Origin of the sequence: Treponema bryantii, from assembly GCF_900113965.1 — a bacterium.
In the GTDB taxonomy this organism is placed as follows: Bacteria; Spirochaetota; Spirochaetia; order Treponematales; family Treponemataceae; genus Treponema_D; species Treponema_D bryantii_A.
Genome location: NZ_FORI01000009.1, coordinates 57,672 through 115,342, shown reverse-complemented (window position 1 = coordinate 115,342; position 57,671 = coordinate 57,672). Strand labels below are relative to the sequence as shown.

General features: G+C 40.8%; 47 protein-coding genes (2 of these 47 cut by a window edge). 33 read left to right on the top strand and 14 right to left on the bottom strand.

Annotated elements, in window-relative coordinates; translation table 11 throughout:
• From BM161_RS12005 to BM161_RS11995, 3 genes are all read left to right on the top strand, one after another.
• On the top strand, positions 1 to 262 hold the final stretch of the coding sequence (locus tag BM161_RS12005) for a phosphoenolpyruvate carboxykinase (GTP) (protein WP_074933025.1). Its footprint begins 1,589 nt before the window's first position; only the last 262 of its 1,851 coding nucleotides appear in the window; the start codon falls outside the window, past its left edge; the stop codon is at positions 260 to 262.
• 141 nt (positions 263 to 403) lie between these two features.
• Entirely contained in the window at positions 404 to 1,759 is a 1,356-nt protein-coding gene (locus BM161_RS12000) for a hypothetical protein (RefSeq protein ID WP_074933023.1), read from the top strand.
• The gene (locus tag BM161_RS11995) at positions 1,752 to 2,651 is read left to right on the top strand and encodes a phosphodiester glycosidase family protein (RefSeq protein WP_074933021.1); all 900 of its coding nucleotides are present in this window, start codon (positions 1,752 to 1,754) and stop codon (positions 2,649 to 2,651) included. The genes BM161_RS12000 and BM161_RS11995 overlap by 8 nt, the downstream gene beginning before the upstream one ends.
• A gap of 40 nt (positions 2,652 to 2,691) precedes the next feature.
• On the opposite strand, the gene BM161_RS14420 is transcribed toward BM161_RS11995, so the two are convergent.
• The 4 genes from BM161_RS14420 to BM161_RS11980 all read right to left on the bottom strand — a co-directional run bounded on the left by BM161_RS14420 (position 2,692) and on the right by BM161_RS11980 (position 13,857).
• Positions 2,692 to 2,859 carry a hypothetical protein gene (locus tag BM161_RS14420; RefSeq protein ID WP_177206242.1) on the bottom strand — a complete coding sequence of 56 codons (168 nt, stop codon included), beginning with the start codon at positions 2,857 to 2,859 and terminating at the stop codon, positions 2,692 to 2,694.
• A 74-nt stretch (positions 2,860 to 2,933) separates the two neighbouring features.
• On the bottom strand, positions 2,934 to 3,902 hold the full coding sequence (locus tag BM161_RS11990) for an SAM-dependent methyltransferase (protein WP_074933018.1): 969 nt from the start codon (positions 3,900 to 3,902) through the stop codon (positions 2,934 to 2,936).
• Positions 3,903 to 3,917: 15 nt separating this feature from the next.
• Positions 3,918 to 4,274, bottom strand: a complete 357-nt coding sequence (locus tag BM161_RS11985) for a hypothetical protein (protein ID WP_143090563.1) — start codon at positions 4,272 to 4,274, stop codon at positions 3,918 to 3,920.
• Between the two features lie 43 nt (positions 4,275 to 4,317).
• Positions 4,318 to 13,857, bottom strand: a complete 9,540-nt coding sequence (locus BM161_RS11980) for a FlgD immunoglobulin-like domain containing protein (protein WP_074933014.1) — start codon at positions 13,855 to 13,857, stop codon at positions 4,318 to 4,320.
• 559 nt (positions 13,858 to 14,416) lie between these two features.
• Here BM161_RS11980 and BM161_RS11975 point away from each other — a divergent pair.
• Together BM161_RS11975 and BM161_RS11970 are read left to right on the top strand one after the other, a co-directional pair.
• Positions 14,417 to 16,027, top strand: a complete 1,611-nt coding sequence (locus BM161_RS11975) for a glycoside hydrolase family 43 protein (protein ID WP_074933012.1) — start codon at positions 14,417 to 14,419, stop codon at positions 16,025 to 16,027.
• Between the two features lie 31 nt (positions 16,028 to 16,058).
• Positions 16,059 to 18,128, top strand: a complete 2,070-nt coding sequence (locus BM161_RS11970; protein WP_074933010.1) for a sialate O-acetylesterase — start codon at positions 16,059 to 16,061, stop codon at positions 18,126 to 18,128.
• A gap of 45 nt (positions 18,129 to 18,173) precedes the next feature.
• Here the strand turns inward: BM161_RS11970 and BM161_RS11965 are convergent, their stop codons facing one another.
• Positions 18,174 to 19,589: an amidophosphoribosyltransferase gene (locus BM161_RS11965; RefSeq protein ID WP_074933008.1), complete on the bottom strand. Its 1,416-nt coding sequence runs from the start codon at positions 19,587 to 19,589 to the stop codon at positions 18,174 to 18,176.
• Positions 19,590 to 19,731: 142 nt separating this feature from the next.
• On the opposite strand from BM161_RS11965, the gene BM161_RS11960 reads away from it, so the two are divergent.
• On the top strand, positions 19,732 to 20,274 hold the full coding sequence (locus tag BM161_RS11960; protein WP_074933006.1) for a DUF5104 domain-containing protein: 543 nt from the start codon (positions 19,732 to 19,734) through the stop codon (positions 20,272 to 20,274).
• Between the two features lie 9 nt (positions 20,275 to 20,283).
• On the opposite strand, the gene BM161_RS11955 is transcribed toward BM161_RS11960, so the two are convergent.
• Positions 20,284 to 20,661 carry a hypothetical protein gene (locus tag BM161_RS11955; RefSeq protein WP_074933004.1) on the bottom strand — a complete coding sequence of 126 codons (378 nt, stop codon included), beginning with the start codon at positions 20,659 to 20,661 and terminating at the stop codon, positions 20,284 to 20,286.
• Between the two features lie 186 nt (positions 20,662 to 20,847).
• On the opposite strand from BM161_RS11955, the gene BM161_RS11950 reads away from it, so the two are divergent.
• From BM161_RS11950 to BM161_RS11935, 4 genes are all read left to right on the top strand, one after another.
• Complete coding sequence (locus tag BM161_RS11950; RefSeq protein ID WP_074933001.1) at positions 20,848 to 22,890, top strand: glycoside hydrolase family 5 protein; 2,043 nt, start codon at positions 20,848 to 20,850, stop codon at positions 22,888 to 22,890.
• Between the two features lie 81 nt (positions 22,891 to 22,971).
• Positions 22,972 to 23,277: a type II toxin-antitoxin system Phd/YefM family antitoxin gene (locus tag BM161_RS11945; RefSeq protein ID WP_074932999.1), complete on the top strand. Its 306-nt coding sequence runs from the start codon at positions 22,972 to 22,974 to the stop codon at positions 23,275 to 23,277.
• Positions 23,258 to 23,704 (top strand): type II toxin-antitoxin system VapC family toxin, encoded by a 447-nt coding sequence (locus BM161_RS11940; protein WP_074932997.1) that lies wholly within the window; start codon positions 23,258 to 23,260, stop codon positions 23,702 to 23,704. Before BM161_RS11945 ends, BM161_RS11940 begins: the two co-directional genes overlap by 20 nt.
• 32 nt (positions 23,705 to 23,736) lie before the next feature.
• Positions 23,737 to 24,099, top strand: a complete 363-nt coding sequence (locus BM161_RS11935; protein ID WP_074932995.1) for a PBECR3 domain-containing polyvalent protein — start codon at positions 23,737 to 23,739, stop codon at positions 24,097 to 24,099.
• Between the two features lie 135 nt (positions 24,100 to 24,234).
• Here the strand turns inward: BM161_RS11935 and BM161_RS11930 are convergent, their stop codons facing one another.
• The 5 genes from BM161_RS11930 to era form a co-directional block, all read right to left on the bottom strand.
• A complete protein-coding gene (locus tag BM161_RS11930; protein ID WP_074932993.1) occupies positions 24,235 to 25,569 on the bottom strand; it encodes an ArsB/NhaD family transporter in 1,335 nt (444 codons plus the stop codon).
• Between the two features lie 227 nt (positions 25,570 to 25,796).
• On the bottom strand, positions 25,797 to 26,927 hold the full coding sequence (gene ychF, locus BM161_RS11925) for a redox-regulated ATPase YchF (RefSeq protein WP_074932991.1): 1,131 nt from the start codon (positions 26,925 to 26,927) through the stop codon (positions 25,797 to 25,799).
• A gap of 17 nt (positions 26,928 to 26,944) precedes the next feature.
• Positions 26,945 to 27,184 carry a TIGR03905 family TSCPD domain-containing protein gene (locus BM161_RS11920; RefSeq protein ID WP_074932989.1) on the bottom strand — a complete coding sequence of 80 codons (240 nt, stop codon included), beginning with the start codon at positions 27,182 to 27,184 and terminating at the stop codon, positions 26,945 to 26,947.
• A 94-nt stretch (positions 27,185 to 27,278) separates the two neighbouring features.
• The gene (locus BM161_RS11915; protein ID WP_083425791.1) at positions 27,279 to 28,703 is read right to left on the bottom strand and encodes an HD-GYP domain-containing protein; all 1,425 of its coding nucleotides are present in this window, start codon (positions 28,701 to 28,703) and stop codon (positions 27,279 to 27,281) included.
• 31 nt (positions 28,704 to 28,734) lie between these two features.
• The gene (era, locus tag BM161_RS11910; protein ID WP_074933039.1) at positions 28,735 to 29,628 is read right to left on the bottom strand and encodes a GTPase Era; all 894 of its coding nucleotides are present in this window, start codon (positions 29,626 to 29,628) and stop codon (positions 28,735 to 28,737) included.
• Between the two features lie 152 nt (positions 29,629 to 29,780).
• Between era and glgX the strand changes: the two genes are divergently transcribed.
• The 14 genes from glgX to BM161_RS11835 all read left to right on the top strand — a co-directional run bounded on the left by glgX (position 29,781) and on the right by BM161_RS11835 (position 46,339).
• Positions 29,781 to 31,916, top strand: a complete 2,136-nt coding sequence (gene glgX, locus BM161_RS11905; RefSeq protein WP_074932984.1) for a glycogen debranching protein GlgX — start codon at positions 29,781 to 29,783, stop codon at positions 31,914 to 31,916.
• A 20-nt stretch (positions 31,917 to 31,936) separates the two neighbouring features.
• Complete coding sequence (locus BM161_RS11900) at positions 31,937 to 34,384, top strand: glycogen/starch/alpha-glucan phosphorylase (RefSeq protein ID WP_074932982.1); 2,448 nt, start codon at positions 31,937 to 31,939, stop codon at positions 34,382 to 34,384.
• A 244-nt stretch (positions 34,385 to 34,628) separates the two neighbouring features.
• Positions 34,629 to 35,516 (top strand): DMT family transporter, encoded by an 888-nt coding sequence (locus tag BM161_RS11890; RefSeq protein ID WP_074932979.1) that lies wholly within the window; start codon positions 34,629 to 34,631, stop codon positions 35,514 to 35,516.
• Between the two features lie 97 nt (positions 35,517 to 35,613).
• Positions 35,614 to 36,393, top strand: a complete 780-nt coding sequence (locus BM161_RS11885; RefSeq protein WP_074932977.1) for a transporter substrate-binding domain-containing protein — start codon at positions 35,614 to 35,616, stop codon at positions 36,391 to 36,393.
• Positions 36,394 to 36,559: 166 nt separating this feature from the next.
• Positions 36,560 to 37,228, top strand: a complete 669-nt coding sequence (locus tag BM161_RS11880) for an amino acid ABC transporter permease (RefSeq protein ID WP_074932975.1) — start codon at positions 36,560 to 36,562, stop codon at positions 37,226 to 37,228.
• A complete protein-coding gene (locus BM161_RS11875) occupies positions 37,215 to 37,937 on the top strand; it encodes an amino acid ABC transporter ATP-binding protein (protein WP_074932973.1) in 723 nt (240 codons plus the stop codon). Before BM161_RS11880 ends, BM161_RS11875 begins: the two co-directional genes overlap by 14 nt.
• 380 nt (positions 37,938 to 38,317) lie before the next feature.
• On the top strand, positions 38,318 to 39,970 hold the full coding sequence (locus tag BM161_RS11870; protein WP_074932971.1) for an NAD(P)/FAD-dependent oxidoreductase: 1,653 nt from the start codon (positions 38,318 to 38,320) through the stop codon (positions 39,968 to 39,970).
• A gap of 63 nt (positions 39,971 to 40,033) precedes the next feature.
• Positions 40,034 to 40,801 (top strand): helix-turn-helix transcriptional regulator, encoded by a 768-nt coding sequence (locus tag BM161_RS11865; RefSeq protein WP_074932969.1) that lies wholly within the window; start codon positions 40,034 to 40,036, stop codon positions 40,799 to 40,801.
• 112 nt (positions 40,802 to 40,913) lie between these two features.
• Complete coding sequence (gene purE, locus BM161_RS11860; protein WP_074932966.1) at positions 40,914 to 41,408, top strand: 5-(carboxyamino)imidazole ribonucleotide mutase; 495 nt, start codon at positions 40,914 to 40,916, stop codon at positions 41,406 to 41,408.
• A gap of 108 nt (positions 41,409 to 41,516) precedes the next feature.
• Positions 41,517 to 42,611 (top strand): phosphoribosylformylglycinamidine cyclo-ligase, encoded by a 1,095-nt coding sequence (gene purM, locus BM161_RS11855; protein WP_074932964.1) that lies wholly within the window; start codon positions 41,517 to 41,519, stop codon positions 42,609 to 42,611.
• 90 nt (positions 42,612 to 42,701) lie between these two features.
• A complete protein-coding gene (gene purN / locus BM161_RS11850) occupies positions 42,702 to 43,340 on the top strand; it encodes a phosphoribosylglycinamide formyltransferase (protein ID WP_074932962.1) in 639 nt (212 codons plus the stop codon).
• A gap of 45 nt (positions 43,341 to 43,385) precedes the next feature.
• A complete protein-coding gene (locus tag BM161_RS11845) occupies positions 43,386 to 43,886 on the top strand; it encodes a DUF2147 domain-containing protein (RefSeq protein WP_074932961.1) in 501 nt (166 codons plus the stop codon).
• Positions 43,887 to 43,950: 64 nt separating this feature from the next.
• Positions 43,951 to 44,430: a dihydrofolate reductase gene (locus BM161_RS11840; RefSeq protein ID WP_074933037.1), complete on the top strand. Its 480-nt coding sequence runs from the start codon at positions 43,951 to 43,953 to the stop codon at positions 44,428 to 44,430.
• Positions 44,431 to 44,545: 115 nt separating this feature from the next.
• Positions 44,546 to 46,339 carry a putative bifunctional diguanylate cyclase/phosphodiesterase gene (locus tag BM161_RS11835; RefSeq protein WP_074932960.1) on the top strand — a complete coding sequence of 598 codons (1,794 nt, stop codon included), beginning with the start codon at positions 44,546 to 44,548 and terminating at the stop codon, positions 46,337 to 46,339.
• Here BM161_RS11835 and galT read toward each other — a convergent pair.
• Positions 46,334 to 47,854: a UDP-glucose--hexose-1-phosphate uridylyltransferase gene (gene galT, locus BM161_RS11830; protein ID WP_074932958.1), complete on the bottom strand. Its 1,521-nt coding sequence runs from the start codon at positions 47,852 to 47,854 to the stop codon at positions 46,334 to 46,336. The genes BM161_RS11835 and galT overlap by 6 nt on opposite strands.
• Positions 47,855 to 48,001: 147 nt before the next feature.
• Here galT and BM161_RS11825 point away from each other — a divergent pair, with 147 nt between their 5' ends.
• The 8 genes from BM161_RS11825 to BM161_RS11790 all read left to right on the top strand — a co-directional run bounded on the left by BM161_RS11825 (position 48,002) and on the right by BM161_RS11790 (position 54,551).
• Entirely contained in the window at positions 48,002 to 48,940 is a 939-nt protein-coding gene (locus BM161_RS11825; RefSeq protein ID WP_074932957.1) for a glycoside hydrolase family 43 protein, read from the top strand.
• A 129-nt stretch (positions 48,941 to 49,069) separates the two neighbouring features.
• Complete coding sequence (locus tag BM161_RS11820) at positions 49,070 to 49,276, top strand: hypothetical protein (RefSeq protein WP_074932955.1); 207 nt, start codon at positions 49,070 to 49,072, stop codon at positions 49,274 to 49,276.
• Between the two features lie 76 nt (positions 49,277 to 49,352).
• Positions 49,353 to 50,324: a glycosyl hydrolase gene (locus BM161_RS11815; RefSeq protein WP_074933034.1), complete on the top strand. Its 972-nt coding sequence runs from the start codon at positions 49,353 to 49,355 to the stop codon at positions 50,322 to 50,324.
• A 67-nt stretch (positions 50,325 to 50,391) separates the two neighbouring features.
• The gene (locus tag BM161_RS11810) at positions 50,392 to 51,579 is read left to right on the top strand and encodes an iron-containing alcohol dehydrogenase (protein ID WP_074932953.1); all 1,188 of its coding nucleotides are present in this window, start codon (positions 50,392 to 50,394) and stop codon (positions 51,577 to 51,579) included.
• 11 nt (positions 51,580 to 51,590) lie between these two features.
• Positions 51,591 to 52,520 (top strand): DMT family transporter, encoded by a 930-nt coding sequence (locus tag BM161_RS11805; RefSeq protein ID WP_074932952.1) that lies wholly within the window; start codon positions 51,591 to 51,593, stop codon positions 52,518 to 52,520.
• 107 nt (positions 52,521 to 52,627) lie between these two features.
• On the top strand, positions 52,628 to 53,476 hold the full coding sequence (locus tag BM161_RS11800) for an ABC transporter ATP-binding protein (protein ID WP_074932950.1): 849 nt from the start codon (positions 52,628 to 52,630) through the stop codon (positions 53,474 to 53,476).
• A 9-nt stretch (positions 53,477 to 53,485) separates the two neighbouring features.
• The gene (locus BM161_RS11795; RefSeq protein WP_074932948.1) at positions 53,486 to 54,172 is read left to right on the top strand and encodes an ABC-2 transporter permease; all 687 of its coding nucleotides are present in this window, start codon (positions 53,486 to 53,488) and stop codon (positions 54,170 to 54,172) included.
• A 1-nt stretch (position 54,173) separates the two neighbouring features.
• Positions 54,174 to 54,551: a GntR family transcriptional regulator gene (locus BM161_RS11790; RefSeq protein WP_074932945.1), complete on the top strand. Its 378-nt coding sequence runs from the start codon at positions 54,174 to 54,176 to the stop codon at positions 54,549 to 54,551.
• On the opposite strand, the gene BM161_RS11785 is transcribed toward BM161_RS11790, so the two are convergent.
• The gene (locus BM161_RS11785) at positions 54,533 to 56,239 is read right to left on the bottom strand and encodes an HD domain-containing phosphohydrolase (RefSeq protein WP_074932943.1); all 1,707 of its coding nucleotides are present in this window, start codon (positions 56,237 to 56,239) and stop codon (positions 54,533 to 54,535) included. The two genes, BM161_RS11790 and BM161_RS11785, sit on opposite strands and share 19 nt — an antisense overlap.
• Before the next feature lie 36 nt (positions 56,240 to 56,275).
• A complete protein-coding gene (locus BM161_RS11780) occupies positions 56,276 to 57,193 on the bottom strand; it encodes an alpha/beta hydrolase (protein ID WP_074932942.1) in 918 nt (305 codons plus the stop codon).
• Between the two features lie 109 nt (positions 57,194 to 57,302).
• On the opposite strand from BM161_RS11780, the gene BM161_RS11775 reads away from it, so the two are divergent.
• Positions 57,303 to 57,671, top strand: partial view of an NUDIX hydrolase gene (locus tag BM161_RS11775; protein WP_074932939.1) — the 5' portion only. Its footprint extends 174 nt past the window's final position; 369 of the gene's 543 nt are visible here — the first part of the coding sequence; it begins with the start codon at positions 57,303 to 57,305; its stop codon lies beyond the right edge, outside the window.

Here is a 57,671-nt window from a genome sequence, read left to right as displayed (position 1 = left end):
GATTTTCGACCGCTGTGACGGTGTTGATAACTGTGTTGATACTCCAATCGGATATATGCCAAAAGAAGGCGCTATCAATACTGATGGTCTTGCTGACTGCTACAAGAAGACTCTTCCAGAAATCCTCAAGGTTGATGTTGAAGGATGGAAGAAAGAGGTTAAGGATATTCGTGAAAACCATTATCCTAAGTTCGGTAAGCACCTTCCAAAGGAATTGTCTGCAATTCTCGATGACCTCGAGTCACGCCTCAACAAGGCATAGTTCTTGATAATGTGGATTGCTTCGCTACGCTCGCAATGACTGTCATTGCGAGGAGCGCAGCGACGTGGCAATCCATTGAGACGATATTATGCAATCCCGCTCAGATTTGGGCGGGATTTTTTTTAGATTAAGAGGTCAGACATGAAACGTATTTCCTTTTTTGTTTTCTTTTCTTTATGCATTGTTTTTTCTTGCTCAAGTAATTCGGATAGTAAAATAGAAGCTCTGCCGAAAATTCAGGAAAACAGTTTTTATGGTGATAAGGATTTTCTTTCTGCTTTAAATAAGATTCTTTCTGGTGAAAAGCTTTCAAGGGGAAAAGAATATTATATTTCAGCAATAGCCTTGAATGAAGGAAATGGAAGTGAGCAGTCTCCATTTAAAAGTTTTAGTCAGGCTTTTAAGGTTCTTACTGCAGGTGATACCCTTTATGTAAAAGGGGGCATCTATCGTGAAGAAATTATAATACCAGAGACATTAAAAGGAAATTCACAAGCTTATATTACAATAGCTGGGGATATAAATAATTCATCTGAAAATCCTGCTGTCATCAGTGGGAAGGGTGCAGCAGATAATTTTGTTCTGCTTAAGATTCAGGGGGCCTCATATATAAGAATTTCTTCTTTGCAATTTGTAGATTCTTATGGTCTTGATGCAGCGGGCATTCATATAGAAGCTCAATCGAATCATATAATTATTGATAATTGTACATTTAAAGAAATCAAAGTTCCACAGCCTAAAAAGAAAGACCATGTTGCAAATGGAATTCTTGCTTTTGGAAACGGAGAAAATATTAAATCTTCAATTAATAATCTTTTGATTTATAATAATTCTTTTTCTAATATGGCTACTGGCTGGGGAGAATGTATTTCAGTTACAGGAAACTGCGAGTTTGTTAATATTATAAAGAACTCTCTTGATAATACTGGCAATATAGGTATTGATGTTGGTGGTAATTACGGATATTGCCCGGATCCAGGTCTTGATTTTGCAAGATATGTTTATATTGCAGGTAATAAAGTTAGAAACTGTGAAAGTGCTTATGGTGATACTGCCTATGGAATTTATTCTGATGGTGGTCAGCATATCAGGATTTTAGAAAATGAAGTAGAGCATTGTTCTGGAGGAATTGAGATTGGTGCAGAAGAAGCACAGCTTTCAGAAGCCTATGCTACTCTTGATGTTCTGGTAAAAAATAACAGTGTTTATGCCTGTAAAGATTGTGCTCTTGCTATTGGCGGTTATGAAGAAAATCGTGGACTTGTGCGCTCTGTAAGGGTTATAAATAATACTTTTATTGATAATGCAGATAAAAATGATGGAACAATAATTTCATTGAGTAAGTGTGATGATGTAACTATAACTGGAAATACTTTTGCTCAATCGAATGGAAATTATAAAGGTGAAGTTTTGTATAAAGAAAATTTCCAAAAATATCCAAAAAATATTACAATAAAGGATAATATTTATAAAGGTCTGGAAAGTATAGATGAATAAGCTTTTAAGAAAATTTATTGTATTAATTTCTTTTTGTTTTCTTTTTATTTTTTCTGCTTGTGCCAGTCTGCAAAATTCAGTTTTAACTGCTGAGGAAGAAGAAGTTTTTTTTCCACCTTCTTCTTATATTCCAGATGATTTTATATGGCAGGAGGTCTGTCCAGGAATCGCTTTTTTTGATTTTGAAAATTCGGACTTCCCGGTAATTTATCATGCTGTACGAATTCAACTTGAGACTGAGGGACTGGAAATTCTTACATTTCCAGATTCAGATTTTGTAGAAGAAAAATATATTAAAGGTGATATTCACGAGCCTTATGTTTTTAAGAGCATATCAACAAAGGCTTTTGCAAAAAATAATAAATGTAATGTTGCTATGAATCTTACTCCCTACATCAAGGCTGATCTTTTTTCTAAGCGCCGTCTTTCTGGTGTTTATATTGATAAGGGGAATGAGCTTTCTCAGCCACATGATTCTTATAGTGCTCTGGTTATTAACAGAAGTTCGAAGGGCTTTATAGCAAACCTGGTTCTTTCTCAGACTCCACAGGCTTTTCTTGATTGTGATTATGCCTTTGGCGGTTTTTTTACTGTGCTTGAGAAGGGGCAGGTTCAGGAGAACTTTGTCCGCCGCTACGATTCGCGCAGCGGGGCGGGGATTACTGCGGATGGCAGAACTTTATATCTTCTTGTAGTTGAAGGCGAAAAGCCTGGAAAGAGCAGGGGGCTTTCTTACCCCCAGTGTGGTCAGATTTTCCGAGCGATGGGCTGTAGCGATGCCTTGGAGTTTGACGGTGGTGGCTCTTCTGAACTATGTATAAACGGCTGCAGTGTTTTATCTTATAGGGTTTTACACCGGCAGGCAAATTCTTTTGGTTTTAAGGTTAAATAAAAAATCCCGGATTTACCGGGATTAATAATTGAGGTAGAAGCTAAGCTGTCTGACAGTTGTAGAGATAAAACAGAGTTAACTGAAAAATCTCTTCAGGTGATGCACAGTTCGAAATCAATTTCTTGATGTATTTCTTCATGTTCTGTGGATAATCAGTGTTGTCTACAGCTAAGTAATAAGCCTCTTTCTTTGCACTTAAAGTTTGCATAGTTTTCCTCTCCTTCGATAGTTACTATAATATCGGATATTTCTCTGAATTTCAATAGTTAAAGTTAATTAACTTTAGAGAGTATGAATCCATGTCAATTCGTGTTTATTGTAATTCAGATGAACAATTTTGCTGCCCGGAATGTCTGCAAACTGCTGAATCAGCGGCCAGTTAATTTCTCCCTGCATTTTGATTGTGCAGATCATATTCATTTCCGGTTTGAAAGAGAGCCATTTGTTTATCCATTCCAGAAGGCGTTCCGGATAGCAGATTACATCGGAAAATACCCAGTCTATCTGTCCAAGTTCTTCCGGCTTGAGCGTAAATGCATCGTGTGCCTGGAAGGTAACAAGAGGATTATTCATAAGTGAATCGGCGAGGGGAGCTCGGTCAACTGCATATACTTCTGCCCCAAGTCCAACAAGAACCCAGGTCCATCCGCCAGGGCAGGCTCCTGCTTCAAAACAACGCTGTCCGGCCCCAGGAAGTTCAGTTCCATTGAGCAGGTTTGCCATTGTAAGCGATTCCTGAATCTTCAGATAAGCGCGGCTTGGCGGGTTTTCGTGGTCTTCAATAAAATGCAAAGTTCCTGCCGGCAGGGTACTGTTAGTCAAAGCGCTGGCAATCATTGTGTGCTCATCAATCAAAGTCCAAAGTCCCATTGGTGATGAAGGAATCTTTACGGGAAACTGTCTGTCTTTAAGATTAATATATGGCAGTTTTTCCTGAATCAGCTGAGCACGGCGGAAACAGGTGTACTGATACGGCGCCCAGTTTCGCTGTAGTTTTTTAAGCTCTGCGGCCGCTTCTCCAATCGAATTAAACTTTACGAAAAAGGGGTCGAGCATAACGGAGCGAGCCCAATAAGGCAGGCATTTGTCACTAAGTCCTGAGTCCTCGGAAAGTTCAAGATTTTCGTAATATAAAAGGTCGCCGTAGCGGTTATCTGGTTTTTGTGTAATTCCAAAGCGGCCGGCAAGTTCAGAAATCAAAAGTTCTGCCTGCTCCGGAAAAGCCAGAAATGCAAGATTCTTTGTATTCATAATGTGCTCTGTTTTTCAGACGATATCAGGTAAATCATCCTTTGAGATTGTTTCAAGATGCTTAATGAAGTTTTCAAGCTTGTGTGCGTCTGGAGAATAATGAATCTTAAAACCAATAAATGTGCTGCCGCCGTGTTCATTTACCCACTGTGGGCTGCAGATAAGATTCAGAGGAGAACTGTTTGAGCCGTGCAATGGAGAAATTTTTACTTCATACTCGTTTTCCAGATCAACAACAACTGGAAATGAGTAATGCACTTTACAGCCATTTAAACTGATGTCATCGAGAATTCCAGGGAGTGCACAAATCTCAGGTGCTGTAATGCGGCCGATTTCTTCATACCTTGTATGCAGTCGGTTTTCTTGTTCCATTAGGTTATTATAGATGATTTTTAAGCGGTCGGCAAGCACACACTTATTTAACAACCATTACCTTACGTGTCTCATCAATTCCACTTCCGACTACGCGTACAAAGTACATACCGCGGGCTACTTGCGCACCGTTATTGTTTTTACCGTCCCAGGTGTAATAGTACTCGCCAGGCTTTGTATTTCCGCGGTTCAGATAAGTTATGATGTTTCCGTCCAGTGTCATAATCATTACGTTTAAGCGGCCTTCTTCTGCGACATCAACCTTGATTACAGTTTTTTCTCCCTTGCCTGCATCAATAACGTTGTTCAGAATTGTAACTCCACCGCGCTGGTTTGTTATGCTCTTAATTTTGAATGACCACAAATCAAGAGTATTGACATCGCTGGTGTCTGTCATGCGCAGACAATAAAGAGGAACCGGAATACTCAGAGAAAGATTGAATTTGTCTGTAGCAACATCGTAATAAGGATTGTTGTAGATTCTAACCGGTGTATTATTGTCTTTCATCAGACCAAACATAAAGCTAACCTGACTTCCACTTGCCCACGCAGACACATTTTCCTTAGAGATATTGAAGATAGAGTTTTCTGATGACTGATCAACAAGGCTTCCATCTGTGTAAATATAATTACTGTTGTTTGCTGCAGCGAATGCGCGGAACAGTCCGTCTGTAAGGTTCGGGAACCAGATTCTAAAATCAATTTTAAAGTCTTGATTAATCTGATGAGATACAGTGTCTGCATCAGGAGCAGGGGAGAGGTAGAGTCTGATTTTTTCATCACCCTTAGTATCTGCAATTATAGAAATAGGATGATTTGCCGGAAGTGTTCCGTAATTTTTCTGATCACGATTCCAGTCATGAACTGCCCAACTGCCTTCTTCGTAAAGCCCGTTCATTACAGAAACACCATCATCAAGCATATCTGATGAATAAGCATAAAGCGGGTTCACATAATTGATTGCGAAATCTGAAAGAGCATGGGCAGAGTACATGCTCATGTAGTTTCCGAGAGGATCTTGAATCAAAGTGACGCGTGAACCGGTGTTGTTGGTGAGCGGGTCGGTTCCAGTCTGTGGATATTCTGCAGGCATGATAAGCTGGATGTAAAGCTTTTTGAGGTTTTCAATATTGATATCTTTTGTAGTTGTAAGCTTGATACAAGTGAATGAATCGTTTGAGAACTCGCTTACAACTTCTGCTGGTACGGCTGTATTAATTTGATTTTCGCTGCTGACAACGGCATTTCCATTATCATCAATTGAAATAATGCGGAAACATCTTGGCATGAGATAATTGAATTCTGGGAAATTCGGATCAATTTGATATTTATCTTGTCCTGCATCATCCTGGAATTTTATCTTAGATGACTGTGTTACAATTTGTTTTACAAAAAATATGTAAATTGCCTTTGAGTCAATAGGGCTAAGAATAATATCGAAAGAAGGTGGTGTTCGGTCAATCGTTTTTGAAACTTTGTCGCGAAGTCGGTTTCCTGCAAGGTCTGTAAGATATCCTAATGAATCATTGTATGAAAATGAGAATGTTGTTTCTACTGAAAGATTAGTATCTGTGAGGCCAAGTCCAAGATAAAGTCCGTCCGGGTCGTTGGCTGGTCGCATTGGAGTTGACGAACCGGTAAAGAGCTGGGAAACAATTGTTGTATGTATATTAGCAATTCCTGTTAAGAAGTTTGTTGATGGAGAAGTATTATTCGAGTTTGTCGAATATCTGAAGGCAGTTGAAATGCCAGCTTTTGTTGAGAAGCGGATTCCACCTGTAGTACGGCGAGTAGGGTCTGAGTCGAACTGACGGGCACCTCCTACAATATCGGCACAATAAGTGTATGTGTTATCATAAAGGTTAGCTTTCGATGCCTCTGATCCTGGAGTACACCAGCCGATTTCTGTAAACCATTCGGCTAAGTCTGCATCTGCGCCACTTGTGGTATATGACGGAGTATTATCAAAGAAGTGGAAGTCAATTCGGTCAAGAGTAGAACCTGTACCGTCTGTGTTTCCAATTGCCTCTGACATTGTGTCCCTACCCCATGCGGTTTCTTTTGAGTGGCGGAGTGGGGTGAAGACTGGAGAAGATATATCCCATTTACTGTAAAGATCTGGTGAAGTTGGAAGCAATGCTACTGTGTTCACACCTGATTCGTCTAATGAGTCTGAACGTACTGTTGGTTCTATACGGCTGCCTTCAGCATATTCGATTTGATTGTTGCCAATCTGGTCTGTTACGAGTGTGTTTGTGCTTGCAAGGGCTTTTGCTTTTGCCCCTGTGAACTGACTTGCTGCTTCAATGTAGCCCGGCCATTTTTTGTAAACGTTTCCGGTGTAGTCTGTTACTGTGCCGTCTGTCCAGCCGGCAATTGAAAGTCGGATTGAGTATTCATCCGGGCGGTAAAGTGCGTTTACATATTTATTTGCAGCACCATTGCTGCCGGTGTAGAGGCGGAGAGTACTTCCCTCTGGAGCAGTGATTTTTGCAAGGCCGGCAAATGTGAGGGTAGAGGCTGCGCTTGTAATATTGCCGGTAATTGCTCCAAGAGTATCTGTTACCTGAATGTTTTCTACAAGGTTTGGAGTATGTGACGGGTCGGTCGGCGGATTGTAAGCCGCAATTGTTTCAGCTCCACTTCCAATATCAACCGGCTCCGAATAACGGAACTCAAGGAAGTTGTGGGAATCATAAGAATGCTGGCTTGCCTCGCCTGTGGCTGTGTCGTAAGTGTCGTGTAGTTCCTGCCCGGTACGCACAGTCCAGAGAACCGGACCGGTCTTGTCGGCAACAGTAGTGTAGGCTGAGCCATTTGCACGTGGGCTGTAATTGTTCAGGCGCTTGCCCCAGATATCAGTAAGAATAAAATTGTTTCCTGTAAGAGCACGAGGGAAATCGAGGTATGGCTTTGTGTCGTGATGAATACCATTGCGGTCAGAACTACCATTTGTTCCGGCATCACTACCACTTGCGTCTGTGTTCCAGGCTCCGTCTGCCTTTATGAAAAAATGTTCTGTAGTGAGATTTTGTGGAATTGGTGTTGTACAGTCTGGGTCAGAGAAAATACCAGTAAAGCTTCTATCTGAATAATGAAGAGGTCCAGTGTTTCCGTATGCTAAAGGCTGATAACGGATTGGACGATTGAACTCTACATAGATTGTATTATCTCGTACAGTGTAAGCATTTATTATTTTGAACTCATCAAAATCAACATTACTGTTGGTTGATTTTTCTGAAGCAGAATTTGTGTCATCAAGAGTGATTAGTTTGGCTTTTGAACCATCCTCTGTTCCATCGTTACAGATGACCTTGCAGTCTGTTATTTTTGTAAAGTAGGCTTCTGCATATCCGTTTGATGGATCTGTAAGATCAGGAATTCTAAGATGCCATTTGTCGCTTCCAGTGGCTCTGCTAAGATTAGTACCATTTGCATAAAAGTTCTTGCCTGCTGAAATTGTTTTTCCTGTACTAACCGAAAGTGTAGCGGAATACGCTGTAGTAGCTGGAAGGGCAGAGCCATCTGGTAATGCTGTAGCTGTATAATTTGCTGTGCTCCAGCCAAGAGCTGTTCTGTTTGCAGTGTAAGAATATTCGTCAGTAATACCTGTAGTTGAATCAGTTTCTGAATAAGCATTTCCTAAAATAAGAATATCTTTTGTAACGTTAATATTAGCATCTGCTGTAACTGCACCATTATACATAACAAGGTTTCCACTTACAGAGGTTTCACCTTTTATTGTAATTCCCGCGCCACAAGTTATTATGAGATTTTTAGTGATAGAAATAATATCATCACTATCTCCAAAGTTAGCAGCTGAAGTTGAATTTAATTGAACATTTGTTTCAAACGATGCATTTCCAGTTCCAGCGTCACTGCCAAAACTTCCGCCAAGAATAGAGTTACCTGTTCCATTTTGTGTAAAGCTTGTTGTGAATGTGAGTGTCTTTGTATCATTTAATTTAAAGAGTCCTGAGTTTTTAATTGTCATTGGACCGCCGGTTGTTGTTCCAAGAGAAACATCTGTTCCAATGATTGTTCCTGTCAGTTCTGTTGTATCCAAACTTATGTCTGCTGCAGTAAGAGTTCCAGTTATTTTTGTATTACCTGCTGTGTGTGTCAGCGACTTCTTATCACCGGTTGCAGAACCTATGATAAATGAATCTGTTGAATCATTTCCAAAACTTACGAGAGAAGAAGTATTGAATGTTTGACCATCAAAAGCTGCAATACTTCCGCCTGCGTTGAAGTGGAATTCTCCTGAAGTGCTAATATCTGTAAGAGTTGTAATAGTGGCTGAGTTATTGAATTGTGTTTTTGTTCCTGATGTTACGTTTAACGTATCACAGATAACAGATTTCTCGAAAGTTGTATTTCTTGCACTCAGAATACTAATTGAAGGATGTAAAGTTGTATTTCCAATTATTCCATTGAAAGAGGCGTCTGTTGTTGCCGGAATATTTATTGTTAAGGTATGGTCGCCTGTGATAGTTGAAGCTTCAGTTGAGAAATTAATGGCAGTTCCGGTTGCAAGAGCGGTGTTCTTAAGTTCAAGATCATCTGTGAGAGTAACAGCGCCACTATAAGTTTGAGTTCCTGATGTAGAAATTAATCCCTTAAGTGAAGCGGCTGCAAGTGATACAGAAGCAGCGTTTACTGTACCTGTAATTGTTGTGGAACCGTTTGTGTGTGTGAAAGCTCCTCCAAATGACATTGCAGTTGGAGTTCCAGTTATAGAAATGTTGCCGGTTGTCGCAAAAGTAACATCATTTGTAATCGTGCCACAAACATTGAAAATTATATTTCCTGAACCTGAAGGGTTTGTGAAAGTGGTTATGGTATTGAAGCCTTCGTTTATTGTCAGAGAACTGTTTCCGATTTTTTCAATATTCGAATAAGATTTTCCTCCGGCATTAAATTCCTGAACCTGAGTTCCAGTGAAAATCAGTTTTCCAATGCCGCTAATATTAGCAGTTGAGGTAACATCACCTTTTGCTGAAATACTATTTCCTGTTGCTATTGAAGTTGTGGCACTGATTGTAAGTTCATTGGAAACTTCAAGGTTTTCTGTAACCTCAGCACCAGCTCTATTTAAAATCAGATTTGTATATTGTCTTCCGTTACTGGTATCATTATCGTCATCCCAGACAAAATGAGTTTCTGTGCCTGTGCCTGTGTATTCAATAGTAGGGGTAGCACCGGCCTCTGTTCCTTTTGTTGTTGTTCCAGAGATTTGATCTGCGGAGTTTCCATTCAGTTTTATAAGTCCATTGTTTATGATTTCTCCAACAGTAATTTTTCTGTTAGACAAATCAAATTCAGCCCCAGGGAAAACTGTAATTGTTGCATTGTATGGAACAGTGCCAGACGGTGTAGTTAGAGATGTATTTAAATCCAAATCTTCTGTTAGACTAGAAAGGTTAGGGTAGTTATCAGCAGTTGAAACAGGGATTTCTATTGTAGCACCTTTCGTAGGTATAACTTCGTCTTTCCAGTTTGTTGTTGTGTTCCAGTCTTTGGATGTTGTTCCCAGCCAAATGTATTTCATATCCGGGAAGAACCAGTTAGAGTTGTTTCCTGCATCTGTACTCTTAAAGGCAACAAAATTTGTATTTGCTGAATTGTTTGTAGAATTATCAACTCTCAAGAATTTTAATTCTGGTTCGTTAGTACAGCTGATATTCCAATTTCCTGTAGATGTAAGCCAGAGTTTGTTATCTTCATCAGTTCCTTTAAGAGTCATAGATGTTACAATCTGACTTGTTCCTGCGGTAAATGTTATTTTTTTTCCGCCAAGGCCAGTTGCAGTTAATGTGCCGATTTTGTTACTGGTAGCAAAAGTTACATTTCCATTTATAGTGAGATTATAAAACTGTGTATTACCATCATTTTTTGTAGTGAGGAGTTGTGATGCTGGTGTGGTTGCACCACTGAGTATTACAGTTCCAGCCGATGCTGTAAAAGTTGTGTCAGATAAATCTACTTCATCCTGGAAGATGGTAATACCGTTTGTCTCGCTTGTTGATTTTGCGGCAATAAGAGTGGCACTTGTGCCGGAATACTTCTTTACAAAGGTAAGAGTTTTACCAGTTGTCTGGTCACCGGTAAGAGAACCGCTTGTGTTAGTAAAAGTACCATTAAAGGTTGCTGCACCATTACAGATTACATTTCGTTTATTTATGATATTAGGGTTTACTTCAATACCATCTTTCAAGGTGATTTGAGTTGCATTTTCATCAAAAGTAAGAGTTGAAGTTCCAAGTATCTTTGGAATATTTAGCGACAGAGTAGAAGCGTTTTTTGTTCCTATAATTGTTGCCTGACTTAATGTAAGTTGATTTAAACTGATTTCTGCTGTTCCAGCTACAGCAATTGTGCTCTTGAGATTTGCGGTTGTAATAGTAAGATTCTTATCTGTTCCTGAAATGTTTCCAGAAAAATCAAACTCATCAGCAGTTATTGAACAATTTGCATCGATTGAAGTAGTACCGTCTATTATGAGTTTTGCAAGTTTTATATTTTCTCCAACGTTCCCATTCAGGGTAATCGAAGAACCTTTAAGTGTTAATTCTTCTGATTCATTTGTTCCATTTATAGTGGTGTAGGTTTGAGTTCCTGTTGATGTATCAATGGTTGCAGTATCGCCTGCTACAAGATTTTTTGCAGAGAAGCTTGCTGCACTTATATTTCCCTTAACAGTTGTATTTCCTGTTGTTTCCAAAGAAACTGCATTTGTAATATTTGCACCATTGTTGAAGGTTATATTGCCGGCTGTTGTGGCATCAGATAGATTTGTGATTGTTGGTGTACCATCGAAGGTTGTGGCAGTTGCGTTTGTGATTGTACAGTTTGTGATTGTATAACCATTGTTGTTTACAGTAAGTGAACAACCTGTGTCGTTGATGGTTATATTCTGATAGGTTTTGTCGGTAGTCGGGTTAAATTCAATTTCACCAGAACCCTGAAAAATGAGTGCGCTTGTACCGCTTGTGTCTCCTGCAGTAATGCTTTCTGCGGCTGTAACTGAATTCTGAACTTTTATATCCTGCTTTAATATAACAGGGCTATGGAAATTGAGTTTGTATTCAAAAACATTGAATGTATCAGAATCAGAAAAAACAAGCTTTCCTGAAGAATCATTTTCTAAATGAAGAGTTCCTGTTGATTCAAAAGTAAAACTTGAATCAATACCTGAAGGAATGTTTACATCTGCATTTGCTGTTGCAGGAATGAAAATCATGTTTACATTTGCAGACGAAGTAAGATTTTTGTTTGTACTGCTTCCATTGAATGCAAAATTCTTTGCTTTTAATGTAGTCTCTGCACTAACAGAACAAGAGCCGCCATCAGTAATTGTTATACTTTCTGCTGTTATTGAAGTGTCGTTACTTATGTTACAGGTTCCTCCATCCGTAATAGAGAAACTGTTCTGTACTGTACACTCACCATCAATCTGCCAGTTTGTACCGGAAATTATTAAGTTGTTGTAATCTGCTGTACCAAAATCGGTTACAGTTCCACCAGTTGTACCTGCATATTCAATGGTTCCTTGAGCAGTATCATTAATTGGTGATGGGGTTGCGGCATTATTTGTTATTCGACCAGTCCCTGTATAAATAATTGTGCCGGCGTTAGCGAGAACAGGATTCGCTGGATTTGCACCTGTTTCGTCTGTTCCAGAAAGTACAAGATTGTTAGCTCCTAAAGTTATTGAGGCCCCAGAAGCAATAGAAAGCGTACCTCCATGACAGTCAGAATCAGATAAAACTGGATATTTCTTAGAGTCTGCAACAACAGGGATAATGATTCTTGAATTTGTTGAGGGAATAAAACCGGTGTCCCAGTTGGTTTCGGTTCCCCAATCCTCAGATGTACCTACCCATGTGTAAATAAAAGAAGATAAGTCTTTTATTTTCCAGCCATTATGTATTACTGAGAGCCAATCAGGTTGTGTGAGTCCGGCTGAAGGTTCACAATTTTTGTCTGAAAGATTGCCTGTGTAAGTGTCAAGCTTTACATCAGAACCAATAGAAAGATATTGAACATCAAGTGTAGTTGCATCAAATGTTCCAGTACCAGTAAGATTAAGTAAGGAGCCATCAGATCCTTTAAGCGAAAGATTTTCTGCTTTAATTTTTGTTGTCACATCAGCATCAAGTGATATTATCTTTCCACTCATAGATGCATCCGAGGCGTCAAAAGCTGCAAATTCAAAATTACCTTTTATTGTTGCATTTGTAGATGTAAGCACAACAGTATTTGTTGTTGTGCTAGTGTTAGTCGTGGTTAGAAATGTTGTTTCGCCAGTGAGATTGATTATTCCACTACCAGAAAAAGAATCTGCTGCTAATGAAGAAGTAACATTTATTGTTCCGTTGTTCTCTAGTGTACTTCCGAAGATTGCTGCACCAGAACATGTAATTGCGCCAGTAGTTTCTGCTATAACTACAGATGGAGAAACAGTTTTACCATCAGCCAGAGTTGCAGCAGAAGAAACTGTTAGGGAACCGGTTCCGGTAACATTGTTATTGAACTTTATCACTCCTAAAGAATTTAGTGATGAGCTGTTACTGCTTATCTCTAATGTACCTGTATATATCTGATCTCCAGTTGTTGTAAGATTACTGCGTAATATTAATGTTGTATTCTCTGCAACAACAATTTCAGTATATACAGTTCCTTCTGTAATTAGAGTCTGATTAGTTCCATTGAAGATAACCTTTCCGGAAACTGTGGTAGAGGTAGATTCTGAGGCGCCAAATGTAATTGTTCCATTGGTTTTAAATTCAGTTTCAGTACCAGCTTGTATATTCATACCTTTGCTGAAAGTTATATCGCCTCCAGCAGTCGTGTCTGAGTAAGTCCCTATAGTTGGAAAACCTCCGAATTCTGTTTCACTTCCTTTTTGGAGTTCGAAAGAGGTAATATTACAAGTTCCATTTATTGTAAGTTTTCCACCATCTTTATTTACTATAATAGATGTAAAAGTTTTTCCATCAGCGTCATAAGTCTGGTCTTCAGAACCTGAAAAAATTAAAGAATCGGATAATTCTTGTGTATTTGCTATGATATTTTCAGCACCTGTGGAAGTTCCAGATACTATGATACTGTCGCATTCGACAGTCGCTGATGCAACAAGATTTTCACATTCCAGACTTAATTCAGTATTTGAAAATGGAGTATCAACTGTAAGTGTTCCTTCGGTTTTTAATGTACCAGTAGATCTATAATCAATATTAGATAAGGTAAAGTTCTCTGTAACAGTTAATTTTCCTTTGATTACAATTGTCTGTGTAGAGTTTTCAAATGTCAGAGATTTTATTGTTATATCATCTGCTTCTTCGATACCTGGAAGAAATGAAATGCTCTCATCGATGATAATATCATCTGATTGGCCTGGAATATCGGGGAATCCATCTGGAGAATTCCAGTTTTGTGGATTGTGCCAATCTGAATTTATAACTCCAATCCAGTGATACGTTGCTGCCTGCGCACTCACACAAATCATCATAAAAAAGGTGAGAACAGCGAGGAGTTTTGGTGAGAAGTGAGCTTTTATTTTTTGCAGACAGTTATACATATCTTCTGTATTATTATCGGCTATTTATTGTAACATAGATAGAAGTTTTTTCTACTATTAAAGTGGATATAATTGAGTGTTTGATTTGTGAATTGAGATGCTTTTTGAGGGGGAGCCCGCTAAAACTTGGATTTTGTTTTTTAGTGGGCTTGAAAGTTGGGTGTTTCTGATGGGGTGGCCTGCTAAAACGGGATTATTATAAAATAGTGGGCTTGAAAAAAAAGTGTGAAGGTGGGGGAGCCTGTAAAAATGTCATTTTAACGAAAATAGCGGGCTCGGGTGTGTATTTTGGATTAGAGTTGGGCCCGCGAAAAGTAATTATATGAACATTAGCAGGCTCCTGTTTGTAACTTTATCAGAGAACGAGCCTGCTAAATTGAAAAAAACACAAATTAGCAGGCCACTCTTTAGAAACTCTTAAAAAAGAAAGCCCGCTAAATTATTATTTTTCAAAATCAGTAGGCTTAAATCCTTTTTTTATACAACTATTATAGAATTCTTCAATGAATAGGGGACTTTCCTTCTATAAAAATCAGGGCGATGGTGGTATTCTAGTATTATGGCAACACGTATTATTAATCCAATTTTACCGGGATTTTATCCGGATCCTTCAATGTGTGAGGCAGGCGGGTATTTTTACCTTGTATGTTCTTCTTTTTCTTATGTGCCGGGCCTGCCAGTGTTTAAAAGCCGCAATCTTGTTTCGTGGGAACAGATTGGTAATGTGATTGATCGTCCTGAACAGCTGGATTTTGCCGGCGCGGGCGTTTCGAGAGGACTTTTTGCTCCTACAATCCGCTTTCATGAGGGAAAATTCTATTGTATTTGTACTCAGGTAGATAAACTTGGTAACTTTTTTGTAACAGCAGATAAGCCGGAAGGCCCATGGTCTAATCCAATCCCAATTGAAGGGGCAGAAGGAATTGATCCGTCGCTGTTTTTTGATGATGACGGCACTACATGGTATATCGGAACCAGACCTGCTCCAGAAGGTCCAAAATATAACGGAAACTGGGAAATCTGGATTCAGAGAATTGACCTTACAAACGGAAAACTTCTTGGCGAATCAAAAGGAATCTGGCGCGGTGCATTGCGCGACTGCGTGTGGCCGGAAGGTCCTCATATCTACAAAATAAACGGAATGTACTATCTGATTCATGCAGAAGGCGGAACAGGTCCAGACCATGCAGTTTGTGTTGCCCGCTGCGAAACAATCGACGGGGAATGGAAAGGAAAGCCTTCTAATCCGATTCTGACACACCGTCACCTTGGAAGCAGAGCCGGCATCCGCAATGTAGGACACGCCGACCTTGTATGCTGCGACGGCCGCTGGTGGATGTGCTGTCTTGCAAGCCGCCCTTATGGCGAAAATGGAAACCGCGTATGCAATATGGGCCGCGAAACCTTCCTCGTTCCCGTTATCTGGGAAGAAGGCTGGCCGGTCGTAAGCTGGGAAACTGGTAAAATAGAAGAAGCCTACAGCCTCAGCGGACACGCAGTTAAACGTGATATAGAAGATTCAGATGCCACAGCTTTTCCTGCAGTTGATGATTTTAACACAGAAGAGCTTGCTTCTTACTGGCTGAGCCTTAGAAAGCGCGACCCGGCTTATATAAACTGTAAAGAGCAATCTGGCGTTCTCAGACTTTATGGTGGCGAGCCGGTTACCGGAAACGGAAATCTTTCTATGGTTGTTCGCCGTCAGATGGGCTTTAGTTTTGAAGCAAGCTGTAAGGCAGATTTCCATTTTGAAGATAATGAAGATGCTGGTGGACTTATCTGCTTTCAGAACGAAAAATATAATTACAGACTTCAGCTTACGCTCAAGGGAAAAATCATCTTACTTCAGCTGATTAAGGCGGCTGGTAATGAAGATGAGATAATCGCAGAAGAGGTAATGACTGGTGGACGAAAGAATGTTCCGATTGTAATGCGCGTTGTTGCAGAACATCAGAAGCTTCGTTTTGAATATGGTCCGGATGAGCGCAGCCTCTATGTACTCATAGACAATGTTGATGCAAGTATTTTGAGTACAGATGTTGCCGGCGGCTTTGTTGGTACCGTAGTTGGTATGTTTGCAGTAGCTGGTGGCGATCCTGCACAGAAAAAGTTCTATGCCGATTTTGACTGGTTTAGATACGAAAATACTGGCAGAGAATGGGAATGTTAGTGTAAAATAGGTGTGTAAGGGGATAACCGCTATGAAAGGAACTTTTAAGATAAAAGGTATTGTTGGCTCTGGAATGGTTCTTCAGCGCAATAAGATTAACTGTATTTACGGAACAGCTGAAGTTTATTCTGATATTATTATGGTATTCCGCGGCACGACTTCGATTACTCAAGCTGATGAAGAGGGAAACTGGAAAATTGAATTCAGCCCTGGAGAAGCAGGCGGTCCTTTTACAATGACAATTAAGTGCGACCAGCATAATGTTGAGTTTACTGATATTTATGTTGGTGAGGTTTGGGTAAGCTCAGGACAGTCTAACGCCCAGCTTCCAATGGAACGCATGCGCTTCTCTTATCCTGAAGATTTTGCACTTCCTCGCAATGAAAGAATCAGAATGATTACAATTCCTATCAACTGGTCTTTGGATGGTGAGAAGGATGAGATTGTTGATGTAGGCTGGCAGTCAAATGCAGACGAAGGCACAAAGGCCGATGGACTTTCTTCTGGAGTTCAGTGGGTTTGTGCTTCTCCTGAAAATCTTGGGGGAATGTCTGGAACCGGTTACTTCTTTGCAAAACGACTTTCTAAAGAGCTTGATGTTCCGGTTGGAATTATCAATGCGAGCCAGGGAGGGTCTCCAATCGCATCATGGCTCAGTCTTCAAGCTCTTGAAGAAATGGGTGATAAGAAAGAGTATCTCAAGCAGGTAGTTGAATATCTTGCAGAAGGCAGAGCCGCTTACAAGCAGAAAGAGATGATGGAAAATCAGCAGAAGTGGGGAGAAGAACTTTTCGCTGCTGCTACAACTCCAGATTTTGATTCTGATGATGGCTGGAATGAGGTTCAGATTCCTGGAAACTTTAAGGTTGCAAGCGCAGGTTTCTACTGGTTTAAGAAAACAGTTGAGCTTACAGCAGAGCAGGTAGAGCATTTTAATACTTATAAAACCTGGCTCTGGATGGGAACAATTGTTGATGCAGATACAGCTTATGTTAATGGTGTTGAGGTTGGTTCAACTCCTTATTGCTATCCACCTCGCCGCTATCATGTACCTGCCGGAACTTTGCACGAGGGTAAAAATCTTATTGCAGTTCGCGTTCAGAAAAACAGCGCAAACGGACCGCTCCGTTTCTTTAGCGAAAAGCCATATTATTTATTTACAGAAAATACTTTTGTTGCTCCTTGTGTTTGCCGCAATGTTGAAGGCCGTACAGAGTCGCTGTATCCGCTGGACGGTGAGCGCATAGATTTGAGCGGCAGCTGGAAGATGAAAACTGATGCTCAGGTTCGCGATATGCCTGGTCAGATGTTCTTTGAATGGCTTCCAACTGCTCTTTACAATTCAATGCTTGCTCCTTGTTTTAAGCATGCAATTGCGGGTGCTCTGTGGTATCAGGGAGAATCTGATGCGGGCCGCCCAATCGAGTACAAATCAATGCTGATTAAGATGATTGATTTGTGGCGCCACAAATTTGTTTATGGTTCAAAAGATCTTCCGTTTGTAATTGTACAGCTTCCAAACTTTGCCGATGGTTGGAATGAAGATGTTGCAAGTATGGAAGGCGGCTGGGCAAATATCCGCCAGGTTCAGTCTGATGTTGCCGAGATCGCCGGACACACCGGCCTCGCTGTAACCATTGACGCGGGCGAGTGGAATGACCTTCACCCTGAAAAGAAAAAGACTGTCGGGTACCGCGCTGCAAAGGAAGCGTTGAGAGTTGCGTACGGCAAGAACTTTATCTCTCCGTCGCCGAAGGCCGAATTCTGCGAATTCAAGAAAGGACACTTTGTTGTTCGCTTTGACTGTGGTAACTCTTCACTTGTTGCCTGCAAGGTTGAAGGAAAGGGAACAGACTTGAATGTTGAAAGCAAAGACAAAAAGGTTTACGGCTTTAGTCTTTTGTGCAATAAGAAAGGCACAGAATCTGTAATTGAAGCAGAGGCAGTTCTTGTTGATGATAAAACTGTAAGAATTGATGTTCCTCGCGGAGTAGGCGATGTTGTAGAACTTCGTTACCTGTGGGCAGACAGCCCGGCTCCGGTGAATCTGTATTCCAGAAATCAGTTACCTGCAGCACCGTTCAGGATTGTTCAGAAATAAAATAAAAAAGCCGGCTCATACAAGTGAGTCGGCTTAGCGGTTCGGCTACTCTTTACCATTCCAGCAGTAAGTACAAAGCTTCTCATGTGGCAAGCCTGTGCTGTCCAGCATGTCGTCGAGGCGGTGGAATCTCAAAGTAGTGAAGTGAAGTTGCTTTCTGATTTCTTCTACCATCTTTGCGTATTCAGGAGAATCAGGATCGCAGTATTTCTGGAGAGTCTCTTCGCTTACGTTGTCGCCTTCGAACTGCTTGATAACGCGTCTTGTAATCAAATCCATTTCGCTCTTTGAACGGCTGAAGTTCAAATATTTACAGCCATAAACCAGCGGCGGACAAGCCGGGCGGATATGTACTTCTTTTGCACCGCTCTTATAAAGATAGTCTGTTGTTTCGCGAAGCTGAGTTCCACGAACAATCGAATCATCAATCAAAAGAATCTTTTTACCTTCAATCAGCTGCTGAATAGGAATAAGCTTCATGTGTGCAACCTGATTTCTGATTTCCTGATTTGTAGGCATGAACGAGCGAGACCAGGTTGGAGTGTATTTAATAAACGGACGTGTAAAAGGAATACCGCTTTCGTTTGCATAACCAACGGCGTGTGCAGTTCCACTGTCCGGTACACCTGCAACAGCATCCGGGTGAACATTGTCCTTATCACGGCGTGCAAGGTAACGACCACAGTTGTAGCGCATTGCTTCAACATTTACGCCCTCGTAGCAGGCAGTAGGGTAGCCGTAGTAAATCCAGAGGAAGGTACAAATCTTCATCTCTTTACCAGGCTGCTGGAGAATCTCCATTTTTTCTGCATTGAAGAATACGATTTCTGCAGGACCGAGTTCATGATAATCCTTGTAGCCAAGGTTCATGTAAGCGTAGTTTTCAAAGCTTGCACAGTAAGCGCCGTCCTTATGACCAATTTCTACCGGAGTACGTCCCAGGCGGTCGCGGGCAGCATAAATACCGTCGGCTGTCAAAATCAGCATGGAAATAGAACCCTTTATCTTTTCCTGAACGAACTTAATTCCTTCAACGATTGTGTCTTTGTGATTTAAGAGGGCAACGATGAGCTCTGTCTGGTTGATTTCACCACCGCTCATTTCAAGGAAGTGTGTGTAGCCCGAGTTAAGAACTTCTTCTACAAGCTCATCTTTATTTGTTACGATACCAACTGTTGTGATTGCAAAGTTTCCAAGGTGTGAGTGAACAAGAAGTGGCTGAGGTTCAAAATCTGAAATACAGCCAATTCCCAGTTTTCCATGAAGATCTTCCATGTCATTTTCAAATTTTGTTCTGAATGGTGAGTTCTGGATATTATGAATTGAGCGCGAAAAATGCCCGTCTGGATTTACAACCGCAATTCCTCCGCGTCTAGTGCCAAGGTGGGAGTGATAGTCTACTCCGAAAAACAAATCCAACGAACAGTCTTCTTTTGAAGCAACGCCAAAAAATCCGCCCATTTCAAACTTCCTAAAAAATAAATATGCGGACATTATATTGATTTTGTAAAATTATTGCAAACGATGTAACATTTTGTTTACCCTAAGGTGTTTCACCTATATGATGTAATAAATACATTAAAAAAATATTAAGGGAAATAAAATGAAACTTCTAAGAAAAATTACAATTTTCGCTCTTATTGCGTTGCTGGTGTCATCATTTACAGGATGTGGTTTTATTTTGGGGGATGATGAATATTATTCTGTAAATTTCGATAGCGAAAAACGTGGTCGTGAAAAAGCTGAGCAATTAATCGGCTATATAAATAATAAAGATGCCGCTGGAATAAAATCAATGTTTTCTGAAAAGAACAAGAAAGAGAATAAAGAGCTTGATAGTAAAATAAATGAATTTCTTGCAGCCTTTCCTGATGGACTTAAAGAATACGAAATCTCTCCTCTTGTTGGTGGCGAATGTAGTACAGAATCCTGGTCTGTAAACTATAACGTAGAAAGTGTTACTATCCACATTCCAAAAATAGGAGCCAATACAAGTGATGCAGATAAGCTTATTTCAATAGGGTACACTCATATCAATCATTATCATGAAGATCAGGTTGGGGTAAATCTTATAAGATATTGTGACTGGACTGATAAAAACAACGAAAAAGAAATAGTTATTGGCAGCAGGTGGGATAGTTATTAATAAAGTGATTTAAGCATCAATCGCAAATAAAGCACCAGGCAGTGGTTGTGCACCGGCGAGAAGAAAAGATTGCTGAGCTACAGTCTGCTGTATCTGCTTTTGGTACTGCTCTATAAGAGCCTGAGCCTGGTCGTCGCTTATGTCGGAAACAGATTCTTTTGGCTTGTTCTGAATTGCAGAAATGCGGTCTATAAGTGAGTTTAAGATTCTGATTTTGCTGATTGAAACGCCCTGCTGACCGTTGCCTGCTGCAACGCCAGAAACATGATCAAAGTGTGAATAGAGAAGTGCCGAGCGGCTTACAGGAACATAAAGCTTCCCTGCAGCAGCTCCAATGGCTCCGCTGTACGAATAAGCATTACTGAAATTTCCAATTGCGCTTGTCATTTTTAATTCTCCATCCTCTCCCACTTTTTGGGCTTCTACTGTAATTTTCGGAGGATGGAGAAAAAAGATTAGAGATAAATTTGACAGAATCGAGGAGGGGGGAAGATAATATAGAAGTAACATTTCAAATGCTGTAATTGCAATCAGAGCGAAGCAATCTATTCAGTGACAAGGAGTCTATCACTTATGAAAAAACTATTAAGCCTTTTGTTTTTTGCCCTCTGCACGGCGGTCGCCTTTGCCCAGAATGTAAACCCCTATGTGTTCGATTTGAACAGTCTTCCGTCTTCGAATGAGCAAAAAACAATCAGCTTTAATAAAGCCACAAGAACTTTTACTGTAAGTGGCAAAGAAGGATCTATAGGATTCTGGCCAAATGTTGGATTTGATATTTCTGCTTACAATGTTGTCCGCATTAAATACAAAGTACCGGGCGATTATGGCTTCCAGTTTAGTATGGATTATGAAGGTGATGAAATTTCCTGGTTTGATGAAACTACTTACTGTCCTTCCTATCTTACAGAAATGGTAATACCGCTTAAACCCGGGCAAAGGAAAATAAACGGATTTTATTTAACCCCCAGCTGGAACATTGATAGTATGAAGTTTACTGTTGAATCCGTAACTTTTGAAAGGGTAGCAAATCCGGTAAAAACAGATATTCATGCAAGTAATGAAGCTCCTGTAATTGATACAGCTTCCTCAGGAAAGTTTGATGATAAAATCACAGCCTGGGATTTTGTACAGACTCTTGGCCCTGGATATCAATATCAGTCTTTTTGTTTTAATGAAATTTCACTTGATTTTGGAATGGATATTTATCATCCCTGGGGGGACCCAAAAGCTACAAAAGAGTTTATTGATTTTGTAAAAGCAAAAGGTTTTACAACACTCAGGCTACCATTTAATCCGGGAAATCATTTTGTTGATGATAAGCATACTGTTGATCCTCGTTTTATAAAGGAACTTAAACAGGTAGCCGATTGGGCTCTTGAAGATGGTATGAATGTAATTCTCTGTGGTTTTTTCTGGCCTCGGCAATTAGAAGAAGCTTACAATCCGGACCGTGTTCGTTATGAAGGTATCGTTGTAAATGAAAAATATCAGAAACAGGGAGAAGAATTCCTTCGCGATGTATGGAAGCAGATAGCCACTGCTTTTAATAATTCTTACGATGAACGTTTGATTTTTGAAACTCTCAATGAATGTGGCGATGATCTTCATCCGGAGCATAATCATAAGCCGCAGGAAGATTGCCCTGTCTGCAAAAAAGATTTTGGAATAATCAACAGATATAATCAGGTTATTCTTGATACAATCCGCGCTACAGGCGGCAATAATGCCAAACGTTTTGTAATGGTTGAAGGATATGGTGGAGCTGTTGAAACACTTTGCAGTAAATCTTTTAAGCTTCCAAAAGATAAGGCAAAGAACAAACTCATTCCAACTTTCCATTCTTATTTGATGGGTGTTATTGGTGAAGAAGATATTAAAATGTTCTACTCTTCTGGCGTAAAAAAAGCTGTTTCAAAAACCTTTGAACTTCTGGATAAAGCTTATTTTTCAAAACATATTCCGGCATATATTTCCGAAATGGGAACCCTGCGGGCTACTCATGTTTTAGAAAAAATAAATTTTATAAATGATTTTATGGCTGAAGTAAACAAAAAAGGCCGTTCCTGTGGAACAGTTCATCATTTTGATGCCAGTCCAATGGGCTTCCGCTATTACAGCAGAAAAACAATGGAGTGGGAACAGTCTGAATATCTTGATACATATATTTATGCTGCTCAGGGAAAGAAGTTTCCTTTAAGCGAAGATTTTATTAAAAAGAATGAGGTGAAGGTTCAGTCTATTGTCGGAAAAAATCTTCTGAAAGCCCCGGTTCAAATTAAAGACTTTGATAATTCTGCAAGTATAAATCCAGATATTTTGATTCATTCCGTGCCCGCAAAATACAAGCTTGAAATTAATGTGGAAAAACTTGCAGCCGATTCTATTCTTCAATTAGGTTTTGCAGATTGGGAAGAAAAGTGGCGTGACTTTTTAAAAGAAAAAAATGTCACCGTGAAGGGCGGAAGTATAAAAGACGGCTGGTGTATTCTGGTAAAAGACCAAATAGTGACATTAACTGTTGATGAAGCCCTTGCCGCTGAACTGGAAAGTGCAAAAGGAATATTTCTTAATGGTCAGAATGTTATAATAAAATCTGTGAGGGTTGTGGAATAAAAAAAACTGGTTGAAAAACTGGTTGACTTTTACCGAACCTGATATTATATTTTATTTAACTATGATTATCAGGAGGTAGTAATGGCATTAACAATGAATCCAGCCGGAATTAATACCTATGATGTTGGCGCCTTTGATGCAAAAACCTATTTTGCAGAGCTGCTCCGCAAGGTAAAAGAAGGTGTTACAATCAACATTACCAAGAACGGAAAGGCTGTGGCGGTTTTGCAGGGAAAGTCTGCTATTCAAAATGAAGCTGCCATGAATGCTCATAAAAGAATCCTTGCACGTGCGCAGAGAATGGCAGAGCTTCGCGCAAAAGAGGGTGCTGCCGCTCTTAAAGCCTCAGACTTAAAGGAACTCAAAAATGAAGGCAGAAAATACTAGTTCCTTCCCGTGTTTTGTTGTTGATACATCTTTTATGGCTGCCTATCTTTTGAACGGCTTTTGTGATGATGAAATGACGGGCTGCATAAAAGATATCGAATATGTTCTGGAAAATAACGGTCAGATTTACGTTCCGCCTCTTTTCTGGTACGAGATAGAAAATGTCCTCTTGTATAAAACCCGCTCTAAAAAGGACGGTCAGATGAGGCTTACAACCACAGATGTTATGGACATCATGTACGACCTGAATTGCCTGCCCATAAATACCGACCTTCTCCCCGACGGCGAAATCCGTCAGCGAATCTTCGCCATGGCCCAGGAGCACGGTCTTTCTTATTACGATGCAGCCTACTTAGAGCTTGCCCACCGCTTCAATCTTCCCCTTAAAACCTACGACGAAGACTTGAAACGGGCAGTTGAAGGTTAAGAGCTGAAAAATCTTTTTGAAAATATCTGCCTATGGATAAGTTGATTTTAGTTGCTTGTTTACCAGAACATATTGCAGTTTTCTTGGGGTTAGAGACAGACAGAAGGGTTCGTATTTATCGATCTAAAGGTTTACTTGCACACTTGTTAAAACGAAAACATTTTATTGCGGTAAAGTATTTTGACTTTATTTCAGATATAATACGAGAGCCTGATTATGCTGGAATTGGAGAAAATGAAATAGAACTTGTCAAATGTTATAAAGATAATATTTTCCTTTGTATAAAGTTTGATATATCTAAAAGAAAATATTACATTTCCACTATTTTTGATATAAAACAATCAAAGATAGAATCTTACTGTAAGTCTGGTCGTCTTACTAAATTGACAAAATAAAGACCAAAGATGTATAATGATAATGAAATTTGACGAGCAGGAAAGGCACCCTGCGCTCCCGAAAGGGAACCTGATATGATGGATACGCCGCCCATCCAAATTTTTATTTATAACCACCCGCTTGGGTGGTTTTTTTTATGCCCAGATAACCCAGAGCAAAGCGGCTGCTGCGGCGGTTGTCAAAATTGTAAATGGGGCTGAGATTTTTAAGAAGCCAGGGAAGGTGATAGGGTGACCTTCCTTTTTTAAGATTCCCATTGCAACTACGTTTGCCGAGGCTCCGAATGGGGTGAGGTTTCCGCCAAGACAAGAGCCTATCAAAAGTGCGAACATCAAAAGCTCTTTCTGGATTCCAAGGCCTGTAGCAAGTGAGCCAGCAACCGGCAGCATTACGATGATGTAAGGAACATTATCAACAAAGCCGGAAATCAAAATAGAGAAGAGCAGAATTAAAACAAAGCCTGCAAATTTGCTGCCACCTGTTACGTGAGCAAGCCATCCTGCAAAATCGTCGAGCAGACCTGTCTCGCTGATTGCGCCGACTACAACAAAGATTCCAATCAAAAAGGCGATTGTTTCCCAGTCCAGCTCTTTTACAAGCTGCCAGATTTCTGCCGGGCTCTTTTTCTGCGAAAGACGATACCAGAGAAGACCAAGCAAACCAAGTCCAAGAACAAAGCAGCCCGAGCTGTAGCCCAACTCCGGTGTAAGGAAAGAAATTACAGCAAGGCCAGCAATCATAATCAAAAGCAGCCAGAGAGGCAGGTAAGAAATTACAGGTTCTTTATCTACACTTGCTTTTTCCTTTGCCTTGCTGAAGAAGCAGTAAAAGAAAATACAGCCTACAATAAGACCTGCCTGAATAAAGAAGAAGATGGAAATCTTTCCCTGATGAACAAAAAAGTCATTGAAGGTGTAGTGAGCGTAGCTTGCGAAAATCATGCTTGGAGGGTCACCAACCAATGTTGCAGTTCCTTCCAGGTTTGACATAAGGGCAAGACCAATCATAAATGGAACCGGATTGAGCTTGAGCTTTTTAGAAAGGGCAAGGGCAATCGGAGCCATTACAAGAACGGTTGCAACGTTTTCTACGAAAATCGAAATAATGCCAGTCATTGCAAGAATGAGAATTACTGCGATTCCTGTGCTTGGCGAAATTGTTACCAGGGCGTCGGCGATTCTTGCCGGAACGCGAGAGTAAATAAAGAGTGCGGCAATTATCATACTGCCCACGTAAATCATAAGAATATTCCAGTTGATGAGCTCGAGGAAGATATGATGTGCGAGTTCGCCAAGTCCGCCGAGCGGCTCAAAAACATTGCCTGCGAGCGCACCGCCTTGTGCTAAAAAGCCCAGCACAATAGTAATAAGTGCTGCACAGCTTGTCATCCAAACTTTCTTACCCTGAAAGATGATAACAAGTAAATACATTGCAAGCGCGAGGGCTAAAATAATCCATTTGATATCCATAATAAAACTCCAAAAAAAACGTCATTGCGACCATAGATTGCTTCGTCGCAAGCTCCTCGCAATGACGATATTGTTGTGACATTGCGAGCACGAAGTGCAAGGCAATGTTACTCTTATGATTTGTACCGCAGGCGAGCGAAGCAAGCCTGTCGGCACGAAATTAGTTTATCAGGCGCGCAGCGTCCTGATATGTTACTGATATGCTGCACGCTTGCGTGTCAGCATGATCAGACGTTGAACTTAAAGAACAGAACATCTCCGTCCTGTACCACGTATTCCTTACCTTCCTGGCGGTACTTACCGGCTGCTTTGATTGCAGCTTCGTCTTTGTACTGGCGGAGGTCGTCGATTGTGTAGGCTTCGGCCTTGATAAAACCTTTTTCAAAGTCTGTGTGGATTACGCCGGCAGCGCGTGGAGCCTTGTCGCCTGCGTGAATTGTCCAGGCACGGCACTCATCAGGTCCGCCGGTAAAGAAGGTGCGGAGGCCCATAAGGTGATAAGTTTTGCGGGCGAGGGTAGCAAGTCCGCTTTCCTTAAGTCCAACGCTGTCCATAAAGTCCTTGCGGTCTGCAGGATCTGTGATTTCTGCAAGGTCAGCTTCGAATTTACCACAGATTACAACAACTTCTGAGTTTTCTTCTGCAGCATATTTTTTTACGATTTCTACGTATTTGTTAGTCTGTGCTTCAATAGAATCTTCATCAACGTTTGCTACATAAATTGTAGGCTTCATTGTGAGAAGGAACATGTCGTAAAGTGCATTGCGCTCGTCGTCAGTCAAATTAGCTGTACGAGCACACTTTCCGTCCTGGAGAAGAGGCTTAATCTTTGCAACTGCAGAAATCCATGGAGCGTATTTCTTTTCTTCTTCTTTTCCAAGAGAGCGGATTGCACGGGTAACCTTGTCCTGGCGGGCTTCGATTGTATTCAAGTCTGCCTGGCAGAGCTCCCAGTTAATAGTAAGAATATCGCTTTCAGGGTCGATTGGGGCTGCTTCGTTTGCATTGTCGCGAACGTGCATAATATCAGGGTTATCAAAACAGCGTACAACGTGAGCAATTACAGAACACTCGCGGATGTTTGCAAGGAACTTGTTTCCAAGACCTTCACCGTTACTTGCCCCCTTAATCAAACCTGCAATATCAACAAACTTTACGCTTGCAGGTGTCTTCTTTTTAGGATTGTGAATGCTAGCAAGGAAGTCGAGACGTTCATCTGGTAAATCAACAATACCGATGTTAGGATCAATTGTACAGAAAGGAAAATTCTCTGCCGCAGCAGGAGCCGCAGTCAAAGCCGAAAAAATAGTAGACTTTCCAACGTTTGGAAGTCCAACAATACCACATTCAAGTGCCATATATATCCTCTAAAAAATTATTTACTTACAGCGATAGCCAGCTGATCAGCGCAGCTTGTGCTCTTAAAGCCGCAGGTGTTACCCTTGAGCTTTTCAACAATTTCTTCAACCTTCATGCCTTCGCAGAGCTTAGAAATTGCCTTAAGGTTGCCGTTGCAGCCGCCTTCAAAGCTGATGTTGGTGATTGTGCCGTCATCATTTTTTGTAAAAGTAATAGAGCGTGCACAAACGCCCTGAGTCTTATAAGTTGTTTCCATATAATAGATAATATAATGAAAAGGGGAGGGTTTAACAAGAACGGGGTTTCGGCAGTTCTGCGGTAATTTCGTCAGACTCAATCACCGCGGAGATTTAGATTTCTTCCAGATCTCCGAGATCTCCAGGTTCCCCGTCTTCTTCAAGCTCATCAATCTCTTCTACTTCTTCAATGTCATCGGCATCTGCATTATTCAACAGAGAATCAGCCATCATACCCATGTCACTCAAAATGTAGTCGTTGTAGTTTGTAATAACCTTACTGAAGTCTACGCTGAGCATGCTCTGCAAAACATTCTGCTCCTGCAAAAGCTCATCAAAATCTTCAAGAACATATTTTGTGATGGTTGGATCCAGCTCGCCCTTGTCCGTCATTTTTTGAATAATGGAAATTGTTTTTTCTTTTGAGAATTCACATTTATAACTGCGGCTGTCATTGAGTGCACTTGTAATGTCTGCAACAGTAAGAATTCTTTGCAGAAGAGTAAGATCTTTTCCTTTAATATGGCGAGGGTAACCAGTTCCGTTTAATTTTTCGTGATGGCGGTAAACTGTTTCAAGAACTTCTTCTGGAACAAAGCCGTTTAAAATTCGTTTAGAATGATTTACATGATGGCGCATAATTCCCATGTCTTCCGGAGAAAGCTTGCCAGGGAATTCAAGAATGCGCTGTGGAGTTGCAATCTTTCCTATGTCATGAAGGAAGGCGCTGTTGTAAAGAGTTGTAAGATTTTTTGAATCAAGATTAAGACGAAGGCCCAGAGAAAGTGCATAGCTTGAAGTGTTAATTGAATGCTTCATCGTAGATGTACTCTTAAAGTCCAGAAGCTGTACAAGCATTCTCTCAAGGCTCTTGTTATCTTCCTGATTAAAACGGATTGTAGAAATATATTTTGAAAGTTCACTGATATGACTTTCTGATTTGATGGCATCTGTAAGTGCATTGCCCTTGTTCAGCTTTTTAAAAGCTTCTACATACTCAGGGGCAAAATAGCCCGGATCAATTACATTCAGATTTTCTGGCAGCGCAGAATCCGGATTCTTCATTACATAGTCACTGATTCTTGCACACATGTAAATGATGTCTTTGTATTCTTCCTGATAAAGGAATTCCCGAAGATCTTTATTATGAGGCTGCAGGAAATTCTGAATTGGAAGAGCATCTGCTTTTACCGGAGTCATGTAATCCAGATAGTAGCAGGCAAAAACGTATTTACTTTTAATTACTTTGTCGTGTGCAAAAAAGTTCATGTTGCTTTGATGAGGAATGTAATCGAAATGAATGTCTTCGCGGAAAAAGCCTATTGTGTGAAAGAGGGCAAGGAACACAAGATTTTCCATCTTGCATTCTTTTGCCATTGGATGTTCACTTGCGACCTTGTAAGAAAGATACGCTGTCCTTATGCTGTGTTGAACAGCTTCCCGGTTTATGCAGGCAAGCATTCGGAGCGCGATGTTTATTATGTCATCTGTTTCCAAAACGTGATGGACATTGTCCATCCCTTTTTCTAAAGACAGCATATTACAATATCGGCGATTGTACTCTATATAGTTACTTTTGCTGTGGAATGAGTCGGTTCAGAGTGTAGTCGCGTTGCCTCCAGTTCTTATCTACTTTTACCTGTAAATCCAGGTCTATTTTTTGAATATAGATTTCGCTGAGTTTTTTAACGGCAGCAGTTCTGATTTCTTTAATTTTTGAAGCGCCTTTTCCGATTACAATTCCTTTCTGGCTTTCTCGTTCAACACAAAGGAAGGCGCGGATCCACAATTTTTTGCCTTCATTGCGGTGTTCAACATCTGCAACTTCAACATAAACTGCGTGAGGAATTTCGTCCTGCAGGCGGTTAATAGCTTCACCGCGGATTACTTCGCAAACGCGGAAAGTAAGATCCTGATCGGTGTAAAGTTCTTCATCATAAACAGGCTCACCTTCTGGAGAAATATCATAAAGGGCTTTGAGTACTTCATTGATTCCTGTGTCCTTTTCTGCAGACATTTCAAAAATGCGGCTTCCCGGAACGTTAGGCAGCTGTTCGCTTACAAACTGGCGTACAGGCAGCGGGCGGCTGGAAGGTAAATCACACTTGTTGATTGCAACTACAACCTTAGACTGCAAGCCTTTGAGAAGGGCTGCAGTTTTAGCTTCTTCTTCTCCAGGTGAGCGGGTAGAGTCAATTACATAAAGTACACAGTCTATTCCTTCAAGCTGGCTTTCTGTAACGTTGCGCAGACGAAGGTTGAGTTTTTTTTCTGAATCGTGGTAGCCGGGTGTATCAATAAAAATCAACTGACCAAAAGAAGTATTTACAATTCCTTTAATTGCGTTACGGGTTGTCTGCGGAATAGGAGAAACAATACTTACAGGCTCCTGGCAGGCAGTGTTGAGAAAGGTAGATTTTCCGGCACTAGGGCGTCCGATGATTGCAACAACGGCAGTGCGCAGAGGTTCGTTATTTTCGTTAGATTTGATTTCATCACTCATATTTTTACTATTATAACACAAGTTTTCAGGATTAACCATTATCATACGAAAATCATATAACTTAGGAATTTATTTATAGAATTTCTGTTTTAACTGTGTTAAAATATTTAAATATGACTGATTTTAAGGTTCATAACGGAAAGCCTCTTGGCTTTGGCGCGGTGCTTACTGACGGCGGCGTGAATTTTTCAGTTTACAGCCACGATGCAACAAAAGTGAGCCTTGTGCTTTTTGAGAGTGAATTAGATCAAAAGCCTTCTGCGGTTATAGAGTTTGATCCTCATAATAACCGTACAGGAGACGTATGGCACATCTTTATTGAGGGCCTTGGAGAGGGCGCGCTTTATCTTTACAAGGTTGATGGACCTTATATCCCACCTAGAGGACTTCGTTTTAATCCCCATAAATATCTTTTTGATCCTTATGCAAAAGCCTTTACACCAGGTTCTGTATTCCGTTCTTATAACAATCTCTGGAAGCATGGCTTTGAAGGAAACCTTGGAGGCGAGCTTCAGGATCTTTCTGATTTTCCAAAGTGTGTCGTTGTTGATGATGATAATTTTGACTGGGAAGGGGACCGCCCGCTTAAGAGACCTCTGGAAAATACTATTATTTATGAAACTCATGTAAAAGGCTTCACCGCTTCTGAGTCTTCTGGCCTTCCTCGCGAAATTGCCGGAACCTACCGCGGTTTTGAAGAAAAAGTTGATTACCTTAAAAAGCTTGGAATCACAGCAGTTGAGTTTCTTCCTCTTTTTGAATTTGATGAAAACGAAAATGCAAATACAAATCCTCGTACTGGAGAGCTTCTGGTAAATTACTGGGGCTACAGTACAATCGGATTCTTTGCACCAAAGACTTCTTATGCCGCAGATAAAACTCCTGGCGGACCAGTTCGCGAGTTTAAGCAGATGGTAAAGACTCTGCATAAGGCTGGCATTGAAGTTATTCTTGATGTTGTATACAACCACACTGCAGAAGGAAATGAACGCGGTTATACTTTTGAGTTCCGCGGTTTACAGAATGATGTTTATTATTCTCTTCCTGCAAGTGATAAAAATTACTATATGAATTTCAGCGGCTGCGGAAACAGCATGAACTGTAATCATCCAATTACAGCAAGCTTTATCCTGGACAGCCTTCGTTACTGGGTTCTGGAAATGCATGTAGACGGTTTCCGTTTTGACCTTGCTTCTATCCTTACCCGTGCACAGAATGGTGCTCCGCTTAATAATGACTTCCCGCTGCTCACTGCCGCAATTAATGATGACCCGGTTCTGGCTCATACAAAAATTATTGCAGAACCTTGGGACTGTGCCGGCCTTTATCAGCTTGGCGGTTTCCCTGGCGGTTACAATAACCGCTGGAGTGAATGGAACGGACGCTTCCGTGATGATATGAGACGCTTCCTTCGTGGAGACGAACATCTTTCTACAGCTGCTGCAACCCGCATAAGCGGAAGTTCAGACTGCTACAATCACAGTGGCCGTTCACCGCTCGCTTCCATCAACTTCATTACTGCTCATGACGGTTTTACTCTTAATGATCTTGTAAGCTATAACTACAAGCATAATGAAGAAAACGGCGAAGGAAACCGTGATGGTTCCGATGACAACTTAAGCTACAACAATGGTTTTGAAGGGGAGTGTACAAATCCTAAAATAGAACATGCCCGTCGTAAAACTATCAAAAACTTTTTGATTTATCTTTTTGTCTCACAGGGTGTTCCAATGATGCTCGGTGGAGACGAAATGCGCCGTACTCAGCTTGGTAACAACAATGCATATTGCCAGGATACACAGCTGAGCTGGTTCAACTGGAAACTTGCAGAGCACAATAAAGACCTTGTGCGTTTTACTTCAAGACTTATTGAGATTCGTCGCAGTCACAATGTATTCAGCAGAGTACGATTCTTCCGCGATACTTATGAGACAGGCGCAATCCCTGAAATCTCATGGTACGATATTAATGCAAAGAATCCGGACTGGGCAAAGATGAACAGATTCCTTGCCTTTAAGCTGGACGGACTTGAAGTAGATAATGATTTCTACGTTGCTACAAACCTTGATCAGTATGATCTGACAATTACCTTACCGACATTACCAGGAAACAAGAAATGGTACCGCGTTGCGGACACTGCCATTGAAAGTCCTGATGATATATTAGATAAAGGAAATGAGGAGCTTCTGACAGAACAAAGAAGATATGTTTTGATTTCTGGAGCTACTGTGATTTTAATGAGTAAATAAATTCAGGAGGATTATTTATCATGGAATTCAACAAAGAAGAGTTTAAGGCTAATCTTTCTGCGCGCCTTCGCCGCCAGTATGGAAAAGATATTACACAAGCCAACAAACATGACCTTTTTGATGCTGTTTCTGCGTCTGCTTTAGAGCTGGTAATGCCAAACTGGATGGCAACCCGTAATGAGTATGATAAGAAGCCTACAAAGCAGCTTTATTATCTTTCTGCAGAATTTCTGATGGGTCGTGCACTCAGCAACAACCTTATTAACTGCGGCATTAAGGATTCTGTAATAGAAGTTCTTAAGGAAATGAACATTGACTTCAATATGATTGAAGATGAAGAGCCTGATGCTGGTCTTGGTAATGGTGGTCTTGGCCGTCTTGCTGCCTGCTTCCTCGACTCTCTTGCAACTCTCGACTACCCTGGACACGGATACGGTATCCGCTATGAATACGGTATGTTCGAGCAGCGTATTGAAGACGGATATCAGGTTGAATATCCTGATAACTGGCTCCAGCACCGCGATCCTTGGGAAATTAAACGTTCCGACCTTGCAGTTACTGTAAAGTTTGGTGGAAACATTGCTTACGGAAAAACTCCGGAAGGAAATCCACGCTTCTTCATTGAAAATGCAGAAGAAGTTACAGCAACTCCTTATGATATGCCAATCATTGGTTTTGATACAAAGACTGTAAATACTTTGCGCTTGTGGCAGGCTTCATCTCCAAACGGATTTGACCTTCAGCTTTTCAACAGCATGGACTATAACCGTGCCGTAGAACGCCAGAACAGCGCAGAAAATATCAGCCGCGTTCTCTATCCAAATGATAACGGTCCAAGCGGAAAAGCTCTCCGCCTTAAGCAGCAGTACTTCTTCTCTTCTGCTTCTTTGCAGGACCTCGTTCGTCACTACGTTGCAGACCACGGAACAGACTTCTCTAAGTTTGCCGAGCTCCACGTAATTCAGCTTAACGATACACACCCAGTAGTTGCTATTCCTGAACTTATGCGTATTCTTCTTGATGAATACAATGTAAGCTGGGATGAAGCATGGGATGTAGTAACTCATACATTTGCTTATACAAACCACACAATTCTTGCAGAAGCTCTTGAGAAGTGGCCAATCGAAATCTTCCAGGGACTCCTTCCACGTGTATATCAGATTGTTGAGGAAATCAACCGCCGTCTCGTAATTGAGCTGCGCCAGAAGTTCCCTAACGATTACTACAAGCACGAGCACATGGCAATCATCCATAACAACATGGTTTACATGGCTTGGATGGCAATTCATGCCTGCTTCAGCGTAAACGGTGTAGCAGAACTTCATACAGAACTTTTGAAGACTGCAGAACTTAAAGACTGGTACACACTTTACCCAGAGAAGTTCAACAACAAGACTAACGGTATTACACAGCGCCGCTGGCTCTTGAACGCAAACCCAGAACTTGCAAAGTTCATTACAGAAAGAATTGGTCACGGTTGGGAAAAAGATCTTTCTCAGCTTAAGGGCCTTGAAAAATATCTTGATGATGATGATTCAATCAATGCTCTTATCAAAATCAAGACAGAAAACAAGCAGGCTCTTGCAGACTACCTCAAGCACGCTCAGAACGAGTTCCTTGATCCAGAAAGTATTTTTGATGTTCAGGTTAAGCGTCTCCACGAGTACAAGCGTCAGCTTTTGAACATTCTCCATGTAATGTACATCTACAACCGCCTTGTAGAAGATCCAAGTTATAACCCACCGGCACGCACTTTCATCTTTGGTGCAAAGGCTGCTTCTGGTTACCGCCGTGCAAAGTCAATTATCAAATTGATTAACACTGTTGCAGAGCGCATCAACAATGACCGCCGTGTTCGCGGAAAGATCCGTGTAGTATTTATTGAAAACTACCGTGTATCTGTTGCAGAAAAGATTTTCCCTGCTGCTGATGTTTCAGAGCAGATTTCTACTGCAGGTCTTGAAGCTTCTGGAACTTCAAACATGAAGTTCATGCTCAACGGTGCTTTGACTTTGGGAACTATGGATGGTGCTAACATCGAAATCTTTGAAGAAGCTGGAAAAGAAAACGGCTTTGTATTCGGTCTTTTGACTGAAGAAATCAAGAAGATGGAAGCAGACCACTCTTACAACCCACAGGAATATCTTGACCGCAACCCAGCTCTTGCAAAAGTTGTAGAGCAGCTTGTTGACGGTACATATGATCCAACTCACCAGCTCTTCAAGGAACTTCATGATTCTTTGATTTACGGTGTAGAAGGTCAGCGCCCAGACGTTTACTACGTTCTTGCAGACTTTGATTCTTACTGTAAGGCTCGCGAGAGAATCGCTGAGGCTTATGGTGATAAGAAGGCTTGGGCTAAGATGGCTCTCAAGAATATTGCTAATGCAGGTAAGTTCTCGAGCGACCGTACAATCGAAGATTACGTTCGCGACATCTGGCATTTGAAGAGAGTGGAAGTTAAATAACTGACATCTTAAAAAATGTTTGTGCTTCCGTTGCAGCGGAAGCCAAAAACAAACTCGCATTTTTTTGAAATAAAAAGAGAACTTCATACTGAAGTTCTCTTTTTATTTTTATGGCATTCGCCAAATATGCTCCTGATGTTTTTGGTGTCCGCTTCCACTCGCGCACAAACATTTTTCATGTTCGGCATAATTTTGTTTCCACCGGTCTCTTGACTACAAACAACTTCATTATTAAATTTTGTTTATGAATAAAAAATTTGTTTCTGTTATTGCCAGTGCGGGGCTTTTGCTTACTGCGGCTATCTGGGGTTTTGCTTTTGTTATTGTAAAAGACAGTCTTGATTATATTGGCGCGGTTTACATGATTGCTTTCCGTTATTCAATTGCTGCTATTGCCATGGGGCTTGTTTTTATAAAAAAATGGAAGTTGCTTGATGCCCGCTATATACGCCATGCACTTTTGACAGGAGTTTTTCTTTTTATAGCGTATACAACTCAGACAATAGGCTGTGATTTTACAACAGCCGGTAAAAACGCCTTTCTTACAACTAATTATGTAATTCTCATTCCAATTCTTTTATGGATTATGTATAAAGACCGCCCGGGCTGGTATGTATTTGTTGCGGCTCTTCTTTCAATGACAGGAATTGGTTTTCTGGCACTTGGAGCAGGGGATGCTGTGGGCTTGAACAGGGGTGACTGGCTTACACTTATCTGCAGTTTGTTCTTTGCAATGCATATTGTCTGGACTGCAAGATACGCAGACCAGGGAGATGATACTCTTTTTCTAACTCTGCTGCAGTTTGTAGTCTGTGCTGTTTTAGGCTGGCTTTCTGCACCATTTTTTGATGGGCCGGTTCCAGTTGAAGGTGTGCAAAATCCTAGAGTAATTGTTTCAATGCTGTATCTTGGGCTTTTGAGTACAATGCTTTGTTTCAGCCTTCAGAATCTTGGGTTAAAATATGTAGGCTCAGCGATTTCTTCGGTATTCTTAAGCTTTGAGTCTGTATTTGGAATTCTTTTCAGTACAATTGTTTTGCATGAAGCGTTTACCACAAGAATGTTCTTTGGTTGTCTTTTGATTTTCTCGGCTGTAATCTTAGCTGAGAACGGAAATAAATATTCAGTGTAAAACACCCGGAAAATGAGTAAGGAATCTGAATAAATAAATATACAAAAATATTGAATATTTATGCAAAAAACTGTATATTACTTCCCGAGGTGTTTATATGAAAAAGATTACCGTAATATGTGCAGCTCTTGCTGCAGCACTCGCATTCACTGGATGCTCAAAATCAAAAGTTGAAATAAATTCTGTAGCAGACCTTGCTGGAAAGAAAATTGGTGTACAGGCTGGTACTACAGGTGAAGCTTGGGTTCAGGATAATGTTACAAACGCTAACATTGCATCTTTCAAAACAGGTATGGATGCAGCTCTTGATCTTAAGAATCGTGCTATTGATGCTGTTGTACTTGATGAACTTCCTGCAAAAGCAATTGTTGAACGTAACCCAGATCTTAAAATCCTTCACGACAAAGTATTTGCTGATAACAAAGAAGCATATGCAATTGCTGTAAAGAAGGGTAACGAAGAACTTCTTTCTTCTATTAATAAGACAATTGAAGATATGAAAAAGAACGGAGAATATGAAGCTCTTGTAAACGCATTTATGCCAGCTGATGGAAAAATCTCAATTCCTGCAACAGAAACTTCTTCTGCAAGCAAGGTTGTAAAGCTTGGTACAAATGCTGCTTTCCCTCCATTTGAGTATGTTGAAGGAAAGAACATTGTTGGTTTTGATATCACAATGGGACAGAAAATTGCTAAGAATGCCGACATGAAGCTTGAAGTTGTAGATATGGCATTCGACAGCCTTATTCCTGCTCTTCAGTCTGGAACAATCGACTTCATTGCAGCTGGTATGTCTGTAAACGAAGAACGCAAAAAGAACGTAGACTTCTCAGAAACATATTTTGAATCTGAGCAGGTTATTATTGTTCGTAAATAAAGCCAACAAACAATCGGCGTCATTGCGAGCGTAGCGAAGCAATCTACAATATGGATTGCCACGTCGCCCTTGGGCTCCTCGCAATGACTGTTGAATAATTTGCGGCTAACAAAATAAATTACATTCCCCGGTCTTCCGGGGAATATTGTTTTTTAACTGAGGTTTTATGATTCAATCTTTTATTGATACGATGATTGCAGGACAGCGTTACATGCTGATAGTGCAGGGACTGGGAGTTACAATTCTCATCGCTATCTGTGCAATCTTAATTGGAACTGTTATAGGTTTTCTTCTTGCCCTTATGAAGGTTTCTGGTAATAAACTTCTTAAAGGTATTGCCGAGGTTTATACAACCGTGCTTCGTGGTATTCCACTTGCAACTCAGCTGATGATTTTCTACTTTGTAATTTTTGCACCTCTTGGTTTGAATCGTCTTCTTGTCGCAATTCTTGCTTACGGTTTTAACTCTGGTGCTTACTGTACAGAAATTTTCCGTGCCGGAATTCAGGGAATTGACCCGGGGCAGACAGAAGCCGGCCGTTCTTTAGGACTGAGTCAGTGGCAGACAATCTTTAAGATTGTACTTCCACAGGCAGTTAAAGCAGTTCTTCCAACATATACAAGTGAGTTTATCGTATTAATTAAAGAGACTTCTGTTGCAAGCTTTATTGCTGTAATGGATATGACAAAAGCCGGAGATATGATCCGTAATGCAACTTATAACGCATGGATTCCGCTTTTGACATGTGCGGCAATTTATCTTGTGCTTACAGTAGGTCTTACAAAGCTTTTCGGCCTGTTCGAAAAAAGGATGGCAAAAAGTGATAGAAGTTAAGAATCTTAAAATCAGCTTTGGAAAGCTGAATGTATTGAAAGATGTTTCTATTAAAATAGAAAAAGGTGAGAAGATAGTAATAATTGGACCTTCTGGATCTGGAAAAAGTACCTTCCTGCGCTGTTTGAACAGACTTGAAACTCCGGATGGAGGACAGATTCTTTTTGAAGGTAATGATTTAACTAATCCTAAAACAAATCTTGATCTTTGCCGCCAGAAGATGGGAATGGTATTCCAGCATTTTAATCTGTTCCCTCATCTTACAGTAATGCAGAATATTACTCTTGCGCCTGTAACTCTTAAGCTTAAGACTCAGGAAGAAGCTGAAAAAGAAGCTATGGAACTTCTTGAGAGAATTGGGCTTCCTGATAAGGCAAATGTTTATCCTTCTACCTTAAGTGGTGGTCAGAAGCAGAGAATTGCAATTGTTCGTTCACTTGCAATGCACCCTGATGTAATGCTTTTTGATGAGCCGACTTCTGCCCTTGATCCTGAGATGGTAGGTGAGGTTCTTGAAGTTATGAAAGATCTTGCCCGTGACGGTATGACAATGGTGGTTGTAACTCACGAAATGGGCTTTGCAAGAGAAGTTGCAGACCGTGTTTTGTTTATGAATGAAGGATATATTGAGGAAGAAGGTACTCCTGATGAGCTTTTCCAGCATCCTAAGAGTGAAAGACTTCAGCAGTTCTTCAAATCTATCCTCTAAAATATCTGTTTTATATAAAAATAACAGCACGGATAGAGCACAAATTTGAAGTTTTTAAAATGACCACAGTAATATTTTATTAACTGTGGTTATTTTTTGATTAACTTTGGTTAAATCGTAAATAAACTTATTGACGGCTGGAAAATTTCCCGTTATGTTATAAACATAAATTAAAGTTACATTAAAGTTAAAAGTATGAAAATAAAAAAGTTATTTATCGACAAGCACTTAGCAAAAACTATATATCAAAGCGTTGCTAAGAGAGAGTTTATATCGGAGAGCCGTTTTGTTATCGGTGAGGGAGTTCTTGGACTGTAAGGTTGGAGAGTCTACAGTCTAAGAACTTTTTTTTTGTTTAAATATCTTTTATACTGTCCTTAATGATTAAGGAACTCACAATTACAGTTAAACCCGAAGACGAAAAGAACTCGGGACTTCATAACAATCTCATCAGAAAAGAACTTCAGAAAAATAATATTAAAACAGATTCCTTTGAGGCTGTTTTTGTAAAGAAATCTATAGATGCCAGACACGGCCAGCTAAAGCTGCATCTTCGTTATAAGGTTTATATAGGCGAAAAACCGGAAGCCGCCGGTGAATGGCAGCCAAAATGGCGCCCGGTTGATCGGTCCCTGAGCGGAGTCGAAGGGACTCACTCTGTTATTATTGTTGGCGCTGGTCCTGCGGGACTTTTTGGTGCTCTTAAACTGCTTGAACAGGGCATAAAACCAGTTGTTATTGAGCGCGGCACTCAGACCCGCCAGCGTAAAAAGGATATTGCTTTAATCAGTACCCGCGACCAGGTAAATGCTGACTCAAATTACTGCTTTGGAGAGGGCGGGGCTGGTACTTTTTCGGACGGAAAGTTGTATACGCGTAGTAATAAGCGCGGCGACATAAGCTCAATTTTGAGGATTTTTAATTATTTTGGCGCGGACGAAAAGATTCTTACCGACGCTCATCCGCACATAGGAACTGACCGGCTTCCGCAGGTGATTAATGCTATGCGCGATAAAATTATTGAGCTGGGCGGGGAGTTCTACTTTAACGAGCGTGTTACAAATCTGATAATTGATGAAGGGGACGGCAGCGCCCGCGGTGGAGCCGATGACAAACCGCGTGTATGTGGCGTGGAAGCGCAGAACGTATTTACCGGCGAAAAGGCTACATTCCGTGGCGATGCGGTTCTGCTTGCTACTGGGCATTCCGCTACGGACATTTATGAAATGCTTGCCCGTGTGGCCCCCGCCGCTCTGGAAGCAAAAACTTTTGCGGCTGGGGTGCGCGTGGAACATCCGCGCACTCTTATTGATTCGATTCAGTATCACGGGCGGGGGGCGGATTCCGGCCTTGGCGCTGCAGAATATCGTGTAACTACTCAGGTTGAAGAACGCGGTGTGTATTCGTTCTGTATGTGTCCGGGAGGATTTGTAGTTCCTTCAAGCTCTGGTCCTGATGAAATTGTTGTAAACGGAATGTCTGCTGCAGCCCGTAATTCAAAGTGGTCTAATGCAGCTATTGTAGTAGAGATTCGCCCGGAAGATATTCCTCAGAAATTTCATGAGCAGGCAGCCGCTGCCGGATGCCCTCAACTTGCAGGCTTATTCTTTCGCCGTGAAATTGAAACTCTGGCATATAAAAACGGAAACGGACAGGCAGCTCCGGCACAGCGTCTTACAGACTTCCTTGCAGGTCGTAAATCTTCAGATCTGCCTTCTTCAAGTTATACACCGGGCCTAGTTTCTTCTGAACTTGGAAGCTGGCTTCCTTCTCACATCAGTGAGCGTCTTAAAAAAGGTTTTGAACAGATTGACCGTAATATGCATGGCTTTATCTGCAAAGATGCCCTTATGATTGCCCCTGAAACCCGTACAAGTACACCGGTTCGTGTTCTGCGCGACAAGGAAACTTTTGAGTGTACTGCGCTCAGCGGTCTGTACCCTTGTGGGGAAGGTTCGGGCTATTCGGGCGGAATTGTTTCGAGTGCAATGGACGGAGAAAATGCCTGTATCTGCATCAGTAAATCTTTGTAATATGAAAAATTATAATATTTTGTTATTGGTAAAAATGCATTTTTATGCTATAATAGAAGAACTATGAATAGAAACAGAATCAGCTCGGAGAGGGTTGTTGCTGTTGTCGGTTTATTATTTCTGCTTATTGCTGCTATAACAAGTGTATTTTTTAATGGTGACCCAAATTCCATTATTGAAAAAATTGCAGATACAAGTATTGTAATTCCTGTAGTTCATTTTATCTGTGTATTTCTCACTATCATTCACATTATCAGACCAAATTCTTATCTGATGATTTCAATTCTTCTGATTGAAAGTGTGCTTACAATCCTAACAAATTACGAAGAGCTTGGAATTTTCTTTTTCTATGCTGCTATAATTTATATTTTGTGTTCAGATCTTCTTTTGAATAAATCAAAAAAGCCTATTGTTGTCATGTTTGTTTTGCATATGATTACTATCACTCTGTCTTACACTCACGGCATTAAGGGTATGTTTATTGCAATGGGCTATTCTGCCTTCTGCTTTGCCTTTTACCTTTGGATTTATTCGATTCTCAAAGCAAAGCTTTCCTGCCTGATTCCGCACAACGTTCGCGAGAACAACACGATTATCGGTAAGCCGGCAGGTTCCACCATCAGCCTTTCAGACTACAACCTGAACGAACGCCAGATTACCTTCCTGATGGAACATATTCACAATAAACTTAGCTACAAAGAAATCAGCGAGAAATATTTCGTTAGTCTTTCTACAGTAAAGAAAATCTTCGCAGATATCTTCAAGATTTTTAATGTTTCAAACATTGAAGAGTTACGTATTCTGTTGCTGCAGTATCAGGTAAAAGTTTAGAAGAGAAATATCATAAAAATGCGATGCTGTATTTCACACCCTCTCTCGCTCAGCCTCTGCTATTTAGAACTCTCTGCTTGTGACGAATGCTGATTTATGATATAACTCTCCTATGAAAGTTGCGATTTTTTTCGGTTCTAAGTCCGACAAGGACACCATGAAAAAGGCTGCCGACATTCTCACAGAGTTCGGCGTGGAATACAAGGCATTTATCATTTCTGCCCATCGTGCCGGGGCTTTACTTAAGCAGACAGTTGAACAGGTTGAAAAAGACGGATGTCAGGTTATCATTGCCGGCGCTGGTCTTGCAGCTGCACTCCCTGGAGTAATTGCGGGAATTACAACACTTCCTGTAATTGGTGTTCCTCTTGAGTGCGTAAGCGACAAATCAAATGGTCTTGGCGGAATGGATGCACTCTTGAGCATTGTTCAGATGCCGCCACAGATTCCGGTTGCAACTGTAGGTATTAATTCTGCTAAGAATGCGGCTTATCTTGCGCTGCAGATTCTTGCATTGAATGATAAGGAACTTTCAGAAAAACTTAAGGCTTTCCGTGCTAAGCTGGCATCGGATGCAGCTGCAAGTGGTATTGATATTAAATTTTAATCTGTAAATACGGGGCGTTGCGGGGTGCCCCCGCTAGAAGGGGTAGCGAGCAACGCAGTGCGAGCTAGGGGGAGACTTCCCCCTCCTAAATAAATATAGGAGCAAACAATGGCAAACTACAAAGAGTCTGGTGTTGACGTAGAAGAAGGTTACCGCGCGGTAAATAAGTACAAGGATCATGCAAAGAGAACTGCTATTCCGGGGCTTTTGACTGGTCTTGGAAGTTTTAACGGTATGTTCGAGATTCCTAAGGGATATAAGAACCCGGTTATGGTAAGCGGAACTGACGGTGTTGGAACTAAGCTTGATGTTGCTTTCCAGATGAAGAAGTATGACACTGTTGGTATTGACTGTGTTGCCATGAGCGTAAACGATATTCTCTGCTCTGGTGTTCAGCCATTGTTCTTCCTTGATTATGTTGCCTGCGGTAAGCTTGATGCTGATGTTGCTGCTGACCTTGTAAAGGGTGTTGCAGACGGTTGTGTTGATACTGGTTGTGCTCTCCTTGGTGGTGAGACTGCTGAAATGCCTGGCTTCTATGATGTTGGAAAATATGACCTTGCCGGCTTTGGTGTTGGCGTTGGTGAAAAGAAAGAAATGATTACTGGTGAGGAGATCCGCGAAGGCGATGTTCTTATTGGTCTTTCTTCTACTGGTGTGCATTCAAACGGCTTCAGCCTTGTTCGTAAGCTTGTTCCAAATGTAAATGATCCATTTGTTGTAAACGGAACTGATACAGGTAAGACTATTGGTGAAGTTCTTCTTACACCTACACGTATTTATGTTAAACCTGTTATGGAAGTTCTCGGTAAATACCGCAAGGCTATCCATGGTATGGTTCACGTAACTGGTGGTGGATTCTTTGAAAATATTCCACGTATGTATCCAAAGGCTAAGGAAGGAAAGAAGCAGCTGATTTCTGTTATCAAGCGCGCATCTTGGGATATTCCTCCTGTATTTGGTGAACTTATTCGCCGTGGTGCTGACTTTGATAACGTTTACAATACTTTCAATATGGGTATTGGTTTTGTTCTTGCTGTTAATTCAAAAGAAGCTGATGCTATTGTTGAAATGTTCAATGCTAATGCTTCTAAGTATCATAAAGATTACTGCCCAGATATGAAGGCTTATAAGATTGGCCGCGTTGAATATGCTAAGGGCGAAGTAAACAGCCAGAAAGACGCTGTTCTTTTTGAAGACTAATTGGATTGCCACGTCGCTGCGCTCCTCGCAATGACGTGACGCGTCGTCATTGCGAGCGTAGCGAAGCAATCCATTTTTGGGGATGTAATCATGGTATTAAAAACAGCGGTTCTTGTTAGTGGCGGTGGTACTAATTTACAGGCACTGATTGATTATGAAAAGTCACAGGGCGACTCTTGTCCTTACGAAATTGTCTGCGTAATTTCTGATTCTAAAAAAGCTTTTGCGCTGGAGCGTGCTGCCAAGGCTGGAATCCCGACTGCAATCTGTTCTCCTTACGCTGTAATGGGTGAAGAGGTTGCTAAGGCTTCTGACCGCGATACTAAACGTCTTGCTGTTTCAAACGCTATGCTTGAGGCTTGTGAACAATACGGAGCCGAGGCTATTGTTGAAGCGGGCTGTCTTACTGTTCTTGCCGGCGACATTCTTAAAAAATACGAAAACAGAATTATAAATCTTCATCCGGCTCTGCTGCCAAAGTTTGGCGGAGTCGGCATGTTTGGCCATCACGTTCATGAGGCAGTTATTGCAGCCGGCGAAAAAGAAAGCGGCTGTACAATTCACATTGCCGACGGTGGATGTGATACCGGCCGTATTCTTATCCAAAAGCGCGTCCCTGTTATGCCGGACGACACTCCCGACACACTTTATGCACGCATTGCTCCAAAAGAGCACGAGGCTATTGTAGAAGGCCTTTGTATGCTTGCAGAATTAGTTGAACGCTCGTAAAACCTGTGCTACAATTAACAATATATTTTTTTCTAGGAGATTGAAATGAAGAAAATTATTGCTTTATTTGCAGCTGTTCTTTTAATTGGAACAATGTGTTTTGCAGCAGATCCTGCAGAAGGTTTCTGGATTAGTGTTGATGAAAAGACTAACCAGCCAACAGCCGGATGGCAGATCTGGCAGGAGGGTGGAAAGCTCAGCGGAAAAATTCTTTCACTTGCAGATTTACCACAGGATCAGATTGCTGATGGCGGAAAGGGTAAGCATTACGACAACTTTATGAATGGTGTTGATGTTGGTACTTTGCGTTCTGTCGGAACAACATGGATTTGGGATTTGTCAAAGACAGCTGAAGGTAAGTGGTCTGGCGGATATATCATTGATCCGGGTGACGGAAAACGATATGCCTGCGAAATTACTTTCCACAAAGCAGACGGAAAGAAATACAAGGTAGACACTCTTGAAATGCGCGGTAAAGTTGGTCCTTTCGGACGCAGCCAGTTCTGGAAGGGTGCAACAGAAGCTGAGGCAAGTGGTCTCAGATAATATCTGATTAAACCAAAAAGCGTTGTGTCTGATTTTCTGGCGCAACGCTTTTTTTATTTTGATTATGACTGGATTAATAGTAGCTCGTTCAATTAATAATGTAATCGGAAAAAACGGAAGAATCCCCTGGAAAATAGAAGGGGAGCAGAAACAGTTCAAGGAACTGACTACCGGAAATATTGTTATTATGGGACGTAAGTCTTATGAAGAAATAGGACATCCTCTCCCAAACCGAAAAACAATTGTTGTTTCCAAAACAAAACAATTCAAAGGTGAAAATCTTGAAACTGCTGGCTCTGTAAAAGAAGCCCTGGAGCTTGCGGCTAAAGACGGCCGGGATGTTTTTATTGCCGGCGGCTATGGCATTTATAAAGAAGCCCTTCCTTATGTTGATGTGATGTATATTACAGAAGTGCAGTTAGTAGTTGAAGACGGTGATGTATTTTTCCCGCAATTCAATGAAGCTGATTTTGAAAAGAGTGTTGGTGAAACTCTTGGTGATGAAATTAAATTTACCCGCACTGTTTATATACGCCGCAAATAATTAAACACAAATAACCTTAAATAATTTTTCACATTACTCAAATCTGTGATATTATAGTATTAATAATTGTTATATAACAAAATGTTGATTTGCTACGCAGCGTTTGGGAGATTTTATGTTTATAAATAAACTGAACCAGCTCTATAAACCAAAAAGAATTCTTTATTATATTATTCCAACCGAAGAAGAAATCTCAGATTATTATAAAGGAATTATGCCGGAAGCACTTAAGCCTTATGTTAATGCTTTTGGAACTTATGATATTCCTGGAGTGTTTTTAATTCACTCTTTTGAAAAGGAAGTCATTGGTATTGAATACAGAATAAATGATTCCAGAATAAGCTATCCTTCAGAATTGAAATCTATTGAGCTTGAAGAAAAGTTTTTTTATTCCGTAGAACTTGATGAAGAGATAAAAATTACAAAGGGCTTTATTCAGGGCGTTTTTGATTCAATTGCAAAAGATGATGATGCTCACAGATTGTATTCTGATTTTTCAATTCAGGATAATCCAAACATTATTGAAGTTTTTTCAGATTTCAAAAAAATGAGAATCCTTTATGAAGGAACTCTTGAAAAAGACAGTGCTCAGTATGTAATAAATAAAGATCCTCAGTCGCTTGATAAAAACAGACTTTACAATCTTGCTTTTTATGATTCAATCACCGGGCATTATAACTGGAACCATCTTGTGGCTTTTCTTGAAATGCCGCAGAACAAAGGAATTACAGATTATGCCTTTGTGCATTTTGATATTAAAGAGTTTCGTGTAATAAATGAGGTGTATGGTCATATTGCCGCAAACCGCGTTTTGTGTAATGTGGTTGAAGCAATGAACAATGCAGATTTTGTTTATGAAAGTGCCCGCTGCCACAACGACAATTTTGCAATGATGATTAAGGATATGCCTGAGGAAGAAACTATCGAAAAGCTTCAGAAGTTTTTCGATAGACTTTCACACTTACCAGAAGATCCTAATTACAAGATTTTTTACAGATGTGGTTTTGTTCCAATGCAGAAAGCAATGTCTCTTGGAAACCGCGTTGCCGATGCCGGAAAAATGGCTCAGGCTCTAGGACAGAATCATAATAAAACTGAAATCATTACTTACTCAGATAAAATGCACAACGACATTTCCTGGGGAAATTACATTAAGGCTTATGTGGAAACTGCAATTGAAAATGATGAGTTTGTAGTTTACCTTCAGCCAAAGTTTGATATTCATAAGGAAGTGCTGAAAGGTGCAGAAGCGCTGATTCGCTGGAATTATAAAAACAAAGAGTTTTTGTCACCGGGCCGTTTTATTCCATTCTTTGAAAAAGACGGTTCAATCGGAAAAATTGATGACATAGTTTTGAAAAAAGTGTGTGAGGCTCTTGCCCGCTGGAAGAGTGAAGGTAAGAAACTGTACCCGGTTTCTATAAACCTTTCGCGTAACCGCATGTATGATAAAGATTTAATTTCGCACCTGAGTTCGATTGTTGATGAGTATGGCATTGATCACAACATCATTGATTTTGAACTTACTGAGAGTGCGGGTTATGACAATACCGATCATATGATAAACGTGCTCGAAGAACTACGGGCGGCAGGTTATAAGATTTCAATGGACGATTTTGGAACCGGCTATTCCTCTCTTTCTCTTCTTACAAAAATGCCGCTTGATACTCTTAAGATTGATAAGAGTTTTGTTGATAATGTTTCTACTGCAAGTGAACGTGAAGAAGACATTATTGTTGTTAAGCATATTATTACTCTCGCAAAAGAACTTGGCTTTACCTGTCTTGCGGAGGGTGCAGAAAGCAAGCCTCAGGTAGACAGACTCCGCGATCTTGGCTGCGAGGTAATTCAGGGCTACTATTACAGCAAACCAATTCCTATTGATGAATATGACAAAAAGTATCTATAATGCTGCAATAAATCTTTCAAATGCTTTGAGGCCTTCCTCATTGCATTTGTAAACGCCGGCGTGTTCCAGTACCTTACTGAAAACAATACCGGTTTCTTTTTTCAGAATATCAATTGTTTCTTCTTCTGATTTTTCTGCAAACGAACCGTACTTTTCTTTAAGCTCATTTGTCCAGTCTGCGTGCTTTCCAAGAACTTCATCCTTACTGATATCCTTGTTCTGAATCATAGCCTGTGCAAGGTCTTTGAATTCTGTCTTAAGGCGGCCAGGAAGAATTGCGAGTCCCATAACTTCAATCAGACCAATGTTTTCCTTTTTGATGTGATGAAGTTCTGCATGAGGATGGTAAACACCAAGCGGATGTTCTTCTGTTGTAATGTTGTTGCGGAGAACAAGATCCATCTCGTAAAGGTCACCGCGGCGGCGAACAATTGGATTCAGGGTGTTGTGCTTTTCACCATCTGTTTCTGCAAAGATAAAGGCTGCTTCATCTGTGTAGCTTCGCCAGGTGTTGAGTACGTGATCTGCAAGTTCAACAAGACGGTTCTTATCTGCGCTCTTAATGCGGAGAACAGACATAGGCCATTTTACAATTCCAGCCTCTACATCTTCAAAGCCTTTAATTGTAATCTGCTTGCGAATCGGTGCCTTTGCCATTGGGAAGTTATAAGCACCACCCTGGAAATGATCGTGTGTAAGAATTGAACCGCCTACGATTGGAAGGTCTGCATTGCTTCCGAGAGTGTAGTGTGGGAACTGTGTTGTAAAATCAAGAAGACGTTCAAAGGTCTTTCTTGAAATGCACATTGGAGAGTGTTCCTGATTAAAAACAATACAGTGCTCGTTGTAATAAACGTATGGAGAATACTGGAAGCCCCATGCTTCTCCTGCAAGTTCGAGCGGAATAATTCTATGATTGTTGCGGGCCGGGTGATTAAGGCGGCCTGCATAGCCTTCGTTTTCTTTACACAAGAGGCAGCTTGGGTAACCAACAGTCTTTGCATTCTTAGCGGCTGCAATTGCCTTTGGATCTTTTTCCGGCTTAGAAAGATTGATTGTAATATCCATGTCGCCGTATTCAGTTTTGCTGACCCATTTTACATCGCGGCAAATTCTGTAGCGTCGGATGTAGTCTGTATCCTGACTGAACTTATAGAACCAGTCTGTTGCTTCCTTTGGAGATCTTTTATAAAGCTCATTGAATTTTGCTCTGATGTTAGAAGGTCTGTCTGTCATAAGAGACATGAGCTTTGTGTCAAAAAGATCTCGGGCTGCAATACCATCACCCTGAGTCAGATTGTGTTCAACTGCATAATCAAGAAGATTTTTAAGAATATCTTCCAGGTCAGAAATCTCTACTTCCGGTAGAGCTGCTGCCTGTTCTGGAGAATCAAAACCATCAATGTTGAGGGCAGCGAGGAGCTGGTTTTTCACAAAAATCAAATCTTCTTTCTCAATAAGTCCGCTTTTGAGTCCGTAAGCGGCGAGTCTGTTGATATTGTCTATTACATTCATAGTGATAGTAATACTATCACAACATCGATGTAATTGCAAATTTAAAACGTGTAGAGTATTATTTATCCAATGAAAAAAAATATAATTGCATTTGCGGTGGTGTTTATAAGTACACTGGCATCATCACAAAATTTAGGAGTAAAAAAAATGAGCGAACAGACTGAAGGAAAAGACTTTCACAAAAATCCGATTATCAAGAATATTTATACAGCAGACCCAGCCCCAATGGTTTACGGGGATACACTTTATCTTTATACAACCCACGATGAAGACAAGCTTGTAAACAATTTTTACACAATGTATGACTGGAGATGTTTTTCTACAAAAGACATGGTGAACTGGACAGACCACGGTAAGATTTTTTCTCTGGATGATATTGAATGGGCAGATGACAGAGCGTGGGCTCCACAGGCAATTGAGAGAAACGGAAAGTTTTATTTGTATTGCCCGGTTCATAAGAAGAACGGCGGCATGGCAATTGCTGTAGGCGTTTCGGATAATCCTGCAGGACCTTTTAAGGATATCGGTAAACCTCTTGTAGATGAGGGTGATTGGAACGATATTGATCCAACAGTTTTTATTGATGATGACGGACAGGCTTATTTGTATTTTGGAAATCCTGAATTGCGTTATGTACTTTTAAATGAAGATATGATTTCTTATGATAAAAAAACTGGCGTAGTGAAAGTTCCAATGACAGAAAAATCTTTTGCAAAGGGAAGTCATAATACCGGTACAACTTATGGTGAAGGGCCATGGTTTTATAAACGCAACGGTCTTTACTATATGGTTTATGCGGCATTTGCAGAAGGCGAAAAACGTAATGAGCATCTTGCATATTCAACAGCTAAGACTGCGCGCGGTCCTTGGGAGTATGGTGGAGTTTTAATGGAAGAGGGACCTTGTTTTACAAATCATCCTGGAATTGCAGATTTTAAGGGACACTCATATTTGTTCTATCATACAGATGAACTACCGGGCGGTAGTTTGTTCCATCGCAGTGTTTGTGTCGCAGAGTTTAAATATAACGATGATGGATCAATTACTACAATCAGCAAGTGCGACGGTGTAAGTGCAGTAAAATGATAGAATAGGCGTTTTGTGGAGTTTACATTTCACGTACGATTTTTGACATTTCGTGTTCCTCCGTTTTCCGTGTTGAAGAAAATCATGTTAAAATGATTATCAGAAATACCGGCTTGCGGAGGAAAAACTATGGCTGAGGAAATTATTGAAGAAACAGAAATCAGACCAGATGGTTCTAAAAGGATTGTAAAGCGCACCGTGGAAAAGGGCGTTTCATTTGGTTCTGCACTTGCAATGGTAATCAGTTTTGTAACCTGGAAGTCAATATTGTGGGCAATAATTCACGGAATGTTCGGCTGGGCCTACGTTATTTATTATTTTATCAGATACCGTTAGTAAAAAGCTGATATTTAAGATTTTTTTCTGATGTAATTTAACAAATCTGCAGGTAAAATAATTACTTAGAATGAAAATGGGAAAAAGATTTATGGCAATTATTTTACCTGCGTTTTTGATTTTCTCTTCTTGCAGAAGCACTAAGGTTACTGCAGCTGCTCCTAATGTGAGCAGACTGGAATTGAAGGGGCGCAACGCAAAGACAACTGCGGTGTTCAATTATATCCGCGACAATTTTGGAACTACGATTATTTCTGCTCAGCAGGAATCTACCTGGATGGGGACGCCGGATTATGAGATGGACTACCTTCAGAACGTGACCGGAAGGCTTCCTGCAATGCGCGGCCTTGATTTTATAAGCAACGATTTTGACGGTGTTGCTGAGCGCGCAATTGAATGGGACAGAAAGGGCGGCCTTGTTACAATCTGCTGGCATACTGGTGTAGAAATCAGTGGATACAATGAATCGAAAAAAGAACACCCGGATTTTAAAAAGCTTTTGACTCCGGGAACAGAAGAATATAACACTCTGATGAACAGCTGGGATCGCGCAGCAAAAACTCTTCAGTACCTGCGCGACCAGAACGTGCCTGTGCTCTGGAGACCCTTCCACGAATTTGACGGACGCTGGTTCTGGTGGGGTAAGGGTGGATCAGAAAACTTTATCAAACTCTGGCGTCTGATGTATGAAAAGTTTACGAATGAATATCAGCTTGATAATCTGATTTGGGTGCTGGGCTACACCGAGTGGGTGAGCAAGGGCTGGTACCCTGGTGATGAATATGTAGATATTGTCGGCTCGGACAATTACGATAAGTCAACAAATAAGGGTGCCTGGAACAAGCTTGCAAAACTTACTTCAAAGCCAATGGCCTTCCACGAATGTGGAATGGTTCCGTCTGTAGAACGTTTTGAAAAAGACGGCACTTACTGGTCCTGGTTTATGATCTGGCACACCACCTGGCTCACAGACAACAATTCTGAAAATCTTAAGAACGTATTTAACAGCGACAGAATAATTACTCTTGATGAACTTCCAAAGTTTTAAAACTTTTGCTGTGCCCCGTCCCAGGCAGGAAAAAATATAATATGCTATAAATCCAGATGGAGGAAATATGTTCGATTTCAAATATTTTACACCAACAAAGGTGATGTTCGGTAAGAACGCAGAAGACAAGGTTGCCCAGCTCATTCAGGAGTTTGGCGGTAAAAAGGTTTTGATTCATTATGGCGGAGGAAGCGTTATTCGTTCAGGCCTTATGCAGAAGGTAACTGACCAGCTCGACAAGGCCGGCATTCCTTATGTAAAACTAGGAGGTGCTGTTCCAAATCCGCGTTTGAGCCTTGTTTATGAAGGAATCGAACTTTGTAAAAAAGAGGGAATTGATTTTCTTCTTGCTGTAGGCGGGGGGAGTGCAATTGACTCTGCGAAAGCTATCGGCTATGGCGTTATGAACGATGGAGATGTCTGGGATTTATATGATTATAAAAAGCAGGCTAAGGCAAGCATGCCTCTCGGTGTAATTCTGACACTTGCGGCTACTGGTAGTGAGATGAGTGATTCATCAGTAATCACAAAGGAAGAGGGACTTGTAAAGCGCGGTTATTCAAGCGACTACGGACGTCCAAAGTTTGCCATCCTCAATCCTGATCTTACAATGACACTCCCTGATTATCAGACAGCCTGCGGTTGTACAGATATCATGATGCATACAATGGAACGCTATTTTACAAACGGTGGAAATATGGAGCTTACAGATTCTATGGCAGAAGCTCTTTTGCGTACAGTAAAAGAGCAGGCAAAGATTCTTGTAAAAGACCCGAATAATTATGAAGCACGTGCTGAAGTAATGTGGGCCGGAAGCCTTTCTCACAACGGTCTTACAGGCTGTGGAAATGACGGTGGCGACTGGATGACTCACAAGCTTGAGCACGAGCTTGGCGGACTTTATGATGTTGCGCACGGAGCAGGTCTTGCAGCAATCTGGGGAAGCTGGGCACGCTATGTTTATAAAGACTGCCTTCCACGCTTTAAGCGCTATGCAATCAATGTAATGGGTGTTCCTGCCAACGCCGGTACAGATGAAGAAATTGCTCTTAAGGGAATTGAAGCAATGGAAGATTTCTATCGCGAAATCAACATGCCGACAAACCTTAAGGAACTTGGTGTAAATGCAACTGATGAAGACCTTGCTCTTATGGCTCATAAATGTGCTGTCGGTGTAAACGGAGCAAAAGGTTCAGCAAAACTTTTACACGAAGAAGATATGCTGGCAATTTACAAAATGAGCAGAAAAGATTAAAGTCTTTCATTATGAATAAAAACAGTCAGAAGGCGTGGGGAATTATCCTCGCCGCCGTATCTATCTTTTTCTGGGGAATTACTTTTGTCTGTACAAAGTATCTCCTCAGAGATTTTTCTTCACTTGAAATTCTTTTTTATAGATTTATTTTTGCTTATCTCGGACTCTGGGTGATTCATCCAAAGTTCGAGAAAATTGAAATGCGCGATAATATTCTGTTTGCCCTCGCAGCTCTGACCGGAGTTGTGCTTTATCAGCTTACAGAAAACATCGCAATCAATTATACAAACGCATCTAACGTAAGTGTCATCGTAAGCATCTGTCCGCTTTTTACCGCAATCATCAGTCAGATTTTTCTGAAGGAAAAACATCTTTCATTCTGGTTCATTATTGGTTTTGTGATTTCCATTAGCGGAGTTGCTCTTGTCTGCTTTAATGGAAATACAGCACTTGAGTTTAATCCTAAGGGAGATGTTCTTGCGCTGATGTCTGGAATCTGCTGGGGCTTTTATTCAATGATAGTTTCAATTTTGAATAAAAGAAATTATTCAGCAGTTGGTGTTTCCCGCCGAATTTTCTTTTTCTCTGTTTTGATTATGATTCCGCTTTCGCTTGGAAGCTGGGGCTATACAAATTCGCATCCAGGAACTACTTCCTTCTTTTTCTCTTTTAATAAAGCTTTGAACGCTGCTCGTTTTTCAAATCCTTTGAACTGGATAAATCTTTTGTTCCTGGGTGTAGTTGCTAACGGCATCTGCTTTACAATCTGGAATAAATCCTGCCAGATTCTTGGCACTGTTAAAGTAAACTGTGCGATTTATCTTATTCCTGTAGTAACAATTATTTTTGCCTTCTTTGTGCTGGGTGAAAAAATCACATTGCTTGGTGGAATAGGAGCACTGGTTACAATTACCGGACTTTTCATCAGCGAGAAAAAATAGACCTTTTTTTCAGATAAAAAAAAAACTTGACAGTCTCCTGTAAGTGTTATATTGTGTATATACAATATACACAATAAACGTTGTGTTATAAACGGGAGATGTATCAAATGAATCTTATTGAAATCAATGGACTGTGTAAGAACTTTGAATCCTTCCAGCTTAAGAATGTAAGCTTTTCTCTGGAAGAAGGTTATATCATGGGCTTTATTGGCCGTAACGGCGCTGGTAAATCTACCACACTCAAGACCATGCTCAATTTGATGAAAAATGACGGTGGTGAAGTAAAACTCTGCGGCCTTTCAATTCCAAAGGATGAACTGGAAATTAAAAATCAGGTAGGCTATGTTTTTGGCGGAGTTGATTTTTATCCTGAAGCAAAAATCTCACGTATCACAAATGTAACAAAATCTTTTTATCATGAATGGGATGATGTCCGTTACAAAGAACTTTGCGAACGTTTTGAAATTGATCAGAATAAAAAGTTCAAACAGCTTTCTGCCGGAATGAAGGTAAAGTATTCTGTTGCAGTTGCAATGAGTCATAATCCAAAACTTTTAATTCTTGATGAGCCAACCAGCGGTCTTGATCCTGCAGCCCGTGATGACCTTGTACTTCTTTTTCAGGAATTTGTTGAAGACGGTGCACACTCAATTCTTTTTTCAACTCATATTACAAGCGACCTTGAAAAATGTGCCGACTATATCACCTATATCAAACAGGGCCAGATTCTTGCAAGCACAGACCGCGACTCATTCCGCGAAAGTTATATCAGTGTAGCAGGAAAGAAAGATCAGCTCACACCGGATGTTGAGCCTAAGATTATCGGACTTCATACACATCAGCTTGGTTTCGAAGGCCTTATGAAAACTGAAGATAAGGCGCTGGCAGAGAAGGGCGGTTTTGAAATGGCATCGCCAACTCTGGAAGACATTATGATTCACATTGAGCGCAGATAGGAGAGAAACATGAAATCAAATACATTAAAACTTTTGAAGAAAGAGCTTTGCCTTGGTAACGCATCGCAGACTGTAATCTGGACAATCTGCTGTTTTGGAATGTATTTTATTCCAAGCTACCCGATGTACGTTGGACCTTTTTATATGACACTGTGCATCATGATGACCTTTGCCTTAAATCAGTCATCACATGATATTCTGTATACAGTGCTGCTTCCGGTAAAGAAGATTGATGTGGTAAAGGCACGCTTTATGTACTGCGGAATGATGGAAGTATTTGCCTTTATCAGTGCCCTGCTTGGATGGTGTATTCGCACTGCAGCAGGCTTTCCTGCAAACACTGCCGGCATTGAATTGACCCTTGCTTATTTTGGATTTCAGATGATTATATTTGCAATTTTCAATCTGATTTTTCTTGGTAATGTTTATAAGGATCCGCTTAAGCCAGGACTTCGCTATATTGCAGCAGCTGTTGCATATTTTATCTGTTACGCAGCCTGTGAGCTTCCGGTATGGGCATATTATGCAAATGCAGAAAATTCTCTTGCAAAAGTTGGAGAGCTCTTTACAAGCCGCGATACACAGTTTATTATTCCACAACTGATTATTCTGGCAGCAGGCATTGTAATTTATGCGGTAAGCTGGTGTCTTACTTTCCGCCGTGCAGCCCGCCAGTTTGAAAAGTACGATTTATAAGATGGATATAGTGTTATCGCAAAAAAGTGACAAACCAATTTATACTCAAATTTACGAGCAGCTCGCCGCTCAGATAATGAGCGGCGAGCTTGCTGCCGGCGAAAAACTTCCACCAATCCGCACTGTTGCCGTAAATCTGCGTGTAAGTGTAATTCCCGTAAAGCAGGCCTGGGAGCAGCTGGAGCGTGAAGGATTTATTTCCACTGCAGTTGGCCGCGGCTCTTTTGTCTGCGAGCTTGCCCATCACGAAATATCAGATAAACGTAACTCTGCCGCCGAAGACCTTATTGGCCGCGACGTAAAAGCCTGCCGCGAAATGGGCCTTTCCCTCGATGAGATTTTAGCGATAGTAAAGAAAAGTTATTCTTCAGAAGAGTAGTAAGCTTCCAGCTGAGGGCGCGCAGCCACGTAGTATTTTTCCAGCTTCTTATCAAAATGCTTTCCAAAGCTTTCCATCATAATTGAATCAGCCTTTTCAAAACTCATTGCTTCTTTGTAAACACGCTTACTTACAAGCGCATCATAAACATCAGCAATAGCCATAATGCGGGCTTCAAGAGGAATCTCTTCTCCCTTCAAGCCTTCAGGGTAGCCGGAGCCATCCCATCTTTCATGGTGATAATGAGCAACATTTTCTGCCAGCAGATGGAATGTTATATCATCAGTTCCCTTAAGTATCTCATGAACAATACGAGCACCCTCAGCTGCATGAGTTTTCATAATTTCAAACTCTTCATCTGTAAAACGGCCAGGTTTTCTTAAAACAGCATCATCAACCGCAATTTTTCCAAGGTCATGCATAGGAGCAGCCTTAATAATATTGTAACAAAAATCTGCTTCCAGCTTGAGTGCATCAGGAGCCTTGTCCTTTAAAATCTCATTAATCAGAATACTTACAACTTCGCTTGTTCTTTTAATGTGGCCGCCCGTAGAATTGTCACGGCTTTCTACCATGGTTGCCATACCAAGAATCAGATTGTTATGCATGTTAATAAGGTTCTGAGTTTTCTGGGTAACCTCATCACGAAGCTTGTCGTTGAAGCCGTTTAAGAGCGAAATATATTTCTGATCCTTTGTGTCATCAGAAATGTAAAGAATATAGCCCGTACGGTGATGGCCGTCGTACATTCTGTTAATTTCAATCTGATAAATTTTATCTTCGAAAGGCTTAAAGTAAATATTCTTCTGCTCGTTGATAATGTATTCTTTAATGTGCTTAAGAATACCGTCCCGAACTTCCGGGTTAGAGGAAGCAGATTTATCAACCTTAAGGTCATTCAGTTCCGGCATAATTTTTCTTGCCATAGAATTGCTGCCAAGGTAGTTAAAGCTGTCATCAAAAGAAACAAAGCCTGTCTCACCGTTCAAGGCATAAGACTCAATAACAGTTCCTGTAACATCACTTAAGGCAATGCGGCGCACAACCATAAGAATAGTTATGCCGTTAAGTGCGTAACTTAAAGGCATAAGATTAATTTCAGTTGGAATCAGTCTGTTTAAAAAGAAGGTTGCGATAGACAAAAACTCGCAGAGAAAGAGAAGTCGCAAAACCTTATAAGAAACACCTGGCCTTTTACGTACACTGTAAAAAATTACCGAGAGCGAAATAATCAGGTAAGAAATAATCTGAACGTAATAAACAGTGTGAAGAGGTCCATAAGTTTTTACGAGAGTAAAAATACCGTGTGAAATCTCTCCTGTAATACTTTTGTAGAAAACCGGCGAGTACCCGATTGTTAGAGATGACAGAAAAGATGCGAGGGTAAAGAAGAACAGGAGATTTCGGTAAAGCTTTTTAAGATTAATATCTGAAAGTTCAAAGATTGTATAAACCATAAAAAGGCTTAAGAAGCACCCGCCCACGTAAGTGATTTTAATGCCAACAATTGCTTCCCGAGTTTCAGTTGCAAGGTACTGAAACGTATAACCGAGAGTGGAAAGAGGAATCAGAAAAAAAATCAGTGTAATGTAAGGATTAAATCTCTTTCTGTAAATTACTGTGTATAAAACAGACAACAGTAAGGTAAATACAAAAATTGAGATATAATAAACTTTCAGATATATCATACTTTATTAAAACACCCCGGAAGATAGAATACGTTACTATTTTATAAGCGAGCGGAAGAAATTACATTCATCATCATTACAAACAACAGCTTCCGGAAGTTTAGGGTCGCAGTGGAAAACATGCCAGAGCGGTTTTTCCGGAGAACCGTAACAATGGAACTCATAACGAACACCCGCTGCTTCAAGCTTTTCTTTAATAATATCAGCCTGAGCAATCAAAAAATCTCCATGACAAGTCATTACAAATGAAGGAGGGAAATCCTTTGTAACATGATTTGCAGAATTTACAAGTTCAATTTCTTCTGCAGTTCCACCGTTAGGCAGGAAGCCGCTTCTCAAAAGCTTGAACATTGCCTCATTGTCATTAAGATCATATTTTCCGCAGTTTAAACCAACGCCGCGGAGAGTAAGATTTTTGTCTTTAATAAACTCAAAGTTTTTACGGAAATCTTGATTTGTGAGGGCAGCCGCGTACATAGACAAAAGATGTCCGCCTGCAGAATCACCAACAGCAAATACATTTCCAGTATCAAAACCATACTGAGCTGCATTGTCTGCAACAAACTGAAAAACCTTTTCTGTATCCTGCAGAGAAGAAGGGAATTTAGCTTCAGGCGCAAGACGGTAAGAAAAATTTACAACCGCAAAATTGCGCTGAGCAAGGCGCATACAGTACCACTGATAGCGTTCCTTATCACCATAAACCCAGCCGCCGCCGTGAACACTGATAATTACAGGAAGCTTTTTGAGCGAGCCGTCTTCTTCAACCGCAGCCTTAGGGCGGTAAACATCCAGCAGCTGCCATTTGCGTAAACGCTTATCATCGCCATAAAGAATATCATCATAGCGCATAATGTCTGCTGGGGTAGTCTGGCCGGCGTCTCTTCTTTTGTCTGATGACCCAAATTCATGCCTGATTTTTCTAGAACCAATAAACTGCAAAAGTGTTGTCATAATGCCTCCGTACAACATTATTATTATACCACACAATCAATGGAACTCAAAAAAAATCGTATAATCAGCCTTCTTGCTAGAGCGGGGCCTGCTCGTTACAATAAAAAATATGAAAACTCTGGTAAATACAACACTCTGCTATATAGAAAAAGACGGCTGCTACCTCATGCTGCACCGTACAAAGAAAGAAAACGACTACAATAAAGATAAATGGATTGGAATCGGTGGCAAGTTTGAAAACGGCGAGTCTCCTGAAGACTGTGTGCGCCGCGAAATTCGCGAGGAAACCGGCCTGATCGTAGAGCCCGAAGACCTGGAGTACTGCGGAATTGTAACGTTCGTAGATAAAAGTGAACCCGCGGTGGTTGAGCCTGTCGAAACCACCACTTCTTACTACACTGAGTTCATGCACGTTTTCCGTACCCGTAAATTCTTCGGTACCCTCCTTACCGACTGCAACGAAGGCGACCTTGAATGG

Coding starts and splice junctions, on each gene's coding strand:
- BM161_RS11810 (WP_074932953.1), top strand. CDS start 50,392: ATGTTCGATTTCAAATATTTTACACCAACAAAGGTGATGTTCGGTAAG.
- BM161_RS11815 (WP_074933034.1), top strand. CDS start 49,353: ATGGGAAAAAGATTTATGGCAATTATTTTACCTGCGTTTTTGATTTTC.
- BM161_RS11800 (WP_074932950.1), top strand. CDS start 52,628: ATGAATCTTATTGAAATCAATGGACTGTGTAAGAACTTTGAATCCTTC.
- BM161_RS11845 (WP_074932961.1), top strand. CDS start 43,386: ATGAAGAAAATTATTGCTTTATTTGCAGCTGTTCTTTTAATTGGAACA.
- BM161_RS11795 (WP_074932948.1), top strand. CDS start 53,486: ATGAAATCAAATACATTAAAACTTTTGAAGAAAGAGCTTTGCCTTGGT.
- BM161_RS11865 (WP_074932969.1), top strand. CDS start 40,034: ATGAATAGAAACAGAATCAGCTCGGAGAGGGTTGTTGCTGTTGTCGGT.
- BM161_RS11960 (WP_074933006.1), top strand. CDS start 19,732: ATGAAACTTCTAAGAAAAATTACAATTTTCGCTCTTATTGCGTTGCTG.
- BM161_RS11820 (WP_074932955.1), top strand. CDS start 49,070: ATGGCTGAGGAAATTATTGAAGAAACAGAAATCAGACCAGATGGTTCT.
- BM161_RS11880 (WP_074932975.1), top strand. CDS start 36,560: ATGATTCAATCTTTTATTGATACGATGATTGCAGGACAGCGTTACATG.
- BM161_RS11790 (WP_074932945.1), top strand. CDS start 54,174: ATGGATATAGTGTTATCGCAAAAAAGTGACAAACCAATTTATACTCAA.
- purE (WP_074932966.1), top strand. CDS start 40,914: ATGAAAGTTGCGATTTTTTTCGGTTCTAAGTCCGACAAGGACACCATG.
- BM161_RS11890 (WP_074932979.1), top strand. CDS start 34,629: ATGAATAAAAAATTTGTTTCTGTTATTGCCAGTGCGGGGCTTTTGCTT.
- BM161_RS11780 (WP_074932942.1), bottom strand. CDS start 57,193: ATGACAACACTTTTGCAGTTTATTGGTTCTAGAAAAATCAGGCATGAA.
- BM161_RS11980 (WP_074933014.1), bottom strand. CDS start 13,857: ATGTATAACTGTCTGCAAAAAATAAAAGCTCACTTCTCACCAAAACTC.
- galT (WP_074932958.1), bottom strand. CDS start 47,854: ATGAATGTAATAGACAATATCAACAGACTCGCCGCTTACGGACTCAAA.
- BM161_RS11940 (WP_074932997.1), top strand. CDS start 23,258: ATGAAGGCAGAAAATACTAGTTCCTTCCCGTGTTTTGTTGTTGATACA.
- BM161_RS11930 (WP_074932993.1), bottom strand. CDS start 25,569: ATGGATATCAAATGGATTATTTTAGCCCTCGCGCTTGCAATGTATTTA.
- BM161_RS11970 (WP_074933010.1), top strand. CDS start 16,059: ATGAAAGGAACTTTTAAGATAAAAGGTATTGTTGGCTCTGGAATGGTT.
- BM161_RS11870 (WP_074932971.1), top strand. CDS start 38,318: ATGATTAAGGAACTCACAATTACAGTTAAACCCGAAGACGAAAAGAAC.
- BM161_RS11945 (WP_074932999.1), top strand. CDS start 22,972: ATGGCATTAACAATGAATCCAGCCGGAATTAATACCTATGATGTTGGC.
- BM161_RS11990 (WP_074933018.1), bottom strand. CDS start 3,902: ATGAATACAAAGAATCTTGCATTTCTGGCTTTTCCGGAGCAGGCAGAA.
- BM161_RS11885 (WP_074932977.1), top strand. CDS start 35,614: ATGAAAAAGATTACCGTAATATGTGCAGCTCTTGCTGCAGCACTCGCA.
- BM161_RS11900 (WP_074932982.1), top strand. CDS start 31,937: ATGGAATTCAACAAAGAAGAGTTTAAGGCTAATCTTTCTGCGCGCCTT.
- purN (WP_074932962.1), top strand. CDS start 42,702: ATGGTATTAAAAACAGCGGTTCTTGTTAGTGGCGGTGGTACTAATTTA.
- BM161_RS11965 (WP_074933008.1), bottom strand. CDS start 19,589: ATGGGCGGATTTTTTGGCGTTGCTTCAAAAGAAGACTGTTCGTTGGAT.
- BM161_RS11950 (WP_074933001.1), top strand. CDS start 20,848: ATGAAAAAACTATTAAGCCTTTTGTTTTTTGCCCTCTGCACGGCGGTC.
- glgX (WP_074932984.1), top strand. CDS start 29,781: ATGACTGATTTTAAGGTTCATAACGGAAAGCCTCTTGGCTTTGGCGCG.
- BM161_RS11955 (WP_074933004.1), bottom strand. CDS start 20,661: ATGACAAGCGCAATTGGAAATTTCAGTAATGCTTATTCGTACAGCGGA.
- BM161_RS11825 (WP_074932957.1), top strand. CDS start 48,002: ATGAGCGAACAGACTGAAGGAAAAGACTTTCACAAAAATCCGATTATC.
- BM161_RS12000 (WP_074933023.1), top strand. CDS start 404: ATGAAACGTATTTCCTTTTTTGTTTTCTTTTCTTTATGCATTGTTTTT.
- BM161_RS11805 (WP_074932952.1), top strand. CDS start 51,591: ATGAATAAAAACAGTCAGAAGGCGTGGGGAATTATCCTCGCCGCCGTA.
- BM161_RS11995 (WP_074933021.1), top strand. CDS start 1,752: ATGAATAAGCTTTTAAGAAAATTTATTGTATTAATTTCTTTTTGTTTT.
- BM161_RS14420 (WP_177206242.1), bottom strand. CDS start 2,859: ATGCAAACTTTAAGTGCAAAGAAAGAGGCTTATTACTTAGCTGTAGAC.
- BM161_RS11985 (WP_143090563.1), bottom strand. CDS start 4,274: ATGGAACAAGAAAACCGACTGCATACAAGGTATGAAGAAATCGGCCGC.
- BM161_RS11935 (WP_074932995.1), top strand. CDS start 23,737: ATGGATAAGTTGATTTTAGTTGCTTGTTTACCAGAACATATTGCAGTT.
- BM161_RS11975 (WP_074933012.1), top strand. CDS start 14,417: ATGGCAACACGTATTATTAATCCAATTTTACCGGGATTTTATCCGGAT.
- purM (WP_074932964.1), top strand. CDS start 41,517: ATGGCAAACTACAAAGAGTCTGGTGTTGACGTAGAAGAAGGTTACCGC.
- BM161_RS11785 (WP_074932943.1), bottom strand. CDS start 56,239: ATGATATATCTGAAAGTTTATTATATCTCAATTTTTGTATTTACCTTA.
- BM161_RS11915 (WP_083425791.1), bottom strand. CDS start 28,703: ATGCTGTCTTTAGAAAAAGGGATGGACAATGTCCATCACGTTTTGGAA.
- BM161_RS11835 (WP_074932960.1), top strand. CDS start 44,546: ATGTTTATAAATAAACTGAACCAGCTCTATAAACCAAAAAGAATTCTT.
- BM161_RS11920 (WP_074932989.1), bottom strand. CDS start 27,184: ATGGAAACAACTTATAAGACTCAGGGCGTTTGTGCACGCTCTATTACT.
- BM161_RS11840 (WP_074933037.1), top strand. CDS start 43,951: ATGACTGGATTAATAGTAGCTCGTTCAATTAATAATGTAATCGGAAAA.
- ychF (WP_074932991.1), bottom strand. CDS start 26,927: ATGGCACTTGAATGTGGTATTGTTGGACTTCCAAACGTTGGAAAGTCT.